Source organism: Microcoleus sp. K5-D4, from assembly GCF_036704575.1.
Lineage (GTDB): Bacteria > Cyanobacteriota > Cyanobacteriia > Cyanobacteriales > Microcoleaceae > Microcoleus.
Map to the genome: position 1 here is coordinate 1 of NZ_JAUBSD010000044.1, position 57,071 is coordinate 57,071.

Annotated in this window: 23 protein-coding genes; 7 read left to right on the forward strand and 16 right to left on the reverse strand. The window is 47.5% G+C overall.

Annotated elements, in window-relative coordinates; genetic code table 11:
• Positions 1–57 precede the first annotated feature (57 nt).
• From QUA77_RS15415 to QUA77_RS15465, 11 genes are all read right to left on the reverse strand, one after another.
• A complete protein-coding gene (locus tag QUA77_RS15415) occupies positions 58–1,722 on the reverse strand; it encodes an IS1634 family transposase (protein WP_333450979.1) in 1,665 nt (554 codons plus the stop codon).
• Between the two features lie 355 nt (positions 1,723–2,077).
• Entirely contained in the window at positions 2,078–3,433 is a 1,356-nt protein-coding gene (locus QUA77_RS15420) for an aspartate aminotransferase family protein (RefSeq protein ID WP_333035479.1), read from the reverse strand.
• A 59-nt stretch (positions 3,434–3,492) separates the two neighbouring features.
• The gene (locus tag QUA77_RS15425) at positions 3,493–7,833 is read right to left on the reverse strand and encodes an amino acid adenylation domain-containing protein (protein WP_333450981.1); all 4,341 of its coding nucleotides are present in this window, start codon (positions 7,831–7,833) and stop codon (positions 3,493–3,495) included.
• Positions 7,834–8,080: 247 nt separating this feature from the next.
• On the reverse strand, positions 8,081–13,837 hold the full coding sequence (locus QUA77_RS15430) for an amino acid adenylation domain-containing protein (RefSeq protein WP_333450983.1): 5,757 nt from the start codon (positions 13,835–13,837) through the stop codon (positions 8,081–8,083).
• The gene (locus tag QUA77_RS15435; protein WP_333450984.1) at positions 13,834–17,073 is read right to left on the reverse strand and encodes an amino acid adenylation domain-containing protein; all 3,240 of its coding nucleotides are present in this window, start codon (positions 17,071–17,073) and stop codon (positions 13,834–13,836) included. The genes QUA77_RS15430 and QUA77_RS15435 overlap by 4 nt, the downstream gene beginning before the upstream one ends.
• Before the next feature lie 22 nt (positions 17,074–17,095).
• A complete protein-coding gene (locus QUA77_RS15440) occupies positions 17,096–18,145 on the reverse strand; it encodes a TauD/TfdA family dioxygenase (protein ID WP_333450986.1) in 1,050 nt (349 codons plus the stop codon).
• 60 nt (positions 18,146–18,205) lie between these two features.
• The gene (locus QUA77_RS15445; RefSeq protein ID WP_333450988.1) at positions 18,206–19,756 is read right to left on the reverse strand and encodes a condensation domain-containing protein; all 1,551 of its coding nucleotides are present in this window, start codon (positions 19,754–19,756) and stop codon (positions 18,206–18,208) included.
• Positions 19,743–21,431, reverse strand: a complete 1,689-nt coding sequence (gene panP / locus QUA77_RS15450; protein ID WP_333450990.1) for a pyridoxal-dependent aspartate 1-decarboxylase PanP — start codon at positions 21,429–21,431, stop codon at positions 19,743–19,745. The genes QUA77_RS15445 and panP overlap by 14 nt, the downstream gene beginning before the upstream one ends.
• A 99-nt stretch (positions 21,432–21,530) precedes the next feature.
• Entirely contained in the window at positions 21,531–24,806 is a 3,276-nt protein-coding gene (locus QUA77_RS15455) for an amino acid adenylation domain-containing protein (RefSeq protein WP_333450992.1), read from the reverse strand.
• 1 nt (position 24,807) lies between these two features.
• On the reverse strand, positions 24,808–29,496 hold the full coding sequence (locus QUA77_RS15460; protein ID WP_333450994.1) for an amino acid adenylation domain-containing protein: 4,689 nt from the start codon (positions 29,494–29,496) through the stop codon (positions 24,808–24,810).
• 204 nt (positions 29,497–29,700) lie between these two features.
• Positions 29,701–38,268, reverse strand: a complete 8,568-nt coding sequence (locus QUA77_RS15465; protein WP_333450996.1) for an amino acid adenylation domain-containing protein — start codon at positions 38,266–38,268, stop codon at positions 29,701–29,703.
• Positions 38,269–39,068: 800 nt separating this feature from the next.
• Between QUA77_RS15465 and QUA77_RS15470 the strand changes: the two genes are divergently transcribed.
• The 3 genes from QUA77_RS15470 to QUA77_RS15480 all read left to right on the forward strand — a co-directional run bounded on the left by QUA77_RS15470 (position 39,069) and on the right by QUA77_RS15480 (position 44,723).
• Entirely contained in the window at positions 39,069–41,900 is a 2,832-nt protein-coding gene (locus QUA77_RS15470; protein WP_333450998.1) for a TonB-dependent receptor domain-containing protein, read from the forward strand.
• A gap of 264 nt (positions 41,901–42,164) precedes the next feature.
• Complete coding sequence (locus QUA77_RS15475) at positions 42,165–43,346, forward strand: PepSY-associated TM helix domain-containing protein (RefSeq protein ID WP_333451000.1); 1,182 nt, start codon at positions 42,165–42,167, stop codon at positions 43,344–43,346.
• A 90-nt stretch (positions 43,347–43,436) separates the two neighbouring features.
• Positions 43,437–44,723 carry an MFS transporter gene (locus tag QUA77_RS15480; RefSeq protein ID WP_333451003.1) on the forward strand — a complete coding sequence of 429 codons (1,287 nt, stop codon included), beginning with the start codon at positions 43,437–43,439 and terminating at the stop codon, positions 44,721–44,723.
• Between the two features lie 141 nt (positions 44,724–44,864).
• Here the strand turns inward: QUA77_RS15480 and QUA77_RS15485 are convergent, their stop codons facing one another.
• The 3 genes from QUA77_RS15485 to QUA77_RS15495 form a co-directional block, all read right to left on the reverse strand.
• Positions 44,865–46,952: an acylase gene (locus tag QUA77_RS15485; RefSeq protein WP_333451005.1), complete on the reverse strand. Its 2,088-nt coding sequence runs from the start codon at positions 46,950–46,952 to the stop codon at positions 44,865–44,867.
• Between the two features lie 501 nt (positions 46,953–47,453).
• Positions 47,454–48,527 (reverse strand): hypothetical protein, encoded by a 1,074-nt coding sequence (locus tag QUA77_RS15490; protein ID WP_333451007.1) that lies wholly within the window; start codon positions 48,525–48,527, stop codon positions 47,454–47,456.
• Positions 48,528–48,629: 102 nt separating this feature from the next.
• The gene (locus QUA77_RS15495) at positions 48,630–50,201 is read right to left on the reverse strand and encodes a TonB family protein (RefSeq protein ID WP_333451009.1); all 1,572 of its coding nucleotides are present in this window, start codon (positions 50,199–50,201) and stop codon (positions 48,630–48,632) included.
• A 749-nt stretch (positions 50,202–50,950) separates the two neighbouring features.
• On the opposite strand from QUA77_RS15495, the gene QUA77_RS15500 reads away from it, so the two are divergent.
• Both QUA77_RS15500 and QUA77_RS15505 read left to right on the forward strand, forming a co-directional pair.
• On the forward strand, positions 50,951–51,610 hold the full coding sequence (locus QUA77_RS15500; RefSeq protein WP_333059736.1) for a MotA/TolQ/ExbB proton channel family protein: 660 nt from the start codon (positions 50,951–50,953) through the stop codon (positions 51,608–51,610).
• Entirely contained in the window at positions 51,594–51,995 is a 402-nt protein-coding gene (locus QUA77_RS15505) for a biopolymer transporter ExbD (protein WP_333035453.1), read from the forward strand. Before QUA77_RS15500 ends, QUA77_RS15505 begins: the two co-directional genes overlap by 17 nt.
• Positions 51,996–52,234: 239 nt before the next feature.
• Here the strand turns inward: QUA77_RS15505 and hemL are convergent, their stop codons facing one another.
• Positions 52,235–53,533, reverse strand: a complete 1,299-nt coding sequence (gene hemL / locus QUA77_RS15510) for a glutamate-1-semialdehyde 2,1-aminomutase (protein ID WP_333451012.1) — start codon at positions 53,531–53,533, stop codon at positions 52,235–52,237.
• A gap of 351 nt (positions 53,534–53,884) precedes the next feature.
• On the opposite strand from hemL, the gene hisIE reads away from it, so the two are divergent.
• Positions 53,885–54,535, forward strand: a complete 651-nt coding sequence (hisIE, locus tag QUA77_RS15515; RefSeq protein ID WP_333059734.1) for a bifunctional phosphoribosyl-AMP cyclohydrolase/phosphoribosyl-ATP diphosphatase HisIE — start codon at positions 53,885–53,887, stop codon at positions 54,533–54,535.
• 174 nt (positions 54,536–54,709) lie between these two features.
• Here the strand turns inward: hisIE and QUA77_RS15520 are convergent, their stop codons facing one another.
• Complete coding sequence (locus QUA77_RS15520; protein WP_333451014.1) at positions 54,710–55,966, reverse strand: MFS transporter; 1,257 nt, start codon at positions 55,964–55,966, stop codon at positions 54,710–54,712.
• A 320-nt stretch (positions 55,967–56,286) separates the two neighbouring features.
• Between QUA77_RS15520 and QUA77_RS15525 the strand changes: the two genes are divergently transcribed.
• Positions 56,287–56,793: a hypothetical protein gene (locus QUA77_RS15525; protein ID WP_333451015.1), complete on the forward strand. Its 507-nt coding sequence runs from the start codon at positions 56,287–56,289 to the stop codon at positions 56,791–56,793.
• Positions 56,794–57,071 lie beyond the last annotated feature (278 nt).

Sequence of the window (57,071 nt, forward strand, 5' to 3'; positions counted from 1 at the left end):
TCATCTTGACTAATAAATGTGGATTATTCACCAAGATTTACAGCTTAATGGAGAGCGTCATCCACCTGCAAACATTAAATAGTACCGACTGCAATACTGTCCTAAATGCTTTAATACATCTTGACGGTCTTGGGTTAAATTACTGACTTGCTTATCTCCGTTAACCGTCACTAAATGTACCGCTTGAAACATCTGAAATATCCAGCGCATTGTCGGTTTATTGGTGAGTTTCTTTACCTGATTTCTGACTCCCTCATTGGTGGCTTCTAAGTGTTGTCTCAATTTCCTTTGCGCTAGGGTATAAACTAACAAGCACAGTCCCATTATCATTCCTATTGCTTCGACTCGCTCGGGATTTTTCACAAATACGCTTGATGTAAAAAACAATGGATCTTTGATAAATCTAAATCCTCTCTCATTACTTTGCTGCGCTTTGTATTCTGATAGTATCTGTCGATCGCTCACCTCTTGAGTGTCTAAGATGTTGGTGGCTAATATAAATCTCCCGGCTGTGATTTGTTCGGCTTCTATTGCTGATAACCGGGTTTTTATTTGACCTGTAACTTGATAAACTGTTGGATTTGTTTGGTTCTCTAGTTTCTGCTTGCTTGTCGATTTTTTGACGGGTTTTTCTCGGCATTCAATTTCTGTGATTTGGTGATACTTCCAGGTATCTGATAATCTTTTTATCGCGATTTCTGCGTCGGGTATACACGCAAACTCTTGTCTGAATAGCTTGCGTAGTGAGTCAGAAGCTGATTCTAATTGTTTCTCTACTTGCTGGGCTATTTTTTTGAGGGCTGCTTGTTTTCTGATATCGCTTTCTACTACTATCCATCTTTGTTTGATGTTAGCATACTCGCTGGTTATGGCTGCTATTTTGTAGCCTTTTATTTGAGCTGATTCCCAGTCTTTATCTTCGATAGCTGAGATTTTTTGTCGGGCTGATTTGATACTTAATGGCACTCTCGTTATCCATTTCATTCCTGCCATTGCTGATAAGTTTTCTGCTGTGTATAAGGCACTGTCTGCTACACAGATTCCGTCGAAAGTCCATTGGTTTTTAAATTCTTTGAGTCGGGCGACAAAAACGCTTTTGTCATCGGCGTTTCCGTCATCTATTTTGAGATACAATGGTACGTCTCCATCGCCGCTAACTATGGTGTCAATGATAAATTGTTTGAGGTCGGGTCTTTTGTCTCTTGAGTATCCGTGAACGATTTTTATGGCTTTCATTTCATCGGCTGGACCTGATGAGTCTGTTTCAATGTCTTGACTCTTTTCCTGACAAGTTTTGTATGCTCCTTCTACTGATATTGAACTGCTGTCTAGATGAACGCTATTCATTTCTACTTGAAATTTTTTTGCTGCTTTTAGGGCGATCGCTGTGAATAATTGTGTCGTTCCAGCTTGATGGTATTTGTCTAATGCTCTCCCGATTCTGTCATCATTTAATTGTTCGGGGGTCACTCCTTCTCCGATTAAATGTTCTGTTGCTTTTCCTACGAAAAATGTGTCGAATAGGTAGATTGGGGCGCTCAAAAACCCCAATCCGTTCAAAATTATTGCTTTCATTACTTGTCCGGGGCTGACTGTTTCTTTAGTTTTGATACCCACTTTTTTGTTGACTTCTTCTACCAATTCCATCTCATCTATTATCCCCGCTACTATTCCCAAGTGGTCTAAATTTACGATATTTATCCCTGATAATGGCTGGTTCATGATTTTTATAGTTGCTTTACAGCAGAAATCTATTATACACTAAAAACTCCCAAACGATTGCACGGCAATCGTTTGGGAGTTTCTTGTTGCCGAATCTATCTTCCTTTACCTCTCCTTGAATATCTGCGGAATGTGGGATGCAACGCACAGACATTTAAACCCACATTCCGCAACCCCCAACGGGCAGCGTACATGGATTGAGTAGATCAAAGTGAATCATCCGAGACAATGGTAAGTAGAAATATTCTATAATTTCTGTCCCTAACGCTCACCCAGTTCTCCATTCCTGAAAATTGAGGTTCGGAGGTGAGTTAAATCTGATTCCGTTAAAAATGCGCGATATCAAAAACCAAGTTTATTGCTGAATCGGGAAAAAGCCTCCTTCCCGCATTTCTTGAATGCTCTCTTTAACCGCCTGAATGATGCGATCTGTGTCTTCATTAGTGTGAGCGGTGGAGAGAAAGCAGCTACGACCTTCGCATATAAAAATACGCTTTTCGATTAAGTGAAAAAGTAGTGGATCTATCTGAACGGAGGCAACAGCGCGAAATTGCGATCCGAAATTTACAAGCCCTAAAGAGACTTCATTTTCTTTGAAGTAAGCATTCAGGGTTTCAACTAGCTGCGAAGTTCGCTGATTCAACTGCTGCTGAAGGGTTGGGCCTTGACTTTTCAGATAGCGCAGCACGGAACGCGCAGCGGCCAGAGCAAGTGGGTGCTTGCAAAAAGTGCCGGCAAAAATTGTTGTTTTTACCTGGGGATAGGAATCATCGCCGTAGTTCCACAAACCGCCGTCAATTTTATCCATATAAGCAGCTTTTCCAGCGATAATTCCAATGGGCATACCGCCCCCGACAATTTTACCGTAAGTTGCAATATCTGCCTCAATGCCAAACCACGCCTGCGCGCCGCCTTGATGAATTCGGAAACCGGTGACCATTTCATCAAAAATCAGCGCAATTTCTGATTCTTTTGTTAATTGCCTGAGTTGCTGGAGAAATTCTTTAGGTTGCAAATCGAGACGGCGGCTTTGCACCGGCTCCACGAGAACCGCCGCTAATTCGTGCTGATGAGCTTTGATAATTTCCAGGGCATGAGGGCTTCCGTAATCCAAAACTAAAACATCTTCAATAAAATTAGCGGGAATTCCTGGCGCTTTTGGAATGAGGCGTAAATCGCCATCTATCTTTTTTAGAACTGCCAGAGTTCCGTCAAAATGACCGTGATAAGAACCAGAAAACAAAGCAATTTTATTGCGTTTAGTTGCCGCTCTAGCTAATCGTAGAGCTGCCATCACCGCTTCAGTGCCGGTATTAGAAAAAGCGACGCGCTCCATTCCCGTTAGTTCGCAGATTAATTCTGCAACTTCTCCGGCAAGTTCTGCTTGAGCACCAATTTGCACGCCGCGATCGAGTTGCTCGAATAGGGCTTCTTTAATAAAGGGCGGATTATGACCGAAAAGATTGATGCCAAATCCCATCGTGATATCGATGTATTCGTTGCCATCAACATCCCACATTTTAGAGCCAAGCGATCGCTCGGCGACAATAGGATAAAACATCTCCTTGACGGGAAAGCGAAACCCATCAGAAGCCCGATTGTCAGCGAGAACCGGACGGTATTTTTGCGCGAAATTCTTAGAGGTCTTTGTGCGATCGGTGTAGCGCTCAATCAGCGCTTTCATGTGTATGTGCTGTAATTGTTCCTTCATTTTGAATTCTCCAGAGAGTGAGCTAGGTAAGGGCGCAAAGCATTGCGCCCTTACAGGTTTTAATTGCGGCTACCTATCAAGCCACAATCGACGAGATAAGAAAAATAAGTCCGAAACAAACTCGCATCCGCTTGCGGGCAGATAATGTCCGTTCCAGAAAGTCCCTTCAAGGCATTCTGGCAATCGAATTGCAGCGTCGCAGATTTAGGCATTTCTGCTTCCGAAACTTTTTCGGAGAAAAGACCGACAAGTGGATACAACGCATTTTCTGGAGAAGATCCAGCGCGATTGATTATTTCTGCTTGCCAAGTCTCAGAAGAAACTCGTTTGATTGGATAACCCATTGAGCCAATCCAGCCAAGCAATTCACTCATTTGAAACGACTGAGTGTTGACTAAATGAAAAGTTTTTCCGAGCAATTCTTTTTGGCTCGAAAGATGAACGATCGCTCTGCTCACATAGTCAACAGGCGCTACATTCATCAGCTTATCGTCATCGGGCGCACATCCAAGTTGCACGCAACCAGCCATTAACCTGTACAGTAAATCGCTGGGATTGCAGGCCCCTGTTTGGCTGTCCCCAGAAATGCGGCCTGGCCTGTAAATGCTAACAGGAATGCCGCGATCGCGCGCGACCTCTACTAACTTTTCTGCCACCCATTTAGTCTGAGTGTAAGCACCTTTGAGATTCTCTCCCGGAGTGAGTTCATCCTCCTCTCGCACGACTTTAATCCCAGATTCTCCCCTTGCCGAGAAAACGGAAATTGTAGAAATTAAATGGACTGGTTTTAGCTTACTTTGACTCGCCAATCTCAGAACTTCCTGAGTCCCCAAAACGTTAGCGGGTTTGAGAACCGAGTAGGGATAAGTAAACTTGACAAACGCGCCATTGTGGTAAATGACATCAATTTTACTGGCTAAAACTCGGAACTGCTCCTCGGAAAGCCCCAAAAGCGGTTGAGACAAATCTCCAGCAATTGGGATAATGCGATCGCTGCTGCTTTCATCCCAAATTAAATAGGATTCGAGACTGCTTTGAATCCGCTTTTTAGCTGATTCTGAATCGGCAGAACGGACTAGGCAATAAATTTTTGCTTGAGTTTGTTGCAAGAGATCGCGGAGTAAAAAGGCTCCCAAAAAGCCCGTCGCCCCTGTTAAGAGTATGCAAGCTGGTTCAGTTTTTGGCTCGCTCAATGGAGTTGCAGGGCGAATTGCCGGATCTAAAACAACTTCAGCGTTAATATCGAAACTTGCAGTGCGATCGCCCGCTGTGTTGCCCCCTTGTTGGATTTCGATTTTTTCAGCTAAACCAGCTACAGTAGGAGCTTCAAACAAAACGCGCAAAGGCAATTCCACCTGAAAAGATTCTCGCACTTTGGCTAACAACTGAGTAATCAGTAATGAGTGTCCCCCCAATTCAAAGAAATTGTCGTGAATTCCTACCTTTTTAAGGTTGAGAAGCTGGCTCCAAATTCCGGCAAGAATCTCCTCACCGGGAGTGCGAGGGCCTACAAACGTATCTGTAAAATTGGCTGCTACGGACGGTGCAGGAAGCGCTTGACGGTCTATTTTGCCATTGGGAGTCAGTGGCAGCGCTTTCAGAACCACAAAAGCAGAAGGTATCATGTATTCGGGCAGCTTTTCTTTGAGGAATGAACGGAGGCTTTCAATCAGTTGTGAGTCCTGAACGCTGAGTTTTGAGTGAGAAACGATATAGGCGACTAAACGCTGATTTCCCGGTTCATTTTCCTGAAGTAAAACGGCTGCCTCGCGGACAGAGGGATGATGACACAGCCCCGCCTCAATTTCCCCTAATTCAATGCGGAAACCTCGCAGCTTTACTTGGCGATCGACGCGACCGATAAATTCTATATTTCCGTCTGGCAAATAGCGAGCTAAGTCGCCAGTTTTGTAAAGTCGAGTTTCCGGTTCCTGAGTCAATGACTTGCAAATGAATTTTTCTGCGGTGAGTTCTGGTTGGTTTAGATAGCCGCGGGCCAATCCCGCACCAGCAATATATAATTCACCGGCTACCCCTACAGGAACTGGCTGCAAGTGCGAATCGAGCAAATAAATCTGCGTGTTGGGTAGCGGGCGACCTAAAGGAACTGTCTGGGAAATGCGATCGCCTTGCATTTTTACCTGATAAGTCAGCACGCCTACAGTTGTTTCTGTCGGCCCGTAATGGTTGAATATCGAGCAGTCTGGATTGTATTTCTGAATTGTTTCAATTAAATTCCACATCAAAGGCTCACCGCCGAGAATTAATCGCTTTTTCGGTAAGATTTGCGAGGCGTTAGAAGCGCTCAACAAAGCTTTTAAGTGAGAGGGAACAATTTTCAGACAATCGATAGAATGTTGCTGAAAATAAGCGGCAATTGCTTGAGGATCTGTTGCGCGTTCTTGAGAGATGATGTGCAGGCATCCACCCGAACACAAAGCCGGAAAAATAACGGTGTTTCCCAAGTCGGCGGCGAAGGTAGAAACCGTGGCATAATTTGCACCTGATGGCAGGTTTAATTTTTCCTGAATTCCGTGCAGGTAATTGAGCAGTTGTCGGTGTTCAATGGCGACTCCTTTAGGGGTGCCGGTGGAACCGGAGGTATAGATAATGTAAGCTAAATTTTCACCAGAAGCAGAGACGAAAGTAGTAGGAGAAAAAGAGGGAATGTCTGTATCTAAGCAGACGATATAGGCCTTAGTTTCAGGCAATTTTTTGATGAGATGCTGTTGGGTTAACAGCACTGGAGTCTGAGCGTTTTGCAGCATCAATGCTAGGCGCTCTTTGGGCATGGCTGGGTCGAGCGGTAGGTACGCGCCACCTGCTTTGAGGATGCCTAGAATTCCAGCGATCGCCTCTAAAGAGCGATCGACGCAAAAGCCGACAATCACCTCTGGCTTGACACCTAATTGCTGCAAGTAATGGGCGATTTGGTTAGCGCGGGCGTTGAGTTCGCTGTAGGTAATTTGCTGATTTTCACAAACAGCAGCTATGCGGTGCGGCGATCGCTCTGCTTGTTCTTCAAATAGCTGGTGCACGCACTTATCGAGCTGGTAATCTGCTTTAGTGCTGTTGAATTCTACTAATAATTGATTCCGGGCGCGATCGCTCAGCATTTCGAGCTTGCCGATTGCGGTCTGTGGGTTGCTGGCTACACTTTGGACTAAGGCGTAAAATTGCTCTGCCAAGCACCGGATACTGTTGTCTGCAAGGAAGATAGGATCGTAGTGAAACTCAGCGGCGAGCGAGTCATTTTGGCGGTGGCAAGAGAGTTTAACTTTGAAGCGATCGCAGCACGCATACTGCTTGTAAATCGAAAAAAATACGCCACTAGCCGAATGCTTTTCGAGTTGTTCCTCAAACTCGAAACCAAATGGAAAGCCGGAAGAGTTGCCTAGATATTCGTGGGAGAAATATTCTTGATACTTGTATGCTTCGCGTTCTTCCTGCTGAATTTGCTGCAATGTTTCTGCGAAGGAAAAGTTTTCTGTTAGTTGGCCCTGCAGCGGTAAAAATTTGGCAAACAGCCCAAGCGCTGGCTCTAGTTCTTCGTATTTTCGACCGTCGAATGCCACGCCAACAGCGAGTTCCGATCGGCCAATCAGCCGCCAGAGCAAAATTTTCCAGCAAGCGAGCAAGAATGTAGAAAGTGAGGTGTTGTACTGGCGGGCGATCGCTTCCACTTGAACCAGCAAAGCTAACTCTAATTTGACCTCAAAAGCTTGGGGAGTAAATTGAGCTGGCGCGTTAATTAATCTATTTTCAAACGGCAACCTTAAACTCGCTAGCGCTGAAAAATTATGCTCTGTCCAGTATTCTTTGCCCTCCGCCGCTTCTTCATCTTCGAGCAATTCATTTTGCCATTCGGAAAATTGAATATATTGCACAACTTCATCGGTAATTTCTTCGCCGTGAAGGCAGGCGGCATAGCACTGGCTGATTTCTTGAACCAGATTTTTTAGTGTGCGACTATCGGCGCACAGTGCTGGCAAACTAACCAGCAAAATATGCCTCTCAGATGAAAGTGTAATTAAAGACAAGTGCCAAGCAGGATTGCGCTCGAAGTTGAATAAAGCGCTCTTTTCTTGCTGAAAAATTTCTTCAATTTTGGCTTCTTGTTCCTGGGGATTTACTTCACTTAAGTTAACCCAGTTCCACGAAACAGAGCTATGTTCGGAGATAACTTGTATAGGAATTTTTAGCCCGGCCTTTCCCTGAAAGCTTGTTCGGATAATTTCGTGACGATCGCTCACTTTTTCTAAAGCTTTCTTTAGGCGCTCGGTTTGAAGACTTCCCTCGATCGAAATAGCGGCTTGAACGCGATAAGCAGGGCTGTCTTGCTGCAACAGCCACAGATATTTTTGCTGGGGTGAAAGCCGAAATCCATTAATTGTTTGCATTGTTCCTATTTATCAAAGCACTACTTTATTCTCGTTACCCGGTTCTGCCTCAAAGAGAGGAGAAATCAGGGCTGTTTCGGGGCAACCACGGGGGGATTGCCCCTACGAAAAACGATGATTTTGTAGGGCTGTGCCCCCGTGGTTTCCCTCCCCATTCACGATTTGCTATGTGTCTCAGAGATTGGGGCAGCCACGGGGGGCAGCCCCTACAAGAGAATGAAACAGCCCTGGAAGAGATGAGAAGGAATTAAATTCCTGATTCAGGAATCATTTCTCCCATCGCGACAACAATTTTTCGCGAACCGATAAATGGATTGCGACTGTGAGCGGCAAGCATATTATCTAGCATTAAGATGTCTCCTGCTTGCCAGGGAAAACTAACAGCAGCTTGCGCGTACACTGCCTGAATTTCTTCCATTACCGAGTCTTCAATAGGAGTGCCGTCACCGTAATAGACATTGCGGGGGAGGTTCTCTTCTCCAAAAACAGAGAGCAAGGAAGCGCGGGTTGCCGCATCTAAGCAGGAAATGTGGTGCAAGGGAAGTTGGTTAAAAAATACCATCTCTTGGGTTTTTGGGTGCTTGGCAATTGCGGGGCGAATTTTGCGAGTTCTCAAATTATTTCCTGCTGTCCACTCAAATTCCATCCCAGCTTGCCGACAGTATTCCTCAACCACGGATTTGTCTTCCGTTTGGAAAAAATCTTTCCAGCTTACATCGAGTCCGTCTGTGTAGTTACGGACGTACATAATTTGCTTTTGGGCAAATTTTTCTCTGAGTTTCGGGTCTAGCAACTGGTAAATTTTACGGCAGTCAACAACCGGCGTTTCTCCGCCTTGTTGCGCTGGCTGAACGCAGAAAAACCAGATTTTCATCGGCCAGCGGTGCAGGTGCGAACTCTCGCTGTGAAATAAGATAGCTTTATCTGCTGGGTAAGGAGTTGAACCGTAAACTTTTCCGCTAACTCCTTCGCGTGGCAAATCCCCGTACTCCCCAAATAATTCCGAACAAATTGAGAGTGCAAACTGCTCGAATGCGGCAACCACAGGGCCGATGAACCCTCGAAAAAGAATCCCTCCATGCTGTAGCAATTTTGCGTCTATAAATTCGCGGTTATTTTTCGCCCAGTCTGCGAGATCGACATCGGCTACTGCGGGTTTTGCCACTAAAGGAAAGAGTTCGTCGGGGTGCAGGTACTCGGTTTTTATCAATTCGCCTTGCGGCAATGCCACTACTTTCGGCTTGACGCTTTTGAACTTACTAAAATTGCTTTTTTCACGCTTTAATTCTTGCATGGCTTGTTTCTGCTTCTGGGCTTCTGTGAGAATTTCTAAAGTGTTCAAACGACTGTCTGGCTGCGCCACAATGCTGCCGAGGAGGGTTTCAAAGCGATTTGACATTTGAGCGATCGTCTCTCTGTCAAATAGGTCGGAATTATACTTCCAACTGCCGACAATTCCTGTCTCTGTTTCCGACACAAATAGCGCTAAATCAAATTTAGCCGTACCGCTATCAATTGCCACCGGCATTAAAGTTAAACCCGCCATTTCTAAATTCGGCATAGGCGCATTTTGCATGACGAATAAAACTTGAAAGAGCGGTGTCTGAGTCAGGCTGCGATCGGGACGCAGTTCTTCTACCAGTTTGTCGAAGGGCAAATCTTGGTGAGTGTAAGCTTTTAATGTCACCTCGCGGACTCGATCGAGCAGTTGGCGAAATGTAGGATTGCCGCGCATATCGGTTCGCAAGACGAGGATATTGACAAAGAAACCAATTAAAGCTTCAGTCTCAACTTGTGTGCGGTTTGCCAGGTCAGTACCGACTACAATATCTTCTTGGTTTGTGTAGCGATAAAGCAGCGTTTGAAATGCTGCCAACAAGGTCATAAATAAGGTGACATTTTGTTGCCGACTGAGTGCGTTTAGCGCTTCTGAAAGTTGCCAATCAAGCTGGAATTCTTGAATCTCAGCTCGATCGCTAGAAACAGCAGAACGCGGTTGTTTGGCTGGCAATTGCAGCGGGGGCAAAATTTGACCCAACTGCTGCTTCCAGTCAGCGAGTTTTGCTTCGAGAATTTCGCCTTGCAGCCAATTTGTTTGCCAAACAGCATAGTCGGCGTACTGTACAGAAAGTTCGGGTAGGGGAGAAGGTTTGCCACTGCAGAAAGCTTCATAAAGCGCCGCCACTTCCCGCACGAGTACCCCCATCGACCAGCCATCAGCTACGATGTGGTGTACTGTCAGTAACAGCAGGTATTCTGTCTCGTCAAGATGTAACAATGTGACGCGCAGTAACGGCCATTTTGTTAGGTCAAAAGGCTGTCGCGCTTCTTCAGCGGCGAGTCGCATTGCCTCGGCTTCTCGTTCAGCTTGCGATAAGTCTCTTAAGTTTACGATCGGCAATGTGAAATTAAAAGATGAAATAATCACCTGAGCTGGTCGCCCTTCTACCGATTTAAAAGTTGTCCGCAATGCTTCGTGTCGCTTGATAATCTCCTGAAAAGTTTGCTCTAGAACCGCTACATTGAGCGCCCCCTGCAAGCGCACGGCTGCTGGGATATTATAGGCAGGATTCCCCGGCTGCAATTGGTCGAGAAACCACAGCCGTTGTTGTGCAAAAGAAAGGGGCAATCCTCCCTGCCTTGACGCCCGATTGATGGGGGGTGCTTTCAGTTTTCGCTCGGCGCGATATTGCAAGAGGCTTTCGGTGACAGTTGCGACGGTAGGGGATTCAAAAAGAGAGCGCAAGGGCACTTCAACTTGAAAAGCTTCTCGCAGGCGAGAAATTGCCTGAGTAGCCAGCAATGAATGACCTCCCAATTCAAAGAAGTTATCGTGAATTCCCACTCGCTCTAAACCGAGAACTTCCGCCCAAATTTCTGCTGTTAATTGCTCGTCGGGAGTTCGAGGGCCTGTAAAATTATTCTCGAATTCTGCTGTGTTTGTGTTAGGTGCAGGTAGCGATCGCCGATCGATTTTTCCGTTAGGCGTTAAAGGCATTGCTTCCAGCAGCACAAACGCTGACGGCATCATGTACTGCGGCAGTTTTTGTTTGAGAAAGACGCGCAAGTGATTAATAAATTCTGAATGCGTAGGATCGGTGTCCCCCTGTCCGCCCCGGAGTTCTGATTTAGCAACGATATAAGCTACTAAACGCTTGTCGCCCGGATTGTCCTCTCGAACCAGTGCGATCGCTTCTCGCACGGCTGGGTATTGGCTGAGTACCGCTTCAATTTCGCCTAATTCGATGCGAAATCCGCGAACTTTCACCTGGTGGTCGCTGCGCCCGATAAATTCAATGTTTCCATCTGGGAGATAGCGAGCCAAGTCCCCGGTTTTATAGAGGCGTTCTGAAAGAATAAACGATGAAGGATGAAGGATGAATGAAGCATGAATTCCGTCCTCTGCAAAGGGGTTAGGAATAAACTTCTCTGCTGTCAGTTCCGGTCGGTTTAGGTAGCCTCTAGATAAGCCGGCACCGCCGATGTGCAGTTCGCCAAATACGCCAACGGGAACCGGCATTAAATAGCGGTCTAAGATGAAAATTTGAGTGTTAGCAATCGGGCGACCGATGGAAACTGATTCATATTTGCAATCAACCTGATAGAGAGTAGACCAGATAGTGGTTTCTGTAGGGCCGTATAAATTCCACACAGAAGCGCCGCGCAAAAGCAACTGATTGGCGATCTGTCGGGGTAAAGGTTCTCCCCCGCACAGTATTTTTAATTGATTGTTTCCCTGCCATCCTGCAGCTAAAAGCATTTTCCAACTGGCTGGAGTAGCTTGCATGACTGTCGCGCCAGAATTTGTTAATGTTTCTAAAAGCTTTTCCCCGTTTGATGCCACTTCTCGGCTGGCTACAACAACGCGAGAACCTGTTGTAATAGGCAGGAACAGTTCCAGCGCTGCAATGTCAAAAGATAAGGATGTTACTGCTAGCCAAACATCTCGGTCTGCGATCGCGAGTTGTTGGCGCATAGAACTCAATAAGTTAACGGCAGAGGCGTGGGAAATTTGCACTCCTTTGGGTTTACCTGTTGAGCCTGAAGTATAGATGACATAGGCTAAATTGGAGGAATTTTGTAAACCCACGACTGGCTCGTCGCAGCTCGATATGCCTTCCCAATCTGCATCCAAAAACACGATGGAGGCGCTATTTTTTGGCAGCGTTTCTAATTGCTTTTTCTGAGTGAGTAACACTGAAATTTTCGCGTCTTCCAGCATGAATGCAAGGCGATCTGGTGGATACGCTGGATCGAGGGGAACGTAAGCGCCACCAGCTTTGAGAATGCCGAGAAGCCCTACCATCATTTCTAGGGAACGCTCGACATAAATTCCCACCAAAACTTCTGGGTTGACACCGATTTTTTGCAAGTAACTTGCGAGGTTATTTGCTTTTTTGTTCAGTTCCCGGTAAGTCAGATATTCATTTTGAAAGACGACAGCGATCGCATCCGGCGTCCGCTCTGCTTGCGCTTCAAATAATTCGTGTACGCACTGATTTTTCGGAATTTCCAATTGAGTATTGTTCCACTCAAACAGCAGTTGCTGCTGTTCAGGTTTCGTCAAAATTTGCAAATTTGAAATGCGCTGTTCGGGATTGGCAGCTATACTTTCTAGTAAGGTTAGAAAATGTCCGGCTATCCGCCGTGCTGTGCTAGCGTCAAACAAATCTTGGCTATACTCAAGCGTTCCATTAATGCCCTCTAATCCTTCCTCCAGGTCAAGCGCTAAATCAAATCTCGCCGTGTTCCGTTCTATTTCCAAACTGCTCAACGTCACTCCTGGCAATTTTATCTGCGGCGTCCGAACATTTCGCAGAGAAAACAATACCTGAAATAGCGGATTATGACTTAAATCTCGTTCGTGGTGTATGATTTCTACCAGTTTCTCGAAGGGCAAATCCTGGTGGTTGTAGGCGCCGAGAGCTACTTCTCGCACGCGGGCTAGTAACTCTTTAAAAGTCGGGTTGCTCGACAGATTGGTGCGGAAAACTAAGGTGTTAGCAAATAAGCCAATTACTTCCTCGATTTCGCGTCGGTTGCGGTTAGCAATGGGGGAGCCGACTAAAATATCTTCTTGCCCGGTGTAGCGATAGAGCAACGTTTTAAACGCTGCCAGCAGGGTCATAAATAAAGTAGCTTTTTCCCGCTGGCTTAATTGGGCGATTTCCTCTGCGATCGCCTTGGGAATGGTGAATTTATGCACGGCACCTCGGAAGGTTTGTACTGCCGAGCGGGGGCGATCGGTTGGCAAATTTAGTACGGGGAGATTGCCTCCGAGCTGTTTTTTCCAGTAAGCAAGCTGCGTCTCTAAAACTTCTCCCTGCAACCACTCGCGCTGCCAACTTGCAAAGTCTGCGTACTGTACCGACTGTTCGGGAAGGGGAGAAGGTTTGCCAGTGCAAAAGGCTTGATAAAACGTGGCGAGTTCCTGGATGAATATTCCCATTGACCAGCCATCGAAAATGATGTGGTGCGTACTCAATAGCAGCACCCAGTTTGAATCGCTCAAGTGCAGCAATTTGGCACGCAATAAGGGTGCTTGTGACAGGTCGAAAGCAAGTTTTGCTTCTGCGGCGATTAACCGTTCAACTTCGCGAGATCGTTCAGTTTCAGGAAGCGATCGCAAATCTCTTTCTAAAATTTTCAATTCCAGATTGGAAGCGATCGCCTGAACGGGTTGCCCGTTTATTGTCTTAAAAGCCGTTCGCAAAACTTCATGACGCTTGACAAGTTCGTTGAGACTGCGATCGAGGGCTCTCGCGTCGAGTGTTCCCGTCAAACGCACGCCGGCGACGATGTGATAGGTAAAGTTGCCTGGAGTTAGCTGCTCAAAAAACCACAACCGCTGTTGAGCAAAGGACAGAGGAAAAGTGTTAGACTCTCGACTTTGAGGCAGAATTTTTTCTAGCGAAACGCTTTCTTTTTTATGGTTGAGCCGCTGCAACAGCAACTCGCGTTTTTGGGGAGAAAGAGCCGCGATGCGTTCGATTAAATCACTCATTTGCTGACTCCTTGCTGGGCGAGAATTTCCTGAATTTGTGCTTCTGAGAGTTGATCGAGGTCTGCTAACACCCTCGCTAGCATTTCACTGTCTGTTTGTTCGGCTTGCTTTTGCGCGATCGCTACTGCAAAATCGGCGACAGTAGCCGACTCAAATAAACGGTGCAAAGGCAACTCTACCTGAAATGCTTGGCGCACTCTAGAAATTACTTGAGTTGCTAATAGGGAATGCCCTCCTAATTCAAAAAAGTTGTCGTAAATGCCGACTTTTTCAATTTTGAGAACTTCCGCCCAGATAGCGGCTAAAACTTCCTCGATATTTGTGCGAGGCGCGACAAAGTTTTCTGTCAACTCCGGTCGCATTTCGTCAGGTGCGGGCAGTGCTCGTCGGTCTACTTTTCCGTTAGAAGTTAAAGGCAAACTTTTGAGGGTCGCAAAAGCAGAAGGCACCATGTACTCCGGCAATTTTGACGTTAAAAAATTGCGAATTTCCTTGTGGGTAGGTGCTTGTTTCTGCTCGGAAATCAAATAAGCCACGAGGCGCTTTTGTGCCATCTCGTCTTCCCGCGCCACAACTACAGCCTGCGCGATATCTGGATGTTGCCCCAGCACCGCCTCAATTTCTCCCAATTCAATGCGGAAACCGCGAATTTTTACTTGGTCGTCAATTCGCCCGATAAATTCGATGTTTCCGTCTGGCAAATAGCGAGCCAAGTCGCCGGTTTTGTACAGTCGCGTCTTTGCTTGCGTGTCAAATGGATTGGGAATAAATTTTTCTGCGGTTAATTCAGGGCGGTTAAGATATCCGCGCGCCAAATTATCACCGCCGATGTACAGTTCACCAGATACGCCTATCGGCACCGGCTGCAAGTAAGAATCCAAGATATAAATCTGAGTGTTGGCAATCGGAAGACCGAGTGGAACTGTGTCAAAATCGCACCCTATTTTATCAAATTCGACTTGATAAGTCAGGACACCTACAGTTGTTTCTGTTGGTCCGTAGTGATTGAATACTGAGCAACTGGGAGCCAGATTGCGAAGTGTTTTAATTAAGCTCCAGTTGGTAGATTCACCTCCTAAAATAAGCCGTTTACCAGGCAAAACTGACTTGGGTTGAGAGGAATTTAAAAGGGCGGCTAGGTGAGAGGGAACTATTTTGAGGCAGTCGATGGGATTGCTGCTGAAATATTCACCCAGTGCCTCTGGATCGGTGGCGCGTTCTTGGGAGATAATATGCAGGCAACCGCCGAAACAAAGGGCGGGGAAAATCGCTGTGTTTCCTAAGTCGGCGGCGAAGGTGGAAACGGTAGCAAAACTGGCATCGGCTGGTAGGTTTAATTTTTCCTGAATGCTGTGCAGGTAATTGAGCAGTTGTCGGTGTTCGATCGCGACTCCTTTGGGGATGCCAGTGGAACCGGAAGTATAGATGAGGTAAGCTAAATTGTCTGAAGAGGCGCGAGCGGTGTAAGATGCAGAAACAGTGGGAATTTCTGTATCGATGCAAACAATATTTGCCTGAGTTTTCGGTAAGCTTTCGATGAGCCGCTCTTGTACGAGCAAAACCTTTACCTGAGCATCTTCTAGGATTAGCGCTTTGCGCTCTATTGGGGTCGTTGGATCGATGGGTAAATAGGCGCCACCGGCTTTGAGTACGCCCAGCATTCCTAGGATTGTTTCTAAGGAGCGATCGAGGCAAATGCCAACAAAGACCTCTGGTTCAACTCCCAAGTTTTGCAGGTGATGGGCGAGTTGATTGGCGCGATCGTTGAGTTCTCGGTAGGTGATTTGTTCACTTTCAAAGACGACGGCAATGCTGTCTGGGTTGCGTTCTGCTTGTTCTTCAAAAAGCTGATGAACGCATTTATTTTTCGGGTAATCTTTTTGAGTTTGGTTAAAGTCAATGAGAAGTTGCCGACGATCGCGATCGCTCAGTATGTCTACCTGACTGATAGCGACTTCGGGATTTTTGACTACGCTTTCTAAGAGCGCCTGAAAGTGTTCTGACAAACGCTTTATATCTCCCGCAGCAAATAAAGCGGAATCGTAGTGAAATTCAGCGCTTATGGAATTGCACAGGCGAAGGCAGGAGAGCTTGAGTTTGAATGGCTCTAAGCAGGCATCTTGCCGAACAAGGGAAAATGAAACGTCTGAATTATCATAGTTCTTAGGCTCTCCTTGAAACTCAAAGCAGACGGGCCAAAAGCTGCTGCTTTTTTCTTTTTCTAAGATTTCTTCCCAGCTAAAATATTCTTGCCAGTTGTACATCTCGTTGAGATTAAGCTCAACTTGCTGCCTCGCTTGTGAGAAATTTAACTCGTCTTGCACTGGGCATCGTAGGGGTAAGTATTTGCACAGCAGCCCCAGAGAGTGTTCTAATTCTTCATATTTTCGACCGTCAATCGCTACGCCGATTATCGGGTTTGGTTCTCTGGTAAGCCGCCAAATGAGAATTTGCCAGCAAGTCAGCAGGAAGGCAGAAATATCGCTTTTGTGCTTTGGGGCGATCGCTTCCAGGCTGTTTAACAAATCACCCCGAATTTCCACCCTTTCTACTTGTGGCTGAAATTCCGCTTCTCCATTCTTCTTTTCCCAAGGAAGCGTTAATAAATCCCAAGATTCAATGTTCAGCTTTCGCCAGTATTCTTGGCCGATTGCCGTTTCTTCTGATTCGAGTAACTCATTTTGCCACTCAGCAATATCGGCATATTGCATTAGCTCATCGGCTGGTTCTTCTTGGCACGTATAGGCTGAGTAGGAAAGACTGAGTTCGCGGGTGAAATTTTTCAGGGTGGCACTATCTGCAATTAAGGCAGAGAAGTTCGCCAGCAATAGGTGCTTGTCTTGGGCCAGAGTGACTAAAGAGATGTGCCAAAGTGAGCCGCGCTCAAAATCAAAAGGAAGCAGGTTTAGTTGCTGAAAAAGCGCTGCGATTTTAGCTTCTTGTTCTTCGGGAGATAAACCGCTGAGATTGTGTTCCGAGATAGGAACTTCACCAGTGCTGGCGATCGCTTGCAGGGGTAGTGTCATCCCAGAAAAGCAGTGAAAGCTGGTACGCAGGATTTCGTGCCGATTCACGACATTTTGGAGCGCACTTTTAAGCATCTCTTTGTCGAGATTTCCGGTAATTAAAATTGCACCTCTAACGCGATAAGTCTGTTGGCTTTTATTTTGCTGTAACCCCCACAAATGCCGTTGCTGTGGAGAGATTCTAAACCCTTCGATTGTTTCGTTTTGCATTTCTAAAGTTCCTTTAATAAGCCTAAATATCTTGACAGGTAAACGCTTCTGCCATACCGACAACAACCCGACGCGAACCTGAAAATGGCGTGCGTCCGTGCGCGGCTAGCATATTATCTAACAGCAATACATCTCCTTCTTCCCAAGGGAAAACAATCGTTTCTTGCTGGTAGCAGCGACGAATTTCGTCTAATATAAAATCTTCAAGGGGCGAGCCATCGCCGTAATAAGCATTGCGGGGTAAATCTTCCTGTTTAAAAGAAGTTAAAAGCTCTTTGCGAACGGCGGGTTCGAGATTGGAAATGTGGAAGAGGTGAGCTTGATTAAACCACACCATTTCCTGAGTTTTTGGGTGCTGGGCGACGGCTTGACATATTTGCCGAGTTCTTAAGCGATCGCCACTTTTCCATTCTAACTCAATCCCCGCTTTTTTGCAATACTCTTCTACCTCAATTTTGCTATTAGTATTAAAGACATTTTGCCAGGGTAAATCTACGCCACCGCCGTAATTTCGCACATACATAACCTGTTTTTGGGCAAACTTTTCTCTAATCTTTGAATCCAGGCTTTCAAACACTTTGCGGCTGTTAGCAATCGGAGTTTCTCCTCCCTGTTCGGCTTTCTTGACGCAGAAAAAAGCGATTTTCAGCGGCCAATTTCGAGAATAAGCCATTTCATTGTGCAGGGGGATGAATTGCTCGGCAGGATACTCGGTGGAAGTGTAGATATTTCCGCTCACCTGACTGCGCGGAGTCGAGCGAAAAGAATATTCCAACAAGTCGCCAGCAAGAGTTTGAATAAACTGCTCGAAACCATTCACCCCGCCGACTTCAAAGCCTCGAAAAAGTATTCCTCCATGCTTCCATAACTGCGTTTCAATTGATGAGCGATTGTTCTGTGCCCAACCTGCGAGATTTAATTTTTCTACTGTTGGCTGAACAACTAGAGGTAGAAGGTTTTCGGGCTGGAGGTAGGCGGTTTTGACTAATTCCTCTGAGGAGAGGCTGACGGCTTTGCGCCTAACTGAGCCTAACTTTTGGGAATTGAAATTCTTTGTTTCTGTATTCGTCATTGTTTTTGCCTTGGTGATAATTTATCTCTTTTTCCAGTAAAATTATGAGAGATTGATCCATCATTTTAAACTTTTCATAACTTTGCGTTTAGCCATTTTTAATTTTTGAATTCCCGAAAGATGAATTTGTTTTTGCTGCTCGATTTGGTGCTGCCTTTCTGCTTCGGCAAGAATTTCTGCCAAGTCGTCGATCCTGATATCTGGCTGGATGACTACCTGGTTGAGGAGGATTTGAAAACCTCTCACCATTCGGGCAATGGTCGCAGGCTCAAATAAGTCTGTTTTGTAGTCAAATAAGCCTTGAATTCCTTCTGAAACCTCCCAGAGAGTGAGGCTTAAGTCGTGTCTCGACATACCGACATCAAATTCCAGAACGCTCAAGGTCAAACCAGCTAACTCCAGGGGTGGCATGGGTGCATTCTGGAGTACAAACCACACTTGAAACAACGGGTTATAGCTGAGATTTCGCTCCGGCTGCAATTCCTCCACGAGCTTTTCAAAAGGGACATCGGGATGAGCGTAAGCTGCTAACGCTACCTCGCGTGTTCGACCGAGTAGTTCGCGGAAAGTTGGATTACCTGCGGTGTCAATTCGCAGCACTAAAGTATTGACAAAAAATCCAATCAGTTCCTCTAATTCAATGCGGTTGCGATTGGCAATTGGAGAGCCAATAGCGAGGTTGTCCTGCTTTATTTGGCAAGATAGCAAGGATTGAAATGCTGCCAACAACGTCATAAATAGGGTGACATCTTGTTGCTGGGCGAGCGTTTTCAGCCTTTCAGCTAAAGAAGCAGAAATAACAAAAGATTGCTGCGACCCTCGGAAAGTTTGCACGGGAGAGCGCTGCTTATCTGTTGACAGTACAGCTAAACCGCCTCCCAATTGCTGTTTCCAATAAGCGAGCTGTTTTTCTAATTTCTCTCCCTGGAAATGCTGCCGCTGCCAACTGGCGAAGTCGGCATACTGCACGGGAAGTTCAGGCAGCCCAGAGGGTTTGTCAGTGGAAAAAGCTTCATAAAGTGCGGCTACTTCTCGCACCAATACTCCCATAGACCAACCATCAGAAATAATGTGGTGTATCGTCAGCAGCAACACATATTCTGCCGGACTAAGTTGCAGCAGAGTGGCCCGCAGTAAGGGCGATCGCGTTAAGTCAAAAGGGCGTTGGGCTTCTTCAAGAGTACGCTGCTCAATTTCAGCTTGCTGCTCTGTTTCGGGTAAATGTTGCAAGTTTACCACCGACAAAGCGAAATCCAAGGAAGGAGAAATCAGTTGAACAGGCTCCCCGTCCACTTCTGCAAAAGCAGTCCGTAAAACTTCGTGACGCCTGACAATTTCATTGAGTGTTTGTTGCAGTGCTGACAAATTCAATTGTCCTTGCAAACGCACAGCAGCAGGAAGGTTGTAGGCAGGGTTTTCGGGAGACAATCGATCGAGAAACCACAGCCGTTGCTGGGCAAAAGAAAGGGGGGCAGAATTTTGCTGCGATCGCCTGGGAATGCGCTTAGAGTGCTCAGCCTGTACTGCCTCTTTGCCCAATGCTTTGAGGAGGAGTGCTCGCTTCTGGGGCGAGAGGTTTTTCAGCCGTTCTGAACGATTAGTAGACATCATAATTCACCTCCTCGCAGTGGTCGCTGTTTGTAATAGTTAAGGAAAGCTTTGCTGCTATTTTTAGCTGGTCGTTTAAAACAACGTTGATATCTGCTTCAGTAGTAAGGGGGTTGGCAAGGACAACTCGAAAAGCAACAATGGGAATGGTTTTGCCATAACAGGTGTTTTGCAAGGTTGTTCGCGATACGAAGGTGTAACCGGCTCGCCGCTGGGCCTCCTGAAGGCGCTCGTTAAATTGATTGATGAAGTGGTTGTCTGCTTCGGTGAGTTGTTTTTTGGCTGCTTTTTCCCCGAATTTTTCTGGAATGTAGCGGTATAAAAGAATATTAATTTCTGGTTCTAGCAGCAATTCAAATGCTGGATTTTCCCGAATTAAATTGGCCAAGTGCTGCGTTTTATGGATGCCTGCATCTATCAAAAACTCATAGCCTTGATGGCCGATGATATTCAAGGCGGCTTGCAAGAACAAACTCGCACCTGGTCGAGAGCCTTCGAGAGAGCGCTTGCCTAGATCGATGGAGTCTTTTCGCACCGTGTAGGGTGCGTGTTTTTCAATAACTTTGGCGGTTTGGGGATTGCGGAATAAAACCAGACCGATTCCCATTGGCAAATACATTTGTTTGTGTCCATCTATGGTGACGGAATCTGCTAGTTCAATGCCTGCGAATTTGTGCCGATGACGTTCGGAAAAAAGCACGGGGCCGCCCCAAGCTGCATCGACGTGAAAGTGAGCGTTTGCTTCTTGCGCGATCGCCGCTATTTCTGGAAGCGGATCGATACTTCCCGAATCGGTGCTGCCTCCAATACCGATAATTGCCAGAATGTGCAGATTGCGATCGCGACATTCGGCCACAGTTTGGCGCAGCGCTGCCAAATCCATGCGGTGATTGGAATCGGTGGGAATTTTTAGGAGATTGCGATCGCCAATGCCTAATAAACCGGCAGCCTTTTCAAAAGAATAGTGCATCAAACTCGAGCCGATTATCACCATTCCCTTGTAGCCGTAAAACTCTAAAGCGGCGTACAACCCTTCTTTTTCAATGCCACTAAAGTTATTTTTTGGCCCTAAAGAAGCGTTGCGAGCGCACCACAAAGCTGTAATATTAGCTAGGGTGCCACCCGTTGTCATGATACCGAGCGTGCTGTCACTTTTTTGAATGTGCTGATTATAAAAATCCTCAGAAAAATCGTAAATTAATCGGTGCATCATTGCCAAAGTCTGGCGCTCGCACGGGCTTAAAACTTTGGCAGTTTCCATCTTGACTAAATTTTGATTCATCGCGGTTAAAAGCTTCGCGATCGGGCGCACAAAATAGGGAAGTGCGCTAGTCATGTGACCGATATATCGGGGAGAAGATGTGTGAATGGAATGGGCAACGAGGGTTTGGGTCAAATCATCGATATAATTGCCAATATCTGTAGGAAGGGCGGGAATTTTGTTTTCCCTAAACTCCTGAATAATTAACTCTAAGTCAATATCTGTACTAGCGGTTTTTGCGTACAAAAAGTCTTGAACTAGGGCAGAAATTCGCTCCTCCATTGCTTCTTCTGCCAAAAAGGACTTTTCTGAGGCACTGAATAGCTCCATTAACTTTTCTTCAAGTGGGGTAACAGAGGCTTTTAATGGCTCCATTACGTCTTGAGACTCTTTGGTTTTTACTGTTAGTTTATTCATCCCGAGTTCATCCTGTTAAATGGGCTTTTAAAATCTCCTATTCCCCACCGAAGCCTTAAAGAGAAAAGGGATTTTTGTTTTTTTTCGCCAACCCGATATTTACTCAGTCAGCATCACAGTTTGTGCTGACTCTCCATCACTCTTTTCTAAGAGATCGAGCAATTTATCTATCTGGTTAGAATCGGCGTTTGCCAGAATTTCTTCCTCGATTAGTTCAGCTAAATTCTCAATGGTGGGAGCGGCAAAAAAATCGCACAGCGCTAACTCTATCCCAAAGCACGATCGCACTCGCGATATTAACTGTGTTGCCATCAGAGAGTGACCGCCGAGGTCAAAAAAGTTTTGGTTTGTTCCTACTTTTTCTAGCCCTAAAAGAGCCGTCCAAATCTCAGCAATTTCTTTCTCTGTGGGCGTTTGTGGCTCAGTGAAGGCTGTTTCATCAGAAACATAATCGCACCTTTGAGATAAGGCGAGGCGGTCAATTTTTCCGTTGGGCGTTAATGGCAGCGCATCTAATAGCACAAAAGCTGAAGGCACCATGTAATCGGGCAGTTTGTGCTTCAAGAATGAACGCAATTCGGAAATAACTTCTGGGTGCGGATTTCTGAACCCTGAGTTAGGAACTAGGTAAGCGACTAGGCGTTGACTACCTGGTGTGTTTTCCTGAAGCAAAACAGCAGCAGTGGACACAGAAGAATGTTGAGAAAGTGCTGCCTCTATTTCTCCTAGTTCGATGCGGAAACCGCGAATTTTTACTTGGCAATCGCCACGACCCAGAAATTCTATATTACCATCCGGCAGGTAACAACCGATATCGCCTGTTTTGAAGAAAACTTTTTGATGAGAATTACCGAGAAAATGTAATTTTTCTTGCCCAAACGGGTTAGAAATGAATTTCTCCGAGGTTAAGTCTGGGCGGTTTAAGTAGCCCTGTGCCAATCCATCGCCGCCGACGTAAATCTCGCCGGGAATTCCTATGGGAACGGGTTGCAAATTGCGATCGAGCAGGTAAATTTGCGTGTTGGCGATCGGGCGACCGATTGGAACTTTCTCGACACAGTGAGTTGCATCGTACCACGTCACGTCAGCAGCTACTTCAGAAGAGCCATAAAGATTGATTAATACCCGCTGGGGCATCTGCTCTCGAAATTGCTGGCAAAGTTCCACCGGCAGAGTTTCTCCGCTGCAAATCCAATATTTTAATTGAGGCAAACGCCTGTCTAAATCAGGGAAGGAATCTAAGATAGCGCGCAACAAAGAAGGAACTAGCACCAGTCGCGTTACATTTTGCTTTGATAAGGTTTGAAGGAATTGGTTAATATCTTTGACGGCTCGATCGGGAATAATCACAGTGGGCAACCCATGCAGCAAAGGAGCAAAGATTTCCCAAACCGAATCGACAAAATTTAAGGACGTTTTTTGACAGCAAATATCTTCTTCGATGATAAAAGGGTAGGGGTTCCAAAAACAGCGATTGACTGTGCCTCGGTGGGTGCCGAGTACGCCTTTGGGAGTGCCTGTCGAGCCGGAAGTGTAGAGGACGTAAGCGAGGTGATCGGCTTCCACTTTAACAGCGGGGTTGCGATCGCTCTGGCGGGAAATTTCTTGCCATTCAGCGTCGATACAGACGACTTTAGCGCTGTGTTCGGGGAGGGTTTCTAGGAGGTTTTTTTGAGTCAAAAGCACCGGAACTTTTGCGTCGGCCAGCATGAACGATCGGCGTTCTTGGGGATAAGCAGGATCGACAGGAACGTAAGCGGCACCGACTTTTAAAATGCCCAAAATGGCTACCAGCATTTCCAGCGATCGCTCTAAGCAAATTCCCACCAAAACTTCGGGTTTTACACCGATAAATTGCAGGTAATGCGCGATTTGGTTGGCTTTGGCATTCAATTCGCGGTAAGTCAATTGTTCATTTTCGCAAATTGCAGCCACTGCATCTGGGGTTCGTTCTGTTTGCGCTGCAAATAATTCGTGAATTGAGGAATTTTTGGGATACTCCCCTTGGGTGTCGTTCCACTGGACAAGTATTTGCTGGCGTTCGGCGGCGCTCAATAGGGATAAATTGGATAGTTTTTGGTGAGGATTGGCCGCCATTCCTTCCAATAAAGTTTGCAGGTGTTTGAGCATTCGTGCGATCGCGCTGTCGTCAAAGTGGCTGCGATCGAAAATAATTTTCAGCGTCAATTCCGCACCAGGCATCGCCATCACCGTTAGAGGATAATTCGTTGTTTCCAAGGAGCGAATATTCTCTACTTTTAAGTTGTGAATCTTCTCCTGCAAAGAAGCATCCGAAGGATAATTTTCAAAAACGACAAAACTCTCAAATAGAGGTAAACTCCGAGGAACTTCGCTCCACCCCTGCACCTCAACCAGGGGGCTGTACTCATACTGCCGCGCCTCAACTTGTTGCGCTTGGAGTTCTTTCAAGCAGGATAAAATAGAATCCTGTGGGTCAAATTTTACGCGCACTGGCAGAGGATTTACGAATAGCCCTACTACCGATTCAGCACCCATTAACTCTGGCGGTCGCCCGGAGACAACCGTACCAAAAACCACATCTCCCTCGCCGCTGTATCGGCTCAAAAGTAGCGCCCAAGCTGCCTGTACGAGGGTATTTAATGTTAGCTGATGCTGCCGCGCTAAGAATTGCAGTGCGGCGGTGGCTGTTGCAGAAAATATCACCTGCTGTTCGCCACTACTTTCTAAACGGTTTCCCGCGACAATATTGCCCCGGGCGATCGCAGTTGGAGCTGCAAAACCTTTGAGAGTTTGCCGCCAAAATGACTCAGCGGCAGATAAATCTTGCTGGTGCAGCCACGCGATGTAATCCCGATAAGGGCGAGGGCGTTTGAGGTGCAATTCCTCGCCCTGAGAGAAGGCTTGATAAAATGCAAAAACTTCCTCAAGAACGATCGCCAGCGACCACCCATCTAAAACTAAGTGGTGGTGGCTCAAAATAAACTGAAAAGTATCTGTTTCTAACTGCGCCAGTGCAATGCGAATTAAGGGAGCTGATGTCAAGTCAAAGCCCTGCTCGCGATCGGCTTTTAGGAACGTTTCTAGCTGCTGTTTTTGTGCGGAAGCCGAGAGCGAGCGCCAGTCCATCTGCTGCCAAGATAATGCAGCCTGCTTGCGCACCGCTTGCACGGGTTCTTTCAATTTTTCCCACACGAAACAAGTCCGCAAAATGGGATGCCGTTCTACAACTTTTTGCCAACTATTTCTCAACGCAGAAACATTGAGATCGCCGCGTAAGACGCACAGCAGTTGCCCGAAATATACGCCCGATTCTGCCTGGTAAAGGGAATGAAAGAGAATGCCCTGCTGCGCTGGGGAGAGGGGATAAAAATCTTCGATATTGCCTTTGGTCATATTAAAGCTCTCCCAAAATTGCGGTAATGTTGTCTAAATCGTCCTGGTTCCACTGGCTCCACTTAAACTCTGCAAAGTCAGAAGGAGTGCAGCCGCCGGCCTCGGGGGACTGACAGTATTGAATTAGCGATCGCAGCGATTCTATAAAGCCCGTTGCCAAATTTTCAATGCTTTCTCGTCGGTGAATGTTTTCGCTGTACGTCCAATCTAATTGCAGCTTGCTGCTGGCAATAAATCCGTTAATTTCCAGCAGGTAACGCCTATTTCCGCGCGGGCTGCGAAGGGGGCCACTAGGATTGGAAGACAGCATTAATAAAGAAGAATTCGGCAGCACTTGGTCAAACTGTCCGAGATAATTAAAGCTTACCTCAGTTGGCAGCCATTTGTGCAATTTTTCAGCAAGTTCTCGGTTCAAATATCGTAGAACACCGCACCCAACACCGCGATTTGGCACTGCTCGTAATTGCTCTTTCACTGATTTGATGGCAGCCCCTTGATCGGAATGTTTTTCTGAAGTTAACAGGATGGGGAAAACTGCTGTAAACCAGCCGATTGTGCGCGACAAATCTACTCCTTCAAATATATCTTCGCGCCCGTGACCTTCTAAGTCCAGTAAAAGTGAGTTATTGCCTGTCCAGCGTTCAAATGCTTGACCTAAAGCAGTTAGCAATACATCATTAATTTGAGTGCGGTAAGCTGCAGGTACTTCTTGTAAGAGCAGTTTTGTTTCTTCAACACTCAAAGCAACGGATACTGTCTTTTCAGATGCAACTAAATTCGCTGCGTTTGGGAAATCCACCGGCAAGCGAGAAGTTGGTTGGTGAGAAAGGGCGAACCAGTAATCGAACTCTCCCTGCAATTCGGGCGATCGCGCCCACTCATGCAAGCGTTCTGCCCACTGCTTAAATGAGGTTGTTTTGGGCGGGAGCGCGACTGTTTCGCCACGGCTAATCTGCCCATAAGCCGTCTGGAAATCCTCAATTAAAATTCGCCACGAAACCCCATCAACCGCTAAGTGATGAATGGCCAATAACAAGCGATTTGGCTGATGTTTGCCCAAGTCAAAGAGGGCAGCGCGAAGTAATGGCCCCTCTGACAAATTCAAACTGGTTTGCAACTGAGTGGCGGCGGTTTGGAAAGCGGCTTCTCGTTCCTCTGGAGGTAGCGACGACAAATCAATGCAGGTAAACGGAGCAACCTCGTCGGGATTGGCGAGATCCTGCTGCCAGCCAGATTCTCCTCGCCCAAAACGCAGGCGCAGCGCGTCGTGGTGCTTCAGCAATTCTTGCAAAACTGACTCAATTAATGCAGGTTCGAGAGGTTGCCGCAACTCTAAAAGCACCGCCTGATTCCAGTGGTGCAAATCGGAGAGATTTTGCTCGAAAAACCAGTGCTGAATCGGTGTCAAAGGAACTTCGCCAATGATTAATCCCTGTTCCAATTGTTGAATCCCAGTTGTATCGGCGACGGCTGCTAACTGTGCAATGGTTTGGTGTTGAAACAGTTGTTTAGGAGTGAGCCGCAACCCGGCTTGATTGGCTTGAGAAATGACTTGAATGCTGAGGATAGAATCGCCGCCCAATTCAAAGAAATTGTCCTCAATTCCCACTTGTTCTAACCCCAATACTTGCGCCCAAATTTCTGCCAGGATTTTCTCAATAGCCGTGCTTGGCGCGGCGAATGCCTCTTCGAGTTCTGGCCGATCGCGATCCGGTGCAGGTAGTGCCTTGCGATCGACTTTGCCGTTGGGAGTTAGAGGCAGCGATTCCAGCATCACGAACACAGCAGGCACCATGTATTCCGGCAATTTTTCTTTCAGAAAGCAGCGCAGTTCGTGAATCAGTATTGAATGCTTATTTTGTGCTGCTGAGTTAGCAATGATATAAGCTACCAAGCGCTTATCGCCCGGTACATCTTCTCGCACTACAACCACAGCCTGGGCGACATCTGGATGCTGTCCTAGCGCTGCTTCAATTTCTCCTAATTCGATGCGGAAACCGCGCACTTTTACTTGGTGGTCAATTCGTCCCAAGTATTCAATATCGCCATTTGGCAGATAGCGAGCTAAGTCTCCCGATTTGTACAACCGCGCTTTCAAACTGTCATTAAAGGGGTTTGGAATAAACCGATCGGCCGTTAATTCTGGCTGATTGAGATAGCCCCGCGCGACGCCAGCACCACCAACGTAAATTTCCCCAGGGATGCCGATCGGAACGGGTTGGGAGTTGCGATCGAGCAGGTAAACTTGCAAGTCAGGAATTGGACGGCCAATAAGGCTGGCATTTTTACTTAAATCAGCGGCAGTCAGCGGCCGATAGGTGACGTGGACAGTTGTTTCTGTAATGCCATACATATTGACCAGTTGGAGGTGCCGATCGCCGTGCCGATCGAACCAAGGTTTTAAGCTTTGCAAGTCTAAAGCTTCCCCGCCAAAAATTACTAAGCGCAGGCTTAAATCTTCGTCAATTCCGGCAAATTCTTCTGTCTTTATCAACTGGTAAAATGCCGAAGGAGTTTGGTTGAGAACTGTGACTCGTTCTTTACATAGCAAGCTGTAAAAATCTTGGGGCGATCGGCTGACTGAATAAGGTACGATCGCGAGTCGCCCGCCGTAGAGTAAAGCGCCCCAAATTTCCCAGACTGAGAAGTCAAAGGCATAAGAGTGAAACAGCGTCCACACATCTTGCTCGTTGAAGTTGTACCGCGACTGGGTAGCAGCAAACAGGCGGACGACGTTTGAGTGAGGAACTAAAACGCCTTTGGGGATGCCAGTGGAGCCAGAAGTGTAGATGATATAGGCGAGATTTTCGGCAGTGGTGCCGCTGGCGGGATTTTCTTTGCTGTTTTGGGAGAAAGCACTTTTATCCCCATCGAGGCAAACGATTTTGGCGCTGCATTTGGGAAGGGTTTGCAACAACTTTTCCTCAGTCAGCAGCACATTTACCTGCGCGTCTTCGAGTATAAAAGCAAGGCGATCGCGCGGGTTGGCTGGATCGAGCGGAACATAAGCGCCGCCAGCTTTGAGAATACCGAGAATGCCGATAATTGTATCGAGCGAGCGAGCGACACAAATCCCAACCAAAACTTCTGGCTTGACGCCGAGTTTGTGCAGGTAATGTGCGAGTTGGTTGGCTCGTCCATTCAGCTCGCGGTAGGTAAGTTTTTGGTCTTCAAATACGACTGCAATGGCATCGGGAGTTCGCTCTACCTGCGCTTCAAATAATTGATGAATGCAGCGATCGCTCGGATAATCGGCGCGGGTGTCATTCCACTGTACTAATAACTGATGCCGCTCTTTTTCCCCCAGCAACGGTAGCTCTTCAATCCGCCGCTCTGGGTTGGCAGCTATGCCCTCCAGCAACGTGAGAAAATGCCCCGCCATCCGCCTAATAGTTACCGAATCAAATAAATCGGTACTGTATTCAAACTGACCGCTAATTTCTTCCTGCTTTTCTTCTAAATACAGCGTTAAGTCAACTTTTGCTGTCTGATTCTCAACATCTAAAAAAGTGAGATTGAGTCCGGCTATTGATTCTGCAGCAACAGGTGGAGTTTGCAAAACAAAAGCAACTTGGAACAGTGGATTGTAGCTCAAATTTCGATCGGGTTGCAACTCTTCAACCAGTTTCTCAAACGGCAAATCCTGGTGAGCGTAAGCTTCTAAACTCACCTCCCGAATGCGAGCGAGCAACTGCCGAAAAGTGAGAGCACCTGACAAATCAGTTCGCAATACCAAATTATTGACAAAAAACCCGATTAGCCCTTGAATTTCCGCTCGGTTGCGGTTGGCGATGGGAGAGCCAACGGGGATATCTGCCTGTCCTGTATAGCGATAGAGCAACGTTTTAAAGGCTGCTAGCAGCATCATAAACAGGGTGACATTTTCCTGGCGGCTGAGCTTTTTGAGGGCTGACCTTAGCGTTTTCGGGATGAGAAATGATTCTTTCCCGCCCCGATAGGTTTGCACCGGGGGACGGGGGCGATCGGCTGGCAATTCCAGCAAGGGGGGAAGGCCACTGAGCTGCTTTTTCCAGTAGTTAAGTTGAGTTTGCAAGCGATCGCCCGCAAGCCATTCCCGCTGCCAAATAGCAAAATCGGCGTACTGGATGGAAAGTTCGGGAAGTGGGGATGGTTTGCCAATTGAAAACGCTTCGTAAAGTGCTGCTAATTCTTGCAGAAAGACTCCGATTGACCAGCCATCAAAAATAATGTGATGTAGCGTCAGCAGCAAGACATATTCCTCAGCATCTAACTGTAGCAAACTCGCTCGCAACAGCGGCCCTTTGGTTAGGTCAAAAGGTTTGCTAGCTTCTTCGGCAGTCAGTTGTTTTACTTTTTGTTCTCGCTCAGTTTCCGCCAATTGTTGCAGGTCTAAAACTTGCAGCCCGAAATTAAAATTATCACCAACCACCTGCACGGGTTGACCGTCTACAGTGGCAAATGTCGTCCGCAAAGCTTCGTGACGGCGCACAATTTCCTTGCAACTTAGCTCTAGCACTAATACATTTAGCCGGCCTTTCAGTAACACAGCCGCCGGCAGGTTGTAAAAAGGGTTTCCCGGTTCAAATTGATCGATAAACCACAGTCTTTGCTGGGCAAAAGAGGTGGGAAATGCAAATACTTCTTCTTCGGAAGCATTCGCAGAGTCGGGAGTACCTGTGGGAGGTTTTTCGGAAAAATGCACCGTCATTGGATTAGTAACTGGTAATTGGTAATTGGGATTGCAGCCGATATTTAGGGATTGGTTATGAGGTAATATCTTGGGCGGGGCTGGTTTACGAGATTTATGGTTTTTAGTAAAGATATTGGCGAACCCGCCCCTACAGGAATAACGGTCAATCGAACGGACATGATATTATTGGCTGCTCACTCATGACTCATTATTGATTTGTGGTTAGCGCAAAGATGACAGTTTCATGCGGTACGCCGATCGCGAAACTGGCGCGATCGCGGGTTCTTCAACGGCCGCATTTTTGTTTTTGGCTTCAGAAATCTTTTCTGCAAGTACGGCGAGCGATTGTCCTGCAAAAATATCGCACAAAGGCAATTCTATCTGACAAGATTCTCGTACCTTTGCTGCTAATTGAATTGCCAGGAGCGAATTTCCTCCTAGTTCAAAAAAGTTGTCGGCAATGCTTAACTGTTCGATGCCGAGAACCTCACAGCAAATTTTCGCTAACATTGCCTCAATAGGGGTGCGCGGGGCGACAAAAATCTTGGCTTCTGGAATTGCGGCATCCGGTTCGGGCAGAGCCTTGCGGTTAACTTTGCCGTTCGCCGAAAGCGGCAGCGCGTCCAGAATTATAAGTGCAGAAGGCACCATATAATCCGGCAGCTTTTCACTCAAAAATTGGCGCAATTCTTCAACCGCAGGGGCAGCATTTTGTTGTGGAACTATATATGCTACTAAGCGTTTTTGACTGTGATTTTCTCCGAATGCGGTGACAATTGATGCTTTGACTGCTGGGTGCTCGTTCAAAGCAGCTTCAATTTCTCCTGCTTCGATGCGGAATCCTCGAATTTTAAGGCGGAAATCTTCTCGTCCTAAAAATTCTATGTTGCCGTCAGGGAGGAAGCGCCCTAAATCTCCAGTTCGGTACAAGCGATCGCCCGTGACGGGGTGCGTGAGGAAGCTGGCGCGAGTTTTTTCTTCATTCCGCCAGTATCCTTTTGTCAGTCCAACTCCGGCACAGCACATCTCGCCGGCAACCCAGACGGGACAGTCTTCTAGCCTTTCATTCAAAATGTAATAGCGTGTATTGGCGATCGCCTTGCCATAGGGAATGCTCTTCCAAGAAGGGTCAACCGTTTCTACCGAATACCAGATGTTCCAGAGAGTGGTTTCGGTTGGCCCGCCGACACTGACAACTCGGCATCCTTTGACGATCGCCCTTAACCTCTGGGGCAGCGTTACTGGAATCCAATCTCCGCCGAGAAACGCCCAGCGCCAGCACTCCGGCAACACCTCAGAACGTCCGGCAGCGTAATCGAGCAGCATTTCCATCATCGGCGGAACCGAGTTCCAAATGGTGACGCGCTCTTGTACCATCAATTGCGCCCAGTGAGCGGGGTCTAGGCGTTGTGCGGCATCGGGAATGACGATCGCGCCCCCAGCAGCTAGGATGCCGAAAATATCGTAAACCGACATATCGTGGTGCAGTGCAGTGACTGCGATCGCGCGATCGCACTCTGCCACATTAAACACTTGGTTGGTTTGAGTGATCGCATTGACTGCACCTCGGTGCGCGATCGCCACGCCTTTCGGCAAGCCAGTTGAGCCGGAAGTATAAATCACATAAGCTAAATCTTCCGGTTCCTGCACCGACTCCAAAGCTTCGCTGCTTTCGGCAGCCAATTCGTCGGTATCGAGACAAATTCGCCGCACATTTTCCGGCCATTCCAAGCGCTGATTTAATTGAGATTGCGTCAAAACAATCTCAACTTCGCCATTTTCCAGCAAATGCCACAGCCGCTCTTTTGGTAGCGTCGCATCTACGGGCAAATAAGCTGCCCCGGATGCGAGAATGCCCAGCACAGCGACGATTTGCTCCCATCCTTTTTCCACAACCACGGCAACCAACTGGTTGGGGCGAGCTCCCAGCTTCCGCAATCGGTGAGCGACTTGATTCGATCGCAGATATAGTTCCTCGTAGGTGAGGGTGCGATCGCGCGTAATGATGGCCGGTTCGTGCGATCGCGACGCGGCTTTCTCAGCAAACAATTCGTGCAGCAATACATCGGGAATGGGTGCCTCAATGCTGTTAGTAAAGGCTTGCTGAAACTGCACCGTTTTCTGCCAAGTTTCCTCTTCATTGGCGAGGCGTTGCAATAGGCGACAGTAGGCCTCAAACATATCGTCAATCATCCTTGGCGGGAAGAGTTCTTCCACCGCATCCCAGCTAAAAGAAAGCCCGTCAGCAGTTTCGGTAAATTGCGCGTCGATCCAAACTTGCGGCGTTTGACCGATAATATGAACCAGTTCTCCCAATTCTTGAATGAGAGAAAAGATAGAAGTATCTTCCCCTGGCGCGTTTTGCGGATCGATCGTAAACACAACTGGCATCAACGCTGCGGTTGTACCTTGCGCTTGGGCGAGTTCTCGCAAAACGCGCACGCCGCTGACATATTGGTGTTCTAAATCTTGCCAAAGTTGTTCTTGCAGTCGCTTGGCTCGTACTTCAAAACTTTCTGGCTTTGAGTTGTCTATTTCTAACAGAGTAAATGAGGCAAATTCTCCGATAATTTCCTCAACTTGAGGATGGAGGGGAAGGCGATTAAAGCGCGGCACGTTGAGGGTAAACCGAGGCGTTTTGCTCCACAAGGAGAGAACCTCGGCATAGGCAGCTAGCAATAAACCCGTAGGAGTGAGGCTGGCGCGAGCTGTGCGCGTTTTGAGGCGCTGCCAGGTTGGCAAGTCTAGGCGATCGCTCCAGCGTTTAAATCGCGGCTGTGTTAAGGAATTCGGCTGTTTGGCGAGGGGCAATTCCGGCGCTGGTGGCAGGGTTTTGAGGCGATTGCGCCAGTAATCTAAGGATTGCTGGTAAAATGGGGAGTTTTCTAAGGCGATCGCAGCTAACACGCAATCGCGGAAAGACAGTTGCAAGGGCGCGATCGCAGTATGGGGATTGCGGTAAAACTTTACCAAATCGCCAAACAAAATTTGAAAACTCCAGCCGTCTATGCACAAGGCGTCAATGCTGATGTGGAGGCGGATGCGGCGCTTATTAATTTGGGAAGCGCAAATCTCGAACAGCGGCCAGCGATCGAGCGGCAGCACTTGGTGGGAAAGGCGATCGCGAATTGCTGCGAGTTTTTCACCGGCAATTTCTGGAGCGAGCGATCGCAAATCCAAAACCTCAATTTTATAAGCGGGTACGTTTTCCAGAATTTGCTGCTGTCCGTTCGGCAGTACGATCGCCCGCAGCATATCGTGGCGCTCTACAACTCGCTGCCACGCGAGGCTAAACCGCTCTAAATCTAACTCGTCGCTTTCAATTTCTACATAGCCGTGAATGGCAACATTGCCCATTTCCAAGAAGCTATTTCTCCCGATCCAGTACGCCTGCTGCATTTCGTTGAGCGGAAATGGTTGGTAGCGATTTTGAGGATCGGGGGCGATCGCGGGCAGTGAAATCAGGGGTTCGTGCGACTGCTGGCTCTTAGCTTGTGCGATCGCAACTGCCAGACTGGCGACAGTAGGGGATTGAAACAAGCAGCGCAATGATAGCTCGACTTGAAAGCGATCGCGCACCTTGGCAATCAGTTGAGTTGCCAGCAAAGAGTGACCTCCCAACTCGAAGAAATTGTCATTGATTCCCACCTGTTTTAAACCCAGAACCTCCGCCCAAATCTCCGCTAATAGTTGTTCTTCTAAAGTTTCAGGAGCGATAAAATCGGCGTCTGACTTGTTGGTTTCCGGTGCGGGAAGTGCCTTAAAATCTACCTTGCCGTTTGGCGTTAATGGCATCGCTTCTAAAAACATGAAACTGGCAGGAACCATATAATCTGGCAGTTGTTCCCGGAGAAAAGAGCGCAGATTTTTAATCAGTGCAGAGTTGCCAATGCTGAGTCCTGAGTTTAAAACGAGGTAAGCAACTAAGCGCTTTTCGCCTGAATCTTCCTCTCGCGCCAGAAGAACTGCCTCTTGCACGTCTGGGTAATGGCTGAGTGCAGATTCGATTTCTCCTAACTCAATGCGAAAACCGCGAATTTTCACTTGACGATCTGTGCGATCGAGAAATTCTAAATTACCGTCGGGAAGATACCGGACTAAATCGCCTGTTTTGTAAAGGCGATCGCCTTGCACGTTGCTAAAAATATCGGGAATAAATTTTTCTCTATTCAGCTCTGAACGGTTGATATATCCTCTCGCAACCCCCGCACCTCCGATATAAAGTTCGCCGGGGACTCCGATCGGAACAAGTTGCAAATTAGCATCGAGTACATAGGTGCGGGCATTTGGAATTGGACGACCAATCGGCAAGGTTTTTGCGGAGTTTTTAACCGCAGAGGGCGCAGAGGGCGCAGAGGGGAGAGAAGAAGAGGAAGAGGAGGAAGAGTCGCACCACGTCGCGACAATGGTTGTTTCTGTGGGGCCGTAAGTATTGACTAGCCGCACTTTTTCTGATAAGCACTTTTGCCACTGATTGAGCGATGTTGAAAGTGCGGTTTCTCCGCCAATAATTGTCAAGCGCACTGACGGGGGAAATTCTGCGTTTTCGATGCTGAGTCTGGCAGTTAATTCGCGCCAGTAAGCGGTTGGTAAATCTAAGACGGTGATTTGCCATTCCCGGCATTTTTGCAGGAAGGAAGAAATGCTGTCTAACATGGAATTTCCGCGCAGTACCAAAGTGGCACCTCGCGTTAAACAGGGATAGATTTCTTCGGCGCTGGCGTCGAAGCTGAGGGAAGCAAATTGGAGAATGCGATCGCCTGGTTCGATGCCATATTCTACACTTGCAGCCTGCGTATAATTTGCCAAAGATGCGTGTTGAACCATCACTCCTTTTGGCTTGCCGGTAGACCCGGATGTATAGATGATATAAGCGAGGTTTTCTGGCGAAACGGCGCTATCAGGATTTGACTGATTTTGTTGAGCGATTCTCTGCCAGTCTGCATCCAAGCAAATTGCGGAAATGTTGGGGACTAGCAAGTCTGCAGCTAATTGTGCTTGCGTTAGCAATACGCGAACTCCAGCATCTTCTAACATGAAATTAAGACGTTCTTTGGAATAATTTGGATCGAGGGGCAAATAAGCGCCACCTGCTTTTAATACGCCTAAAATTCCGACGATCGCATCGAGCGATCGCTCCAGATAAACGCCGACTATGGCATCGGGTTTTACGCCGCAATAGTGCAGGTAATGTGCGAGTTGATTCGCGCGATTATTTAATTCTTGGTAAGTCAAACTTTGGCATTCAAATCGCACCGCAACCGCATCAGGCGTTTTCGCAGCCTGCGCTTCAAACAAACGGTGAACGCACTCATTTGGGGAGTAATTTACCCCAGTATTATTCCACTCAAATACAAGTTGTTGGCGCTCTGTTTCTGCAAGCAGGGGCAAATCTGATAGACGCGCGGATGGATTCGCAACGATGCCTTCTAATAAGTTCTGAAAGTGCCTCGCCATTCGCGCGATTGTAGCCGCTTCAAATAAGTCTAAGCTGTACTCAAACCAGCCTCTAATAGCTGTGGCTGTGGCTTCTAATTCCAAAGTTAAATCGAAATTGGCTGTCCCGCTGTGAATCTGTTGGCAGTTCAAGCTTAAATCCGGCAATTCTAAGGCAAATTCCGAGGCATTTTGAAAGGCAAACATCACCTGAAATAAAGGCGAGTGACTTAAATCTCGATTCGGCTGCAATTCTTCTACCAACTTCTCAAACGGTACATCTTGATGCGCGTAAGCACCTAATGCAACCTCTCGCACTCGACTCAGCAACTCTCGAAAAGTTGGATTTCCATTTAAGTCAGTCCGCAGGACTAAAGTATTGACAAAAAATCCAATTAATGATTCGGTTTCGCTGCTGTTGCGGCTGGCCATTGGTGAACCGACGAGGATATCTTCTTGCCCCGTGTAGCGGTAAAGCAGTGTTTTGAATGCTGCCAGCAATGTCATAAAGAAAGTAGTTTTTTCGCGGCGACTCAATTGCCTAATGGCCTCGGTTAAGTGCTCTGGCAATTCAAATAATTGCCGACCTCCCTTGTAACTTTGAACGGCGGGACGAGAAAAGTCTGTTGGTAAATTTAGAACCGCTGCGCTGCCACTTAACTGCTGCTTCCAGTAAGTAAGTTGAGTTTCTAATATTTCTCCCTGCATTTGTTGGCGCTGCCAAGTTGCAAAGTCTGCATACTGAATTGGCAGCGGTGGAAGCGAGGCTAAATTTTTATTAGACAATCCTTCATAAAATGCAGCTAGTTCTCGTAAAAATATGCCCAAAGACCAGCCATCAAAAATGATATGGTGGGCGGATAAAAGCAGAGTATGTTCGGTCTCAGATAGGCGCAGAAGTTTGGCACGGAGCAGATTTGGTTGAGTTAAATCAAAGGGCAATTGTGCTTCTTCAGCAGACAGTTTTTGCGCTGCTTTCTCGCGTTCAGCCGGGGAGCGCTCGCTCAAATCAATCAGCGGTAATGGGAAACTTTTTGCCTCAAAAATAACTTGTATCTGTTCTTTCTCACCACCAGCAAACGCAGTTCTTAAAATCTCGTGTCGCTCGATAATTTTCTCAATACTTTGCATGAGTGTTTCTGCATTGAGTTGTCCTGTAATCCGAACTGCACCGCAGAGGTTATAGAAGGGGTTTCCTGGTTCCAATTGGTCAAAGAACCATAAGCGCTCTTGAGCAAAAGACAGGGGGATGTTTTGTTGACGAGAAACGGTTTGAATAGACGCCATTGTCGGCGCTTCTGCCAATTTTTCTAAAATTTTGGCAGCCAGTTTAGCAAGGCTTAATTCCTGGAAGAAGTCTTCTATTGATAAAGCTATTTTTAGATTTGTTTCGATCTGATTTTTCAATTCAAATACAGCCAATGAATCCAAACCAAAATTACTAAAATCCTGTGCCGATGGGATTTGATAAAGGCTGACTTTCAGCACCCTTGCTACCTGCTGTTGCAAATAGGTTTCTAACTGTGCCTGCTGTTCTGCTAACTCTGTTGCTAGCAGAATTTCTCGCGTGAGTTGATTGTCGATTTCCGCCGAATCAGCTAACTCTAAAACGCTACTCGCAACAACTTCCAAATTGTCAGCTAGAAAGTCAGCATAGGCGGCGCGACGTTGAATTTTACCGCTGGTCGTTTTCGGAATGCTTCCCGGCTTAATCAGCACTACTCCATAAACTTGCACTTCATATTCTTGAGCAATGCGGTTGCGGATGGCGCTGATAATTTCCTCGGCATTATCCGGCGCTTTGCGAGATTGTAATTCTGGCACGATAACGAGCTGTTCTTCGCCGGCGACTTCCACTGAGAATGCCGCGATCGCCCCCGGCCGCAAACTGGGATGGCTGCGTTCTGCTGTTCTTTCTATATCTTGGGGGTAAAGATTGCGACCTCGGATGATAATCAAATCTTTGAGTCGCCCTGTAATAAACAGTTCTCGATCGCGTAAAAAGCCTAAATCTCCTGTTCGCAAAAATGGCCCTTCGCTGGTATCTGAAAGATATGCTTGGAAGGTTTTTTCTGTCTCTTCTGGGCGATTCCAATAGCCTCGCGCAACTGTTTCGCCAGCTACCCAAATTTCTCCGACTTCCTGCGGCTGGCATTGCCTCAGAGATTCGGGATTGACGATCGCAACTAGAGTTCCAAATTCAGGGAAACCGCAGCCGACTAAAGTTCTCGCGCCGCGATCGCCTTCGCCAACTTCTACAATGTGATTATTTTCCAGCGCCCCAGCGTCAACAGGTAAGAAAGTCGGTGTTATTCCGCTGCGAACCGTGGCAATTTTTAGCGTAGTTTCTGCCATTCCGTAAGCAGGACAAAAGGCATCCGCCTGAAAACCGCAGGGTTCAAAAGCTTTGGTAAATCGCTCTAGGGTTTCTTTGTGGATAGGTTCTGCGCCGTTATAGGCGACGCGCCAACTACTCAAGTCGAGCATTTTTTCGCCATCGCCCAACATTTTGCTTATTTTGCTAGCGCACAAGTCGTAAGCAAAATTTGGCCCGCCACTGTGGGTAGCTTTGTAGCGCGAAATCGCTTCCAACCAGCACATCGGGTTCTGAATAAACGCCGCTGGCGGCATGAAGTAAGAGGGAATTCCCAGATACAAAGGTTTCAGCAATCCGTCAATTAACCCCATGTCGTGAAAGGGGGGAAGCCACGTTACCGCAACGCTTTCGGAATCGTGCTCAAAGCCTCGGTGAATGTATTCGATGTTGTACAAAACGTTGGCGTGGCTCACCATTACGCCTTTGGGGGTGGAGGTTGAGCCGGAAGTGTACTGAAGATAAGCCACTTCGTCGGGATGGATGGGTTGCTGCTGCCACTTTTCCCCGTCATCGGCAAGCGCCTCTGCTGTCAGCCAGTGCAGCCGTTTGAGTTCCGGCGCTTGCTCGCATAGCTGTTCTAAATTTTCCAGGTGTCGCGCGGGAGCGATCGCAACTTTTGCTCCTGCATCTAGGGCGATCGCACTAATTTTCGCTAAATTCCGCTTCAGCTTCGGCGGATAGAGGGGAACTGCGATCACTTTGGCGTACAAGCATCCAAAAAAGGCGGCGAGATAGTCCAATCCTGGCGGGAAAAGCAGTAAGGCTCGTTCGCCAGTGAGCCCCAATGTCTGAAGTCGCGCGGCGTGCGATCGGGCGATCGCGTCTAACTCTCGATAAGTCAAACTGGCGGTTTCAGTTTTTCCGTCTAACAGAAATGTATATTTCTGCTCTGGTTGGTGTAATGCTCTGTTTTGCAGGAGTTCTACTAAAGTACAACTTTCGGTGAGTTGGTTTCCCTTAATGCTTGCGTCACTCATCGATTCTTTTTACCTATAAATCTTGTTTGCAGTACGCCAACCAGTTCCGCCAAATTCTTTCCACATAGACTTTCTGTGGACAGTTGTCGGGCGTTACGAGTCTCCCATCAGCGTGTTTGAGTCTTCAATCCGGGTATTAGCGCTTGTTTTGAGTTTTTTTTGTCGATCGCGCTGTTCGGCAATGGCTCCGGGGCGATTTCAGTCCGAGCCAGCTTCGATATCAGCTTCAGGGGCTTTACGGCTATCGACTTTAAGCATCCTATGCTAGATGATATTTATTGTCAAGAGTCTAGCAGCAAATTTGTTGACTGCTATGGTTTCCTATATGACAATCTTTTCTAACTCTTGCCATAGCATTTTAGGCGCTGGTTTGTCTAGCCCTTACCGCAACCATAATATGCAAGTGGTACACAACTAGCTAGAGGGGTCTAACCCCCTATCTTAAAATGCAATTAGTTTTCATTAGTTAACTCTTGACAGATGTAACTGCTGTGTTATCTAATTAAGGCACTTTCTCATTAAGCCCCCAGCGACTACTTCCTTTAACCGAGGAAAGTGCCAACCGTGGGCGATCGTCTAGAGCGCCACCGGACTGAGGCGTTCGCCCTCACGCGCTTCCTGCCAGACAAAGGCGGATAGCGACGGGAGAATCGGATCGAACTGCGCCCGACAACTGGGCCGGATCTTCCGCAGGTCAGTTTCACTCCTGCCCACAAGAGCAGCAACGCTGCCACAAATCATGTTGTGCAAACAACGCAAACCCCATATCCGAAGTTCTATCAATTGTTGATTCAAGACTAATGAACAGATCGCAGAAATTATTAAGTAGCCTTGGGCTGGCAGGAGTCGTGTCGGCGGTAGTAGCTCAGTCGGCGTGCGCTTCCAACATCGCGCAGGTGACGGGCGTTCGCCTCAACCCCACGTCAGAAGGCATTGAAATCATCCTAGACACTGAAGATGGAAGACCCCTGCAAGTCTTCACCACCACCTTTGGCGAAACTTTACAAATTGATGCCATCACCGCTCAACTGCGACTACCGGGGGGAAATGAGTTTCGTCAAGACAAACCGGCTGCGGGAATTGCTTCTGTCACCGTTACTCCTTTAGATAACAACAGCATCCGAATCCGAGTCATTGGCGAGAGGGGCCAACCAGTCGCACGGGTGATTCCTAACGCTGCGGGTCTGATTCTCAGCTTACAACCCACCTCGCAGATGACTGCTCGCCCGCCTGCACCGGCTCCTACAACACAGCAGCCGGGGACACCCGCAGCACCCGTGCCACCTACAGCGCAGCAGGTAGAGATACCCGCAGAACCCTTGCCACCTACAGCGCAGCCGCCTGGAACGCCCGCAGAACCCTTACCACCTACAGCGCAGCCGCCTGGAACGCCAGGAGAACCCTTACCGCCGACAGCGCAGCCACCAGGAACGCCTGGAGAACCCTTACCGCCGACAGCGCAGCCGCCTGGAACGCCCGGAGAACCCTTGCCGCCGACAGCGCAGCCGCCTGGAACACCGACACAGCCACCCGGAACGCCACAGGTGGGGAGAAACCCGATTGAAATCGTCGTCACTGCAACACGAACCGCAGAAAGAGTGACGAACGTGCCGCGCTCTATAACGGTGGTAGACTCACAAGAAATTCAGCAGCAGGCAGGGCAATCGAGAAATGTGGGGGAAGCTCTGGCAAATCAGGTTCCCGGTTTCGCGCCCCCGACTCAAACTACTGCCACTTATGGACAAACTTTGCGGGGTCGCGACGTTTCCGTTCTGATTGACGGTGTGCCGCAAACGACCAATATTCAATCTTTTGGCAGAGAATTTAGAAACATCGATCCCAGCGCGATCGAACGCATTGAAGTAGTGCGGGGTTCTACCGCAATCTACGGCGCTCAGGCTACAGGTGGCGTGATTAATATTATTACTCGCCGGCCAACTGAGGAAAGGCTAACTGCTGTTACTGAAGTGGGCGTCAGTAGCGCTTTAACAAACACAAGAGATGCTTTAGGCTTTAACGCTCAGCAGACGATTTCTGGCCGAACGGGCAATTTCGATCTGACGGGTACTGTCTCGCTCTCTAGAAGTGGAGCTTTTTACGATGCCAAAGGCGATCGCATTCCCTTTTTTGAACTCGGCGGAGACAGCAGCACCCTCTTCAACGTGATGGGCAAAGTCGGGGTAGATTTGGATACCGAACAGCGGCTGCAACTAACTGTCAATCACTATCGGGAAACCCAAGATCCCAATGTGATTCCAGACTTTAGTGTTGACGACCAGGAAGGACGGCAAAAAGCCCGCGCCATCCGAACCGGGGAGTTGGATATTGACGGGGAAACACCGGGGAATAAAAGTACACAGCTCAACCTAAGTTACACCAACCAAAACCTTTTTGGCAGCAGCCTTCAAAGCCAAATCTACTATCGAACGAATTCCAATGTAGGTGTTCCTTCAGATTACCGCACCTCCGATTTCTTTGGACCGTTTGTCGGTGTTACTCGTTCGCGAGCCGAGAGCGAACAGATAGGAGGTAGACTGGCGATTACCACTCCTTTATCCCGTGCCGAAAATCTTCGATTAACTTGGGGTTCTGACTATATTACTGAAGATAGCAAACAGCGTTTCGACTTGTACGATCCGGAGAGATTTGACGCAAGTGGTGGCCGGGTTTACCGGAAAATTTCCGAGCGTCCTTTCGTCCCTCCTTACACTTATGACAGCCTTGGCTTTTTCGGTCAATTGGAATGGAATATTGACGATATCGTCATTCTAAGTGGCGGGATACGTCACGAACGCGTCGGGTTAAACGTCAATGATTATACCACTTTTAACGATCGCCAGATCGAAGGAGGCGATCGCAATTTTAACGCCACCCTATTTAATACAGGGGCTGTCTATAAAATTACTGACAACTTCAACATATTTGGCAACTTTTCTCAAGGTTTCTCAGTCCCTGATTTCGCCCGCATCCTCCGCCAACCCCCCGACAATTTTGTCGGAATTGAATCTTCTTTAGAAGTAACTCAACCGCAAAAAGTCAACAACTACGAAATTGGCATTCGAGGAGGGTGGCAATCCGTGCAAATGTCGCTTGCCGCTTTTTACAATACCTCCGATCTAGGAGTCAGTTTTCAACCAGTTGGCAACACAGGCCGCCTGGAACTCATCCGCGCCCCAGAACGCATTTACGGCTTAGAAGGAACTGTGGATTGGCAACCTGGACGAGCATGGTCGCTGGGCGGGACTGCTACTTATATTCAAGGCGAATATAAGGAGGAAGGCAGTTACATCGCCCTCGATAGCAGCCGAATTCCACCGCTCAAGCTAACAGCTTATGTTCAAAACGAAACTTTGCCGGGATGGAACAATCGGTTACAGTTATTATATTCTGGAAATCGCGATCAAGCTTTCAAAGACGGCTCGGATGGCGGCCCGATTAGCAGCTATCTCACACTGGATTACGTCAGCGCGGTTAAAATTGGCTCGGGGCTGCTACAAGTCAAAGTCGAGAATTTATTGAATAATCAATATTTTCCCGTGATCTCCCAATACTTAGCTGGATTTGGCTCGGACACCTCTAATTATGCAGGGAGGGGTTTAACTCTCAGTGTTAATTACCGCCTTAACTGGTAATTACAGCAGATTGCAGGTTGATGAGGTAGATTCAATATCCCCGTAGGGACACTCCAAGAACCCATTGGTGTCAATTTAAGCTGTTAGTCCGCTAGTCCTCGCGGCCACCCGCTAGTCCGCCAGGGGTTGAAACCCCTGTCTAATAGCTAAAGTCCTATTGCATAGGACTAATGAGTTGAAAAGTGTTTTTCTCAGTCCTCATAGCGAGGACTTTAGCTTTGAGACAGGGAATGAATTCCCTGTCGGACTATCGGTTTTACCTTAATGAGAACAGTTAACGGCTTTGAGAAAAATTTCGAGATGAAGTTCCGCAAACTCGCATTCAAACTGCACTTGTATTTGGGGTTGGTGGTAGGAATATTTCTAGCAGTAATTGCTTTAACCGGTAGCTTGCTGGTTTTCAGCCCCGAAGTCGAGCGGTTCTTCAATCCCCAACTCCTGCAAGTAATTCCTCAAGCCGAACGGATACCGCTGGAAAATGTCCTGCAAATTGTCGAAAAAGCTTATCCGCAAAATCAAGCTCTTAGTATCTTGTTGCCACGCTCAGCGAAGGATATTTGCCAAGTTTCAATGCTGTCAAAGAGTGAGGAAATAGTTAGCGTTTATGTCAATCCTTACAGCGGAAAAATTACGGGTGGGCGCCTTTGGAAAGAAACTTTTACAGGTTTTATTTTTACGTTACACGCGGAATTAGCTGGAGGAGAATTTGGTCATCTTGTTGTCGGCATTTGCGGTCTAGTAATGCTAGGGCTAACTTTTACTGGTTTGGTATTGTGGACGGGTTGGCGCAATTTGGCTCGCGGATTTTCTATTGATTGGAAAGCTCACTGGCAGCGGACTGTATTTGATTTACATAACGTTTCTGGCATTGTATCGGTGGCTTTTCTCATACTCATCTCCGCTACAGGGACAGCGATAATTTTTTACGCGCCGGTTGAATCGACTCTGTATTGGCTAACGAATGAAAAGCCACAGCCAGCATTGACTTCTCATCCCCACTCTAGCAGTTCGAGGCAAAACCTTGACGAAATCTTACACCAAGTTAATACCGTTTGGCCGGAAGCTAAAACCACTTTTATTTCTCTGCCTTTGAAGCCTGAAGCAACTTTTAAAGTACGGAAAAAATTTCCCAATGAGCCGCACCCAAACGGGATTAGCACCATTTATCTCGACCAATACAGTGGCGAAATATTGCAGGCTGACAGTGTAAATTCAGCTTCTGTAGCAAATCGAATTCTCAACTCGCTTTATCCGCTACATATTGGCAGCTATGGCGGAATTTACTTGCGGCTTGTACACGCGATCGCAGGATTAGCAGCGTTTGTACTGTTTGTTACGGGTGTAATGATGTGGCGGCAGCGGCATTTGGCGAAATTTTACCGCAAGGAGGCGAGACAGCAATATGAAGAATTATCTCCACTGAGCCAGCAATGGCCTTGGTTTTAAGGATAGCGGCGTGCGGTTTTATGCGGGTGTCATTCTCCTCCCTAAAAACCCCTATCCTCTGAATTTTAAATCCTATCAATCGCTTATTCCATGCAAAAATTTATTCAACTCTGGCTCGGACAAACTGCTTCGATGATTGGCAGCGCTATGTCCGCGTTTGCGCTGACTATTTGGATTTGGGAGTCCACCAGTCAAGCGACAGCTTTGGCTTTGTTGATGTTTTTTACTCAATTGCCACGCATCTTGCTTGCTCCGGTTGCTGGCATTCTCGTCGATCGCTGGAATCGAAAATTTTTGATGGGGATCGGTGATGCGGTTTCAGCTTTGTTAACGCTCACTATCCTATTACTTTATATCAGCCAAAACCTGCAAATATGGCATATATATGTAGCGGCTGCGGTTAACGGAATTTTTGACCAAATTCAGCAGTTAGCTTACTCAGCAGCCATCGCCACAATGATGCCAGAAAAGCATTACAGCCGCGCTAGCAGTTTAAGTTTTTTGGCAAATTATGGCGCGAGTATTATTGCTCCGACGCTGGCGGGGATTCTCTATTCTGCGATCGGGCCCGGCGGGATTTTTACGATCGACCTGGCAACTTTTACAATCGCGATCGCCACCCTAGTATCTGTCAAAATACCCCAGCCCGCGATCGCGCCAGCGTTGCGGAGCAATATCGCCTCCAATCCCCAGCCGACTCGCCCCCACCTGTTGCAAGAACTCAGCTTCGGATTCCGCTACATCGTCCAGCGTCCCAGCCTGCTTGCCTTGCTGGTGTCCGTTTCGCTATTCTGGTTTGCTCACGACATCGGCGCCGCCCTCTACTCACCGATGATTCTGGCACGCACCGGCAACAATGCCAGAATCCTCGGTACGATCCTTTCAGCCGCCGGCGCCGGCGGCGTTTTAGGAGCATCGATCGTCAGTATTTGGGGCGGCCCCAAACGCCGAATCCGGGGCTTTCTGTTCGGAATGGCAGGCGCGGGCTTGAGTAAAATAGTCTTTGCTTTCGGTCAGGCGCTTTCCATCTGGATTCCCGCTCAATTTTGTTCGTCTTTCAATTTCCCCATCCTCGGCAGTTCCAACGAGGCGATATGGCTGGCGAAAGTCGCACCAGACGTGCAGGGGCGTGTTTTTGCTACCAGAGCAGTTATCGTGCAATTGGCGTCAGCGATCGGTTTATTGATCGCAGGGCCACTTGCCGATCGCGTCTTTGAACCCGCCATGCAACCGGGAGGTTTTTTAGCAGCTATTTTTGGCGGAATTCTGGGGACAGATGCCGGTGCTGGCATGGCTTTGTTATACGCTCTCTCCGCGCTGGGCTTATTCCTCGTTGCAGTCGGTGGGTATGCTTGCCGGCTGCTGCGCGATGCGTAAAGGGGAAACGGAAAGAGGTCTTTTAACTTCTTGCTTCTTGCTTCCATCCGTTACATCCGTTACATCCGTTACAGAATCCGTTGCCGAACTTCCTGACATCCGTTACATCCGTTACAGAATCCGTTGCCGAACTTCCTTCTTCTATAGTTTCTGGCGCGAACTCAGGTGAGCTTCAATTTCCGATCGCGATCGCCATACAGGGCGCAATTCCTTGCGAGCAAAGAGCTGCAACTGATCGCCGGCGTGGGGCGAACCAGGTTGAGTGGCGTTACCGTAACTGTTTAGCGCCATCGCTTTCACCGGATTCGAGAACTCAATCGCAGCGACAAAAGAATCGCCCGCAACCGCTTGAAAGCGATCGTCCTTCCCAGGAGCGAACCATACTGAGCGAAATACACCTAAAGCACCGTCAGCTCCATTTGCAGGCAGATTTGCCTCCCCAGGCAATCGGAAGACTTCCCCCCATGCCACATCTAACGCGCCATAAGTTACCTCAACTTTGGTTGCTGTCGCTTCCAGCACCCGCACCGCCTCCGCAGGATTTGCCAACCCGTCTGGCGTCGTTAGCGGCGCATCTTCGCTCCAAGGTTTAGCGAATAACCGATCGTCATCCATCGCTTGTTTCCAAAAGGCAAACAGCACCGCACCGCGACTGTCAGCATCGACTTTCCGATCCCAAGTGGCGAGAACTTCCGCAGCGCGCCGCGCTTTTTCACTGCCTTGGCGTGCGACGGGAATTAAATCATCGAGGAGGCGATCGGCGAGTTCTACCTGAGTAGAATGTTTGTATTGCATCAATTCATCGAAAGAGATTTTGTCATCTTCTAAGAGCATTTTTGCCGATCGCTGCGATCGCAAATCCATCGGGCCGCGCGGTGCCATGTAGGCGGGATATTTATCCGGTGCGATCGGGCTGGGAAACGTCGTCGTCCAGGGCGGATCGTTGGTATTTTGCAACCAACCGCTGGGCGGATCGACCACGCGCGGCAAATCCGCATAAGGATGATTTTTGCTCCACAAAGTCTCTGACGTATTGCCTGGAATCGTGCCTGACCAGTATTTAAAATCTCCGTTTTTGCGTATAGGGACTTGACCGTTAAACAAGTGCATGATATGCCCCTCACTATCGGCATACATGACGGTAAACATGGGAATTTCCAAGCGCTTTAAAGCGGTTTCAAATTCAGAAAAATTCTTTGAGCGTGCCATATCCCACCACTGCTCAAGGGCTGCTGGTTTATCGAGTCCGACAACGCGCAGGGCGATCGCTTTGCCCTGTTTTTCTGTGACAATCGGCCCGTGAACAGAACGCCGCACGACTAGAGATTCCGATCGCAAATTCCCATTCTTTTCTTTGACTTTTAAAACCTTCTCTTCTCTGTCAAATTTTCGGACTTCGCCATCGAAGCGATAGCCATCGTTAGCGAGGGGCAATTCATAGGCATCCCAGCCATCGTGAGTGTTGACAGTATGAGTCCATCCCAAGTTGTCATTAAAGGCGATCGTTAATACAGGAAATCCGACGAGAGTCGCTCCGTAAGCGTTAATTTCTGGGCCAATCAGTTGTGCTTCGTACCATAAATATAAATCCGACCAAGGAAGGTGAGGATTTGCCAATAGCATGGCATTGCCGTTTTCAGAGCGCGAAGGAGCGATCGCCCAACCATTAGAGCCTTTGGGGGTGTCATTTTCAGCGAGTTCTTCAAGGCTCTCTGGCTCGACTATAAAAGTAAAATTGATGACACGTTGCGCGTGTGCCAATACATCTACCGGTTTGAGGGGCAATGCTATCTTTAATTCTTCGGTGAGCGCCTCTGGGTGTTCTTTTGCATAGGCATTCATTCCGCCAACAAAAGCATCGAGATAGTTGCGAAAAATGGGATTTTGTGATTCATACCACGCATTAGCGCGATTAGGAATTCCCATAGTTTGCACCCAGCGATCGGATTCCAGATAATCTTCGCCCCAAAATTCGGCAGCTTGCCCACGAGCCTGCCCGTAAAGACGCAAAATCAGATTACCGTGACTTTGCATCTGCGCCCAGCCGAAAGCGTAGAAAAGGCTTTTACTATTCTCTCCATAAATATGTGGAATTCCATAGGTATCCCAAAGAATTTGATTGCCGATTTCAGGCGAGGAGTGAACCCCATCATTTAGAAGCAAAACTAAAATAAAACTCATTAATAACGAGACAATCCGCCGGCCTTGTTTTTTTAGTTGTAGAAACACTGGAAATTAATTGGCTAGGGTTAAACTGAGACATTGCAGCCTTTTCAACAAACTGCACGAACACAACGCCGAGGATTTAAATCTTTTTTATGGAGAACAAGGGAGAAAATTCTACCAAATCCGATGCCCAAAAACGTAACCTATCTACGTCTATCTGCCTCCATCTGCGGTAAAAAAAATAAGGGAGCATCTCACTTTTGCAGCCAAGCTAGAAATTGGAGTTAGGAGCCAGGAGCCAGGAGTCAGGAGGAAAGAATCAGAAGGAAGGAGGAAGAAGAAGTGTTTTTACAAATATGAGATGATCCCAAAAATAACAGCTCTTCGAGATTTCCAGAAAATCCGAAAAAAGACCCTGTGTAAATCGGATGTGCAATTAAAAGCCCTCCGCTACGTTCACCAACTTGAAAAGCGCTATAAAACGCCGGTGTGTCGGCTGTAAAGCGCATTAATGTCATTAGTGAGGAGGGGGGGTAAACAAGAAGGGCGAGATAGGTTATAAGGTTATTTTTTAATTTGACCTTGTTGCCAATTTCCTTCTACTTTCGTTCCATCTGCATAAATGTAGGAACCTTGCCCGTGTTTCTGGCCGTTGAGGAATTCACCTTGATAGCGATCGCCATTGGCGTAAATGCAGGTACCTTTGCCGTTGAACTGACCATCGCTAAATTCGCCTTCGCAGCGATCGCCATTCTTAAAAATGTAAACTCCTTTCCCGCTCATCTTACCCTTGACAAAAGTGCCTTTATAGCTATCTCCATTGGCGAACTCACGGACACCTTCACCACTAAATTCTCCATTGTCAAACGGCCCTTGATAACGTCCCCCTTCTTTAAAAGTAAACAACCCCTGACCTTGAGTGTTGCCCTTGACAAACTCTCCTTCATAGCGGTTGCCGTTTGGATATTCGCGAACCCCTTTACCGTGAAATTGCCCTTCACTAAATTGCCCCTCATAACGACCTCCTTCAGCAAAGGTATAAATTCCCGGCCCGTTAGGCACATTATTCAGCAACTCTCCTTCGTAGCGGTTCTTATTAGCATATTGACAGACGCCTTTGCCGTTAATTTTTCCTTCTTTAATATCTCCTTCGCATCGAGTGCCATTACTGAAGGTAAAAGCCCCGCGACCGCTAGGAGAACCATTGGTAAAAGAGCCTTCGTAACGAATGCCGTTAGTTGAGGTAAAAGTTCCTGTACCGTCGAACTCACCGTTTTTAAAACTTCCTTCGTAGCGGTTGCCGTTAGCAAATTCGCGGACACCTTGACCGTTGAATTCACCATCGGCAAATTCTCCTTGGTATCGACCTTCTTCTTTAAAGGTATAGATGCCTTTACCGTGAGGTTTGCCGTTGAGAAATTGGCCTTCGTAGCGATCGCCGTTGGCATATTGACAATTGCCGGGGCCGCTGAGTTTTCCCTCACTCAATTCTCCCTCGCAACGTCCGCCATCGGGTAAAGTAATTACTCCTGCCATTGCGCTGTGAGGGTTAGCAAATAACAAAGCAATTCCCAAGTGGGAACCAAGTAATAGAACGAGTCCAACTCGCTGAAGTTTACTTAATATTGTTGATGACATTCCCAAATTCATAATTCACCAAAAATTCAACTTTTAACTTTACTATTCCTTGGACGGTGCTATAGAATTTCCAGCCAAATTGCTAGAGTCTCAAAAAAATCCCTAGTCAGTGAGCAGGAAGGTAATGGTTATTCTTTCTCCTTGAATGCCACTCTCTGATGGGGCATATTTCCTTTCTTCTACTGTTTTCATCGCTGCGCGATTCAAGTCGTTGTATTTGCTAGGAGTCAAGATCTTGATGTTGACTGTCTTACCGTTGGGGTCAATGTCACAAATGAGTTCCACTTGGCCTTGGCGCCCTTCTTCTCTGGCTGCGCTCGGATAGTTAGGTTTACCGCAGCCACTAATGCAAGTGCCTCCAGGCGTGCCGGGAGCGCGCGAAGGACTCCCCCCTCTTCCTGGATTTGTCGGTTTTTGCCCTGACCCCGAACCGCTTCCAGAGCCTCCGCCTCCACGACCTCCGCCTCCAGGGCCTCCGCTTCCAGAGCCTCCGCTTCCAGAGCCTCCGCTTCCAGAGCCTCCGCTTCCAGAGCCTCCGCTTCCAGAGCCTCCGCCTCCAGGGCCTCCGCCTCCAGAGCCTGGTAAGCCAGCCGTCGTCGATCTTCCCAATCGCCCCGAACCATCCCCAAATGGCTCTGAGGAAGGTAGGTCGCCATTTTCGCTGGCGCCAGATGGTGAGTTCGACCCACTTCCTCCAGGGCTTCCACCTCCAGGGCTTCCGCCTCCGGGGCCACCAGAGGCAAGGTTTCCTAAACCTCCGATCGCATTTCGAGAATTGCCGCCGCCTCCTGGCCTAGTAGCTGTGACTGGCGACCCAGCCCCGGGCGATCGCTGTATGGGCCCGGAAGAAGGATTTAATGGCTCTGAGGAAGGTTCCCCGCTACCCGCCGAAGCAGATGGTGAGAGCGGGTTATTTTTTTCGGGGCTGTCGGAGGAGTTGGGATTTCCAGCATCTTTTGTAAAGTCTGTGGAACTTCCAGCACTCTTGGGGCGGGAAGCGGTAACGGGTGGTTCGCTTTTTGGAGGATCGGGCGAAGGGGTTTCGGGTTCTTTGGCGATCGGGGTTTTAGGAGTTTCTGGGGAATTAAAATCTTGTTGAGGTGGGGGGGAAGGCTCCAGAGGAGTTGGTGGTGGCGTTACCGCTACGGGTGGCTTCTCTGGAATTGGTGGTGGCGTTGCCGCTACGGGTGGCTCCTCTGGAATTGGTGGTGGCGTTACCGCTACGGGTGGCTCCTCTGGAATCGGCGGTGGCGTTACCGCTACCGGCTGCTCTGGAATCGGCGGTGGCGTTACCGCTACGGGTGGCTCCTCTGGAATCGGCGGTGGCGTTACCGCTACCGGCTGCTCATCTAGAATCGGCGGGGGCGTTGCCGCTACCGGTGGCTCCTCTGCGGGAGCTGGCTCTGGTGGCGGTTCTGGTTTGAAAGTGTCAGGTGGGGGAGATACCTTTTCTGGAATAGTCGGCTCTGGCTGGGTTTCCTCTACTTTGGGCTCATCAAGCACAACAACTTCAATGGGTTCCTCTGCAAATTCAGCAGGTTTGACCAAGTTGAGGCTCAACGGCAGCGCGACACCGTGCAGGAAGGTTGAGGCTAACATACTGATCGCCAGAACTTTTTTGAGAGCTTCTTCTTGTTGTTCTCTTTGCGTCGCCGAAATATTTGAAAAACTCATGCCTTATGAATCTCCTTGATGGATGGGTTGGCAACGTCCTCGCTGGCTCCCCCACATAACCCGAAACAAGCTACCAAATGCGGGTTGAGCTTGCTATCACTGATGAACCTACCCATCCTATAAGAAGACTGTCACCCTGTTCAAGACTCTTGCAATTAATTTTCATTATTTTATTTTGATATAGCGAGTAGATACTACCAATCAGCATTTCCTTTGGGTGCGCCTACGTCGCTCTCGTGGGTGCTGTCAATGTTCTGATTCTGGCAGGGCAAGGTTCCACAATGCCTTAAATACAATACTTTAGCCCGTAATCTACCAATAAATTTCAATATTCTCAAGCTTTTCAGAGAATACTTTCTATAAGCATATCCAATTAGGTGGATAAATTGAATAAGTAAATATTATTTTTTATTTTGGATGATGGCTTGACAAACCCTGAATTTTGTGGAAACCTAGTTGAGAATCTTTTAAATTATTGAAGATTATTGTCAAGTCCTAACGGAAATTTTTAGCAAGCACTGGGAGAAAAATCGGTCGAGATCGCAGTAGAAGCATTTTGGGTAAAGACGAAGATAGTCACATACAGGTAATGCGTTTGTGCGATCGCGCGATCGCCCTTGAGTGCAACAATTCGCAGTCTGAATCACTTGTGCCGACTTGACGCAGAAACTCTACCAGCCTTCGATCGGGCTAATTGCAACATTAGGCAGCTTGCGATCACTCAACACAGCTAACGAGAATACAAACTAATGGATAATTTCATTTACATTTTTCGCGCTGGGGGCATTGTTTCTTGGCCGCTGCTTGCCTCGTCAATCGCAGCAGTCGCACTGATTTTAGAGCGTCTTGTCTTTTGGTTTAAAGTGAATCGGCGACAGCGGCGGGTCGTCCGGGAAGTGCTAAGACTTTACAGTCAAAACCCGGATTCCGCCATCAAAAAGTTACAAGTAAACGCTGATTTGCCGTTAGCCAGAATTTTTTTGGAAGCATTAGAATTAGACTCGCCCAACATCGAAGAATTTCGTTTGGTCTTAGAGAGTGCAGCTCAGGCAGAAATCCCCGTTTTGAAGCGATTCAATACAATATTTGACACCATTATCACCCTCTCCCCGCTATTTGGGTTGCTCGGAACAGTTTTGGGCTTAATTACCACCTTTGACTCCCTCAAACTGGGAGATGCTGCAGGCACCAATGCCGCGGGCGTTACCGGGGGGATTAGCGAAGCCCTCGTTTCTACGGCAATGGGGTTAGTGGTGGCAATCTTTACGCTCGTATTTGCTAATATGTTTCGGGGGTTTTACTTACAGCAGATAGCTTTTATGCAAGAAGCCGGAGGCCAGCTAGAGCTATTGTACCGTCACCACTACGAAAAACTACCAAGAGAATCTAACTATGCGCCTACCCGATGAACCTGATAGTATTCCCCAGATCAACATCGTGCCACTGATTGATGTAACCTTCGCCATATTGACGTTTTTCATTGTTTCCTCTTTGTCTTTATCCAAATCCGAGGGTCTACCCGTAAATTTACCGAAAGCATCAACCTCTCAAGTTCAGGACTCGCCTGCTAAAATTACCGTCACGCTTGATGCTCAGGGAAAATTCATGGTTGATAAAAAGTCAGTCAACTTAGACCAGATTGAGAGTACGGTGCGACAAGTCATGGGGTCAAATCCGAGCGCCTTAATTGTGCTGAATGCGGATAAAAGCGTCTATCACGGAAATGTTGTGGAAGTTATGGATCGATTACGCCGAATTAAGGGAGCTAAGTTAGGGATTGCTACGGCAAAGTAGAGAGTTCCTATAATTACTAATTTTTAATTTTCCCACACCCTTAAACAGGAATTACCCCGTGAAAATTTACTAAAAAAGCCTGTAAGCCTGATTAAAAGGTAGTCCTGAATAGTCTGTACGATTCAGGACTTTATTTTTTGATAAAGCAGTTAAAAATTAAAGTCCTTACTGCAAAAAAACAGCAAGGACTTTAATTATTTATTCCTGAGTTTTAAGGACGAACATCCTTACTACACACGTTAAATACTTGCCATCACTTCACGCGCTGCCGCCAAAGTTCGATCGATATCTTCCTCAGTATGAGCCAAAGAAGTAAATCCCGCCTCAAACTGCGAAGGAGCAAGATAAATACCGTGCTCCAACATTCCCCGGTGAAAGCGGCTGAACTTCGTCAAATCCGACTTCTTCGCATCCTCGTAATTGTGAACCGGGCCAGCCGCAAAAAACAAGCCAAACATCCCGCTAATTTGCCCGCCCCAAACTGCGTGTCCGGCTTCCTTAGCAATTTTTAGCAATCCGTCAGACAGTTTTTTGGTAATTTTATCCAACTGTTCGTAAGTGCCGGGTTTTTGCAGCAATTCCAAAGTCTTAATCCCAGCAGTCATCGCCAAAGGATTTCCCGAAAGCGTACCCGCTTGATACATCGGGCCAGCAGGAGCCACCATCCCCATAATATCCCGCCTTCCCCCGTAAGCTCCCACCGGCAAACCGCCACCGATAACTTTACCCAAAGTAGTCAAATCCGGGGTGACACCGAATCTTTCCTGAGCTCCGCCGTAGGCGATGCGGAAACCGGTCATTACTTCATCAAAAACTAACAAAGCACCGTTATCTTTAGTAATTTCCCGCAAACCTTCGAGAAAGCCTGCATCCGGGGTAATAAAACCGGCATTGCCCACCACTGGTTCGAGAATTACACCTGCTATCTCGCCGGGATTTTCGGCAAATAAAGCTTTGACTGCTTCTAAGTCATTGTAGGGAGCGTTGAGGGTATTGGCAGTAGTGGATTTCGGGACGCCCGGGGAGTCGGGAAGGCCCAGAGTTGCGACGCCGGAACCGGCTTTTACCAAGAACATATCGGCGTGCCCGTGATAGCAGCCTTCAAATTTAATCAGTTTATCGCGTCCGGTGAAAGCTCGCATCAGCCGCAAAACGGCCATACAGGCTTCGGTGCCGGAGTTGACAAATCGCACCATTTCAATGCTGGGAACGGCATCGATGACCATTTCGGCCAGTACGTTTTCCAACACCGATGGTGCGCCGAAACTCGTACCTTTTTCTAAAGATTCGTGCAGGGCTTTGATGACTTCCGGGTGGGCGTGGCCGCAGATGGCTGGGCCCCAAGTGCCTACGTAGTCAATGTATTGGTTTTCGTCAACATCCCAAATGTAGGCTCCTTTTACCCTGTCAAAGACGATGGGCTGTCCGCCTACGGATTTGAAGGCGCGCACGGGGGAACTGACGCCACCTGGCATCAACTTCTGGGCGGCGGCGAAAATTTCTTCTGATTTGGTCGTTTTCAAGGTTGTGGAAACCAATGTTTTCTCCTTAGTGAACGTCTGTTGTTGGTAGAATAATTTTATAGCCAGTTCAACATAAAGGTTAGGTCGATTCAAGGAAACTATTCTAGTAAATTTTAGGGTAGAAACCAATGAGTAGCAATACTAGCTTGGGTTTTTTAGGCTTTGTCGCACTAGCACCGTGAAGCGAAGCTATCCCATAGGGAATCGCCCTAAAATGTAATTTTTTGTAAAATAGTTCTTGACAATTTAGCCATCACTTGGTTAATCTTCTCTCTTCCTCTGCCTCCTCTGCGTTCTCTGCGGTTAATAAAAAAACAATCTCCGACAGGAAAGCGTTAATCTAGATTACCAAGTTGAAATAAAATTATGTCTACTACTGATTTATCGAGTTTGAGCCGATCGATCCCAATTGAAAAGATTCGTTACGACGATCGCGGTTTAGTGCCTGCGATCGTCCAAGATTATTTGGACGGTACGGTGTTAATGATGGCCTGGATGAATCGGGAGTCGCTGCAAAAAACGCTCTCTACCGGGCAAACTTGGTTCTGGAGTCGATCGCGCGCCGAATTTTGGAACAAAGGGGCGACTTCGGGACACGTTCAAAATGTCAAAGGGCTGCGTTACGACTGCGATAGCGATGCTTTGTTAATCACTGTCGAACAAGTTGGAGATATTGCTTGTCACACAGGAGAAAGAAGTTGTTTTCACCAAGTTGATGGGGAAATTTCACCGCCGCCAGGGGATATGTTATCTCAATTATTTGCGGTAATTTGCGATCGCCGCGACCATCCTAACGAAAGTTCTTATACTTGCAAGTTGTTCGAGGGTGGCGACAACAAGATTCTCAAGAAAATTGGCGAAGAGTCGGCGGAAGTTGTAATGGCTTGCAAAGATGACGACAAAGAGGGGATTGCTGGGGAAGTTGCGGATTTATTTTATCACGCTTTGGTTGCTTTGGCTCACCATCAAGTTGATTTAAGAGAAGTTTACCGCAAATTGGGCGATCGACGAAAATAAATTAGTTAGTTGACGGTTAACTGTTGACTGTTGACTGTTAATGCTAATAACTACAATCTTGGACGCACGCGGGGTCACAAACCCGGTTTCTCTGAAAAATCGTGGTATCGAACCGAGAGATATTGAGGCAGAAACCGGGTTTTTTGGTCTTAGTTTTCAACGAACAACTGAATATTAGATTCTAGTTTTCAACATTCGATCGAGCTTTTGCAAAATAACCACAGCCACAATCACACTAAGAGCCAAACCCAACCAAAAATTATCCGCGGCCCATTTACCTCTATCCAAAGCCACACCGCCCAGCGGCGGCCCGATTAAATAGCCGATCGCCCAACACTGAGAACTAACGGCCAAATACACGCCCCGCAACGACTCTGGGGCTAAATCCACCACCAAAGCAGAAGCAAAAGGCGTATAAGCAACAGTCGCAACAGACAAAAAACTCAAGCCTAAAACAGCTAAAAATAGATTGCCAGTTGCAGCCATTCCCGTCAAGCCGATCGCGATAAATCCCATTCCCCACAGCAGCGCCGAAATCATCAAAGCTTTCGGGTGGGAAAACGGCCTCAAAGCTTTAACAATCGGCAGTTGCAAAGCCACAGTTAAAAACGTGCTAAAAGCAAACAAAACGGTAATTGTACCTGTGGAAAAGCCTGTTGTAGTCCCCACCGCGACAAACTTGCTAAAGTACAGCGGCATTGTGGTTTGGATTTGGGAAATATATAATGTGAACAGGGTATTTACTAAAGCATAAACTAGAAGACTGCGATCGCTCAGCGCCACGATCCAACCATTTTCCCGATTTTTTTTTCCTCTATCCCCTGGATTAGCTGGTTTGTAGGTTTCGGAGATCGCGATCGCCACCACCGCAAACAGCACTAAAAACGAGATTCCATCAATAATAAAGAGCGATCGATAATTCCCCGTTACTGCAATCAACAAACCACCCAAAATAATCCCAACTTGCAAACCCAAATTATCAGCAAGCCGCGTCAAAGCAAAAGCTTCCTGTCGCTGTTCGCCCTCAGTTAAATCCGCCACCATCGTCTCGGTTGGAGGCCAATACAAACCCACACCAAAACCCATCAGTAAATTGCCCGCAATTAAGCCGGGGAAATCATTAGTCCCCGCCAGTATAAAAGAAGCTGCAGCCGAAATAATTGTCGCCAGCAATAAAGTTCGTCGCCTTCCCCAAAATTTAGAATCGCAAAAAGAACCGCCCAAAATTCTGCCGAATATTCCCGAAACTGAACCGCTACCCAAACCAATCCCAACAGCAGTAGCAGATAAACCCACGTGATCGACAAAAAATATCGGCGCGTAAAATAAAGTAAAACCGGTGCCGCTTTGGGAGAGGAATCTGCCGGCGGCAAGAATCCAGACTTGAGGGGGGAGACGGGGCAACCAAGAGGATAATTGAAATTTAGGCATATACAGTTGAATGAGGAGTTATTTCTGGAGGCAGAAACCTGGTTTTTTATAAAAAATACGTTACGGTGTTTAATCAGAGTCAAAAACAGGTGTCTTTGGTCGCCGTGCATAAGTCCTGTGATTAATTATTAATTTATTCCGTACTTTTTCCGAATTAGTATTAGTTAACCGAGGTGATGAAAAACATAAGTGAGCTTAACAATTCTTCAGCGTCTGTTACACAAAAGTTACCATTAATTTAAAAATACTTAACACGATTTTATAGAAAAGTTAGTTAAACTCTAGAAAAGGCAGAAGAAAATTTTAGAGGGTCTAATTATATGACAGCTATTACAACATCAAGAGTGGAATCAATCAAACCGCGCTGGCAAGCAATTGTCATGGTTGCCCTAATTTTCTGGCTCAGCGTTAGCCTGATTTTGGATCTAGTAATTATGCCGAGTCTCTACGTATCTGGCATGACGACATCTCCGGAGTTTGCAACGGCCGGCAATTTAATGTTCTGGGGATTCAACCGCGTTGAGTTAATCTGTTCGGGCGTGGTGGCAACGGGTTTGATGGTTTTGAGCAATTTAGTCGGTGACTTCGGCAAGCGCAGCCGCACAGCAATTTTATTATCATTGGTACTTCTGGCGATCGCCCTGATTGACACCTACGCCCTGACACCCCAAATGAGCGCCTTGGGAATGCAGCTAAATCTGTTCGATTCTGCAGCAGAAGTGCCCGCCGGGATGAATCTACTGCACCAAGGCTATTTTGCATTGGAAGCGCTGAAGTTGACTGTCGCCGGTACGCTGCTGGGCTGGTGCTACCAAAACCAAGTTTAATCGACACAAGGCTCAGATGTTGAGTTGAGAAAAAAAACTCAACCAGCAGCGGGGGGCGTGACTTCACGCCCCCCGCTAATTTTTTAAATTTTAACGATCGAAAACGAGCCTTGAATTGCAGCCCTTCTGTATTCATCTGCGTTAATCTGTGTTTATCTGCCCTCATCTGCGGTCAAAAAAAGAGAATATGTTAACCGCAGATGCTGGGGGGGTAACAACCAGCCTGAAACCCATACCTTTGTAAGGATTGAGCCAATGTGTGCTAAAAAAAGATAGGC

Bases quoted from the DNA above. Each gene is read 5' to 3' on its own strand.
- QUA77_RS15445 (WP_333450988.1), bottom strand. From the start codon at position 19,756: ATGATGTCTACTAATCGTTCAGAACGGCTGAAAAACCTCTCGCCCCAG.
- QUA77_RS15490 (WP_333451007.1), bottom strand. From the start codon at position 48,527: ATGTCATCAACAATATTAAGTAAACTTCAGCGAGTTGGACTCGTTCTA.
- QUA77_RS15425 (WP_333450981.1), bottom strand. From the start codon at position 7,833: ATGCAAACAATTAATGGATTTCGGCTTTCACCCCAGCAAAAATATCTG.
- QUA77_RS15420 (WP_333035479.1), bottom strand. From the start codon at position 3,433: ATGAAGGAACAATTACAGCACATACACATGAAAGCGCTGATTGAGCGC.
- QUA77_RS15480 (WP_333451003.1), top strand. From the start codon at position 43,437: ATGCAAAAATTTATTCAACTCTGGCTCGGACAAACTGCTTCGATGATT.
- QUA77_RS15495 (WP_333451009.1), bottom strand. From the start codon at position 50,201: ATGAGTTTTTCAAATATTTCGGCGACGCAAAGAGAACAACAAGAAGAA.
- panP (WP_333450990.1), bottom strand. From the start codon at position 21,431: ATGAATAAACTAACAGTAAAAACCAAAGAGTCTCAAGACGTAATGGAG.
- QUA77_RS15475 (WP_333451000.1), top strand. From the start codon at position 42,165: ATGAGAACAGTTAACGGCTTTGAGAAAAATTTCGAGATGAAGTTCCGC.
- QUA77_RS15505 (WP_333035453.1), top strand. From the start codon at position 51,594: ATGCGCCTACCCGATGAACCTGATAGTATTCCCCAGATCAACATCGTG.
- QUA77_RS15435 (WP_333450984.1), bottom strand. From the start codon at position 17,073: ATGCAAAACGAAACAATCGAAGGGTTTAGAATCTCTCCACAGCAACGG.
- QUA77_RS15430 (WP_333450983.1), bottom strand. From the start codon at position 13,837: ATGAGTGATTTAATCGAACGCATCGCGGCTCTTTCTCCCCAAAAACGC.
- QUA77_RS15525 (WP_333451015.1), top strand. From the start codon at position 56,287: ATGACAGCTATTACAACATCAAGAGTGGAATCAATCAAACCGCGCTGG.
- QUA77_RS15455 (WP_333450992.1), bottom strand. From the start codon at position 24,806: ATGACCAAAGGCAATATCGAAGATTTTTATCCCCTCTCCCCAGCGCAG.
- QUA77_RS15415 (WP_333450979.1), bottom strand. From the start codon at position 1,722: ATGAACCAGCCATTATCAGGGATAAATATCGTAAATTTAGACCACTTG.
- QUA77_RS15460 (WP_333450994.1), bottom strand. From the start codon at position 29,496: ATGACGGTGCATTTTTCCGAAAAACCTCCCACAGGTACTCCCGACTCT.
- hisIE (WP_333059734.1), top strand. From the start codon at position 53,885: ATGTCTACTACTGATTTATCGAGTTTGAGCCGATCGATCCCAATTGAA.
- QUA77_RS15520 (WP_333451014.1), bottom strand. From the start codon at position 55,966: ATGCCTAAATTTCAATTATCCTCTTGGTTGCCCCGTCTCCCCCCTCAA.
- QUA77_RS15500 (WP_333059736.1), top strand. From the start codon at position 50,951: ATGGATAATTTCATTTACATTTTTCGCGCTGGGGGCATTGTTTCTTGG.
- QUA77_RS15470 (WP_333450998.1), top strand. From the start codon at position 39,069: ATGAACAGATCGCAGAAATTATTAAGTAGCCTTGGGCTGGCAGGAGTC.
- QUA77_RS15440 (WP_333450986.1), bottom strand. From the start codon at position 18,145: ATGACGAATACAGAAACAAAGAATTTCAATTCCCAAAAGTTAGGCTCA.
- QUA77_RS15465 (WP_333450996.1), bottom strand. From the start codon at position 38,268: ATGAGTGACGCAAGCATTAAGGGAAACCAACTCACCGAAAGTTGTACT.